Annotated in this window: 41 protein-coding genes and 4 pseudogenes (1 of these 45 running past the window's edge); 31 read left to right on the top strand and 14 right to left on the bottom strand. The window is 57.2% G+C overall.

Going from position 1 to position 57671, the window contains the following annotated elements:
• From N2601_RS29825 to N2601_RS29810, 4 genes are all read left to right on the top strand, one after another.
• A protein-coding gene (locus N2601_RS29825; protein WP_260305604.1) for an aminotransferase crosses the window boundary here: on the top strand, positions 1-83 show its end. It extends 1294 nt beyond the left edge of the window; 83 of the gene's 1377 nt are visible here — the last part of the coding sequence; the start codon falls outside the window, past its left edge; it ends in the stop codon at positions 81-83.
• A gap of 2 nt (positions 84-85) precedes the next feature.
• Positions 86-841, top strand: coding sequence for an N-formylglutamate amidohydrolase (locus tag N2601_RS29820; RefSeq protein WP_260305602.1), 756 nt, complete (start codon positions 86-88; stop codon positions 839-841).
• Between the two features lie 151 nt (positions 842-992).
• Positions 993-2246: an APC family permease gene (locus N2601_RS29815; protein ID WP_445945065.1), complete on the top strand. Its 1254-nt coding sequence runs from the start codon at positions 993-995 to the stop codon at positions 2244-2246.
• Between the two features lie 1630 nt (positions 2247-3876).
• Positions 3877-4227, top strand: a complete 351-nt coding sequence (locus N2601_RS29810; RefSeq protein WP_260305600.1) for a DUF3088 domain-containing protein — start codon at positions 3877-3879, stop codon at positions 4225-4227.
• Positions 4228-4743: 516 nt separating this feature from the next.
• Here N2601_RS29810 and N2601_RS29805 read toward each other — a convergent pair.
• A complete protein-coding gene (locus N2601_RS29805) occupies positions 4744-5880 on the bottom strand; it encodes an acyltransferase family protein (RefSeq protein ID WP_260305599.1) in 1137 nt (378 codons plus the stop codon).
• A 1019-nt stretch (positions 5881-6899) separates the two neighbouring features.
• Complete coding sequence (locus N2601_RS29800) at positions 6900-7946, bottom strand: AraC family transcriptional regulator (RefSeq protein ID WP_311319470.1); 1047 nt, start codon at positions 7944-7946, stop codon at positions 6900-6902.
• Positions 7947-8527: 581 nt separating this feature from the next.
• On the opposite strand from N2601_RS29800, the gene N2601_RS29795 reads away from it, so the two are divergent.
• From N2601_RS29795 to N2601_RS29785, 3 genes and pseudogenes are all read left to right on the top strand, one after another.
• Entirely contained in the window at positions 8528-8770 is a 243-nt protein-coding gene (locus N2601_RS29795) for an AMP-binding enzyme (protein WP_260305598.1), read from the top strand.
• 21 nt (positions 8771-8791) lie between these two features.
• The gene (locus N2601_RS29790) at positions 8792-9559 is read left to right on the top strand and encodes an SDR family NAD(P)-dependent oxidoreductase (RefSeq protein WP_260305597.1); all 768 of its coding nucleotides are present in this window, start codon (positions 8792-8794) and stop codon (positions 9557-9559) included.
• 47 nt (positions 9560-9606) lie between these two features.
• Positions 9607-9815: pseudogene (locus tag N2601_RS29785) on the top strand (thiolase family protein); the annotation flags it as partial.
• 375 nt (positions 9816-10190) lie between these two features.
• On the opposite strand, the gene N2601_RS29780 reads toward N2601_RS29785, so the two are convergent.
• Complete coding sequence (locus N2601_RS29780) at positions 10191-11222, bottom strand: IS110 family transposase (RefSeq protein ID WP_260305595.1); 1032 nt, start codon at positions 11220-11222, stop codon at positions 10191-10193.
• A 103-nt stretch (positions 11223-11325) separates the two neighbouring features.
• Between N2601_RS29780 and N2601_RS34295 the strand changes: the two genes are divergently transcribed.
• The 7 genes and pseudogenes from N2601_RS34295 to N2601_RS34290 all read left to right on the top strand — a co-directional run bounded on the left by N2601_RS34295 (position 11326) and on the right by N2601_RS34290 (position 16995).
• Entirely contained in the window at positions 11326-11757 is a 432-nt protein-coding gene (locus N2601_RS34295) for a protoglobin domain-containing protein (protein ID WP_445945064.1), read from the top strand.
• Positions 11758-11773: 16 nt separating this feature from the next.
• Positions 11774-12741 (top strand): annotated as a pseudogene (locus tag N2601_RS34175) (methyl-accepting chemotaxis protein); the annotation flags it as partial.
• Positions 12742-12748: 7 nt separating this feature from the next.
• A pseudogene (locus tag N2601_RS34170) lies at positions 12749-12901 on the top strand (transposase domain-containing protein); the annotation flags it as partial.
• A 793-nt stretch (positions 12902-13694) separates the two neighbouring features.
• Complete coding sequence (locus N2601_RS29765; RefSeq protein ID WP_260305590.1) at positions 13695-14549, top strand: DMT family transporter; 855 nt, start codon at positions 13695-13697, stop codon at positions 14547-14549.
• Between the two features lie 3 nt (positions 14550-14552).
• On the top strand, positions 14553-15791 hold the full coding sequence (locus tag N2601_RS29760) for an argininosuccinate synthase-related protein (RefSeq protein WP_260305588.1): 1239 nt from the start codon (positions 14553-14555) through the stop codon (positions 15789-15791).
• On the top strand, positions 15788-16531 hold the full coding sequence (locus N2601_RS29755; protein ID WP_260305587.1) for a 2OG-Fe dioxygenase family protein: 744 nt from the start codon (positions 15788-15790) through the stop codon (positions 16529-16531). Before N2601_RS29760 ends, N2601_RS29755 begins: the two co-directional genes overlap by 4 nt.
• Before the next feature lie 158 nt (positions 16532-16689).
• Positions 16690-16995: a hypothetical protein gene (locus tag N2601_RS34290; protein ID WP_445945063.1), complete on the top strand. Its 306-nt coding sequence runs from the start codon at positions 16690-16692 to the stop codon at positions 16993-16995.
• 20 nt (positions 16996-17015) lie between these two features.
• On the opposite strand, the gene N2601_RS34285 is transcribed toward N2601_RS34290, so the two are convergent.
• The 3 genes from N2601_RS34285 to N2601_RS29735 form a co-directional block, all read right to left on the bottom strand.
• Complete coding sequence (locus tag N2601_RS34285) at positions 17016-17249, bottom strand: hypothetical protein (protein WP_445945062.1); 234 nt, start codon at positions 17247-17249, stop codon at positions 17016-17018.
• A gap of 161 nt (positions 17250-17410) precedes the next feature.
• Complete coding sequence (locus tag N2601_RS29740; protein WP_260305586.1) at positions 17411-18829, bottom strand: UvrD-helicase domain-containing protein; 1419 nt, start codon at positions 18827-18829, stop codon at positions 17411-17413.
• On the bottom strand, positions 18816-20573 hold the full coding sequence (locus tag N2601_RS29735) for an ATP-dependent nuclease (protein ID WP_260305584.1): 1758 nt from the start codon (positions 20571-20573) through the stop codon (positions 18816-18818). The genes N2601_RS29740 and N2601_RS29735 overlap by 14 nt, the downstream gene beginning before the upstream one ends.
• 546 nt (positions 20574-21119) lie before the next feature.
• On the opposite strand from N2601_RS29735, the gene N2601_RS29730 reads away from it, so the two are divergent.
• Together N2601_RS29730 and N2601_RS29725 are read left to right on the top strand one after the other, a co-directional pair.
• Positions 21120-23849: a tetratricopeptide repeat protein gene (locus tag N2601_RS29730; RefSeq protein WP_260305583.1), complete on the top strand. Its 2730-nt coding sequence runs from the start codon at positions 21120-21122 to the stop codon at positions 23847-23849.
• Between the two features lie 273 nt (positions 23850-24122).
• A complete protein-coding gene (locus tag N2601_RS29725; protein ID WP_260305582.1) occupies positions 24123-24749 on the top strand; it encodes a hypothetical protein in 627 nt (208 codons plus the stop codon).
• 26 nt (positions 24750-24775) lie between these two features.
• On the opposite strand, the gene N2601_RS29720 is transcribed toward N2601_RS29725, so the two are convergent.
• Positions 24776-25702 (bottom strand): hypothetical protein, encoded by a 927-nt coding sequence (locus N2601_RS29720; RefSeq protein ID WP_260305581.1) that lies wholly within the window; start codon positions 25700-25702, stop codon positions 24776-24778.
• A 173-nt stretch (positions 25703-25875) separates the two neighbouring features.
• Between N2601_RS29720 and N2601_RS29715 the strand changes: the two genes are divergently transcribed.
• The 3 genes from N2601_RS29715 (at position 25876) to N2601_RS29705 (ending at position 32576) form a co-directional block, all read left to right on the top strand.
• Complete coding sequence (locus N2601_RS29715; protein ID WP_260305580.1) at positions 25876-29304, top strand: DEAD/DEAH box helicase; 3429 nt, start codon at positions 25876-25878, stop codon at positions 29302-29304.
• Entirely contained in the window at positions 29301-31061 is a 1761-nt protein-coding gene (locus N2601_RS29710; protein WP_260305579.1) for a phospholipase D-like domain-containing protein, read from the top strand. The genes N2601_RS29715 and N2601_RS29710 overlap by 4 nt, the downstream gene beginning before the upstream one ends.
• A 126-nt stretch (positions 31062-31187) precedes the next feature.
• Positions 31188-32576 carry a hypothetical protein gene (locus N2601_RS29705; RefSeq protein ID WP_260305578.1) on the top strand — a complete coding sequence of 463 codons (1389 nt, stop codon included), beginning with the start codon at positions 31188-31190 and terminating at the stop codon, positions 32574-32576.
• Positions 32577-33018: 442 nt separating this feature from the next.
• Here the strand turns inward: N2601_RS29705 and N2601_RS29700 are convergent, their stop codons facing one another.
• Both N2601_RS29700 and N2601_RS29695 read right to left on the bottom strand, forming a co-directional pair.
• Complete coding sequence (locus tag N2601_RS29700; RefSeq protein WP_260305576.1) at positions 33019-34686, bottom strand: hypothetical protein; 1668 nt, start codon at positions 34684-34686, stop codon at positions 33019-33021.
• On the bottom strand, positions 34683-37037 hold the full coding sequence (locus tag N2601_RS29695; protein WP_260305575.1) for a hypothetical protein: 2355 nt from the start codon (positions 37035-37037) through the stop codon (positions 34683-34685). The genes N2601_RS29700 and N2601_RS29695 overlap by 4 nt, the downstream gene beginning before the upstream one ends.
• A gap of 529 nt (positions 37038-37566) precedes the next feature.
• On the opposite strand from N2601_RS29695, the gene N2601_RS29690 reads away from it, so the two are divergent.
• The 8 genes from N2601_RS29690 to N2601_RS29655 all read left to right on the top strand — a co-directional run bounded on the left by N2601_RS29690 (position 37567) and on the right by N2601_RS29655 (position 48903).
• A complete protein-coding gene (locus N2601_RS29690) occupies positions 37567-39543 on the top strand; it encodes an AAA family ATPase (RefSeq protein ID WP_260305574.1) in 1977 nt (658 codons plus the stop codon).
• The gene (locus N2601_RS29685) at positions 39543-40514 is read left to right on the top strand and encodes a hypothetical protein (RefSeq protein ID WP_260305573.1); all 972 of its coding nucleotides are present in this window, start codon (positions 39543-39545) and stop codon (positions 40512-40514) included. The genes N2601_RS29690 and N2601_RS29685 overlap by 1 nt, the downstream gene beginning before the upstream one ends.
• A gap of 12 nt (positions 40515-40526) precedes the next feature.
• Complete coding sequence (locus N2601_RS29680) at positions 40527-42233, top strand: patatin-like phospholipase family protein (RefSeq protein ID WP_260305572.1); 1707 nt, start codon at positions 40527-40529, stop codon at positions 42231-42233.
• Positions 42234-42620: 387 nt separating this feature from the next.
• On the top strand, positions 42621-44423 hold the full coding sequence (locus tag N2601_RS29675) for an ATP-dependent nuclease (RefSeq protein WP_260305571.1): 1803 nt from the start codon (positions 42621-42623) through the stop codon (positions 44421-44423).
• Positions 44420-46183: an ATP-dependent helicase gene (locus tag N2601_RS29670; protein WP_260305570.1), complete on the top strand. Its 1764-nt coding sequence runs from the start codon at positions 44420-44422 to the stop codon at positions 46181-46183. The genes N2601_RS29675 and N2601_RS29670 overlap by 4 nt, the downstream gene beginning before the upstream one ends.
• Before the next feature lie 283 nt (positions 46184-46466).
• On the top strand, positions 46467-46598 hold the full coding sequence (locus N2601_RS29665) for a hypothetical protein (protein WP_260305568.1): 132 nt from the start codon (positions 46467-46469) through the stop codon (positions 46596-46598).
• Between the two features lie 70 nt (positions 46599-46668).
• Positions 46669-47472 (top strand): hypothetical protein, encoded by an 804-nt coding sequence (locus N2601_RS29660; RefSeq protein ID WP_260305567.1) that lies wholly within the window; start codon positions 46669-46671, stop codon positions 47470-47472.
• Positions 47473-47478: 6 nt separating this feature from the next.
• Entirely contained in the window at positions 47479-48903 is a 1425-nt protein-coding gene (locus tag N2601_RS29655; protein WP_260305565.1) for a YecA family protein, read from the top strand.
• A 112-nt stretch (positions 48904-49015) separates the two neighbouring features.
• Here N2601_RS29655 and N2601_RS29650 read toward each other — a convergent pair whose 3' ends face one another.
• Positions 49016-50152 carry an RHE_PE00001 family protein gene (locus N2601_RS29650; RefSeq protein ID WP_260305564.1) on the bottom strand — a complete coding sequence of 379 codons (1137 nt, stop codon included), beginning with the start codon at positions 50150-50152 and terminating at the stop codon, positions 49016-49018.
• Here N2601_RS29650 and N2601_RS29645 point away from each other — a divergent pair.
• From N2601_RS29645 to N2601_RS29630, 4 genes are all read left to right on the top strand, one after another.
• On the top strand, positions 50151-50384 hold the full coding sequence (locus tag N2601_RS29645; protein WP_260305563.1) for a hypothetical protein: 234 nt from the start codon (positions 50151-50153) through the stop codon (positions 50382-50384). The two genes, N2601_RS29650 and N2601_RS29645, sit on opposite strands and share 2 nt — an antisense overlap.
• Positions 50385-50672: 288 nt before the next feature.
• Positions 50673-51590: a recombinase family protein gene (locus tag N2601_RS29640; protein WP_260305561.1), complete on the top strand. Its 918-nt coding sequence runs from the start codon at positions 50673-50675 to the stop codon at positions 51588-51590.
• Positions 51591-51893: 303 nt separating this feature from the next.
• Complete coding sequence (locus N2601_RS29635; protein WP_260305560.1) at positions 51894-53009, top strand: Fic family protein; 1116 nt, start codon at positions 51894-51896, stop codon at positions 53007-53009.
• 136 nt (positions 53010-53145) lie between these two features.
• On the top strand, positions 53146-53349 hold the full coding sequence (locus tag N2601_RS29630; RefSeq protein ID WP_260305558.1) for a cold-shock protein: 204 nt from the start codon (positions 53146-53148) through the stop codon (positions 53347-53349).
• 101 nt (positions 53350-53450) lie between these two features.
• Here the strand turns inward: N2601_RS29630 and N2601_RS29625 are convergent.
• The 4 genes and pseudogenes from N2601_RS29625 to repA form a co-directional block, all read right to left on the bottom strand.
• Positions 53451-53934, bottom strand: a pseudogene (locus N2601_RS29625) (GNAT family N-acetyltransferase).
• Between the two features lie 109 nt (positions 53935-54043).
• Positions 54044-55258: a plasmid replication protein RepC gene (gene repC / locus N2601_RS29620; RefSeq protein ID WP_260305798.1), complete on the bottom strand. Its 1215-nt coding sequence runs from the start codon at positions 55256-55258 to the stop codon at positions 54044-54046.
• Positions 55259-55419: 161 nt separating this feature from the next.
• The gene (gene repB / locus N2601_RS29615; protein ID WP_260305556.1) at positions 55420-56391 is read right to left on the bottom strand and encodes a plasmid partitioning protein RepB; all 972 of its coding nucleotides are present in this window, start codon (positions 56389-56391) and stop codon (positions 55420-55422) included.
• A gap of 59 nt (positions 56392-56450) precedes the next feature.
• Positions 56451-57671 carry a plasmid partitioning protein RepA gene (repA, locus tag N2601_RS29610; protein WP_260305555.1) on the bottom strand — a complete coding sequence of 407 codons (1221 nt, stop codon included), beginning with the start codon at positions 57669-57671 and terminating at the stop codon, positions 56451-56453.

The raw sequence follows: 57671 nt of genomic DNA, 5'->3' as shown, positions 1-57671 counted from the left end.
GGAGCCAGATCGAGGATCTGCTTGGTGTACTCAAGGAAGTCCTGGACAGCGTCTACGACGCCGTCAAAGGCAAGGCAGCGTAGCAATGGACGCGCTATCCTTCCTCGACGGTCGGACGCCTGTCAGCGTCCGGAATGAGGATGGCAGCTCGCGGATCGTTGTGGTCTGCGAGCACGCGTCCAACTATGTGCCGCGGCATCTGCATGGACTGGGCCTGCCACCCGAGAAGCTTGTAGAACATATTGCATGGGATCCCGGCGCCCTTGGAGTGGCCCAACAACTCGCCGACATGCTGGACGCACCGCTTGTCTTTGCGAACGTCTCCCGCTTGGTTCTCGACATAAATCGGCACCCAGACCATCCAGGATCAATCGTCAAGCTGAGCGAGGCGACGGAAATCCCGGGCAACAAATCGCTCTCGGATGCGGAGCGCCTGCTGCGATGCGATGCAATTTATCATCCTTTTCACGCGGCTTTGGAAGACGTTGTTGGAAAGCGAAGCCACCGCTCGCCGTGGGTGATTTCGATCCACAGCTTTACCCCCGTCTACAAGGGCGTGCCTCGTCCTTGGCACGTGGGGATCCTCCACAATCACGATACCCGTCTTTCTCACCATCTGCTTGATGGACTGTCGAACGATCCTGACTTGGTTGTCGGCGACAACGAGCCCTACACCCCGACGGATGGCGTTTATCACACGATTGAGCGTCATACCCTTCCTTACGGGTTTGCGGGAGCGATGATTGAGATCCGAAACGACCTCATTTCGAACAAGGAGGATGAAAAAGACTGGGCAAGCCGCTTCAACCGAATTCTGAAAGGAAGGCTCACCCCAGAATGAAATAGCGCTAGCTCCGGCGAACGTCCGTTGGTCGTCCAGCGGGCGCTGGCCTCCAACGAACCACAGAGGAGAACAAAAAGTGTCAAACGAACACGTTAAACTCGACAGAAGACTGGGAACAACGTCCGCAGCGATGTTTGGACTCTCATATATGTCGCCACTGGTCGTCATCGCGACGTTCGGTGCGATCGCCGTAAAGACAGGCGGCGCAGTGGCAACCGCATATGTAGTGGCGACCGTTGCGATGCTCGCCACCGCTGTAAGCTACGGCTTCATGGCTGCCCGCACGCCCGTAGCCGGATCCGCCTACACGTACACTTCCAAGGTATTCGGCCCTGTGTCGGGATTCATTGTCGGCTGGCTGCTTCTATTAGACTACTTCTTCATCCCGATGGTTATTTGCCTACTGACTGCCACTAGCCTCTCGACGCTGGATCCGAGTATCCCGTTTCCCGTCTGGGTAGTGGCTGTCACTGTTCTTTCCACCATCATCAACATCCTTGGCATCAAGCTGACGGACACCGTCAACCTGGTGATCATGGTGATCCAGCTCGTGATGGTGGCAATGCTTGGGTACCTGTGCGTGATCGCGATCCTGCATGCTCCAGACGGCGGGATCCTATCTGCGAAGCCCTTTACCAACGGGGAAACCAACTGGTCTATGATCATGGCCGGAGCCGCGGTTGCTTGCTATTCCTTTCTTGGATTCGATGCGATCTCCACTCTTTCGGAAGAGACGGTAAATCCGCGACAATCGATTCCGCGTGCCATCATGATAGCAACTCTGCTCGGTGGAGCAATCTTCATGGTCTCCACCTACCTTATGATGGTTGCGCATCCGTCGCTAACCTTCGAAAGCATCGACACCGCCGCATACGAGATCGTTGGCCAGGTGGGTGGCCCCGCTTTCAAGACGGTTTTCACGATCGTAGTCGCGGTCGCGTTTTTTGCGGCTGGACTTTGCGCCCATGCCAGCGCCTCCAGACTGCTGTTGGTCATGGGCAGAGACAACGTCATACCCTCCAGTCCGTTCGCTTATGTGAACCCGCGCCTCAAGACTCCGATCGCCAACATTGTCTTGGTCAGTCTAGTCATGCTCGCCGCAATGAAGTTCGATATCTCCACGTCGACTGCGTTCATCAACTTCGGTGCCTTCACCGCGTTCTTTGCAGTAAACGCATGTGTAGTTCGCTACCTGATGAAGAATGCGGAGGAAAGGAACGGCCGGGTAATCCTCATTATTATCTCCACAGCCGGCGCGCTATTTTGCGCCAGCCTCTTCTACAGCCTCGACAAGCTCGCCATCGAACTGGGCTTTTCCTGGCTCTTAATCGGCGTCGTGTACCTATTGGCGAAAACGCGCGTGTTTAGGCGCCCGCTGCCAACAATCTCGACCGAAGCATAAAACCCTAATCGCAGGCGGGGCTTTCGCAAGATGGCCCCGCAACCTTCAAAAACGTTGGCATCACGCCCTCCTAGCCCCATCTTCAGGCAAACTTTGCAAAGCACGTCGATGTGGCAACCCAAAACAAAACAGATAATGCGATCTGAAGCCAATTACTGCGATCGAGCCACCTTAACTTCAGAACATGCTCAGAGAACTTTCATCCGCCGGGATTCGCCGGCAAACTGGTCCGTTAATTAGCGGTGGATGCTGGCAGTCAGGCCGAATCCATCATCTTAGTGAGCGCATCCGTCATGCGTTATCTTGCTCCTCGACTTCACGACGCCGCGCTCGTCGTCATCCTGATCAGTCCTATGCACGTCGCTCTGGCGAGGACGACTGGGCCAGGTCCAGGCTGATGTGTCTGCCCAGCTCGTGCAGCTCGAGGACTTCCCATCACGCCGGGAGATTTCGCGTCGACAGTCAGTCATATCCACGTAAAACTTCACGCGCGAAACAAAAAGGTCTGGGTACAGATAATGGTTGCAAGCGGACCGGCCAGAGAGGAACCCGTGGCGACGCCGTGTTGTGGCGCCGTTCCAATCCGCTCCTGGCCGGCCCTGCTATATTGCTCATCCGTGCTCATCCCTAGAATCAGAAAAACACTACGGGCCTGGAATATACCGACGTGGGGCGATGGATATCCACGGCTGGTGTCTCGCCGTTTGGGTGGAAACAAAGCGCGTCGGCCCTGCCCTGCGGATCAATTGGGTATTTCCCGCTGGCGATCTAGCGCTTCAAGCAACGGGACAATTCCTACAGGACACCGTACCGAATGATGCACTGGCCGTCACTTCTCCCAAGCGACATGGATCGAACATTGTTATCAAAGAAGGCGAAATAACTGGTCTGCTATTGTAGCGTAGCGATAGCTCAATTCAAACGCCTGCTCAGACACGAGCAGTCCATTTACGGCTGCATCGACGATCTCTCCCAGCCTACGCCAACCGTAAAGAATGCTGGGTGAGCCGCAATGGAAAGATGGTACTGGCAGACTTGCCAGCGGGGAACAAGGTCATGGCGGCTGCCGCCATGGAGAAGCGATCTGTCGCGCTTATTCGCGATCTCGTCTGGCGGTTTTACATGGCCCTTGTGGCTTTTTGCTTCATGATTTGAATCTGGAAAATGCCGTGCGGCAGCGTTTCGACCGTAACGGTGACGTCTTGGAAGGCATTCGAACTGGCGGTCATGCCATTTTAGTCCAATTCAGGTCGTATCCTCGTGGGCCACTACGGCATCTGTAATCATTCCAGACGCCACGAGGATCCTTGGCCCCATCGAGCGCCGGAGAACGAATCATGGTCTTTAAATTGCTATGTTCTCCAGTACCCTTCAATGCTCATTAGGCTCCCAAGTCCCGACGACGAGTCGACCAGCCTCTGGTCGGGAAAACGCTAGCGGTGTCGGATACCAACTGATGCGGTTATAGACCCGCGTCATTTTTTTTAGACCAACGATCTGTTCGATTCCGCACGCCATTGCGAGCTGATAAAGACCGACTAGGAGCTCAGAAGAGACGCTCTGGCCAACGCGCGCGTCAGGATTGGCAAGACAGCGCTCTACAATGCACTGAAATCGGAAGGGAAATGAAATGGCGAACCGCGACCGACTGTTCTTGTTGCGCCCGGGCTTTGACGATCCTGCTTATCCAGGTCAGCAGTTTTATTGCTGGCACTGCGCCCTTCTGGAGGGGGTGCTGGCCTCGTTCCCAGACTTGGCGAAGAAGCTTGATGTCGAGCGCATCCAATGGCCGCGACGCCGACCAAGTGTCATCGCCCTTGCTGGTGAGCAAAACCAGTCCGTGCCCTTGCTAGTATTAGCGGAGGGAGACAGCTCGCCTCATCTAACAGGGATTTACGAGGGGCGCGCCTTCATCGCAGAGAAAGACAAGATCCTTGCCGCGCTATCAGATCGACACGGCTTTCCGCTCCCACATCCATGACCTACGAAAAGAAGTTCTTACTTCGTTGTCAAAAACCGGACAGTTTCACCACTTTCGTGTCGTGACGCATTCATGCCAGAGCGCGCAAAGCAGAAGTTCTGAAACAGCGGACGCTCCTCGTCCATCAACAGACTAAAGCCGTGGGGTGCTCGTCGCGTTTACGAAACGAAGAAGTCCTTTGGCAGTAGGTTGGTCCCTTGTTCAAGCAGAGCTTCGAAAGCTATGACAGTTCTCCACGCCTGCACCTTCATCAACAAATTTGAGACGCAGTCTATCTGGCGCGGCTATAGGGGCCGCGCCCTTGGATGGATGAGATGATTACTACCGGCAATGACTGGAGTGGCGCGCACCTGCTCATGCAGGTCCGGACCGCCGCGCTAAACGGCGAACTGCGCGAGCGCTTGAGGCTATTGTTCCGACAGCAAGAAACGAACGCGCCTTCAATATTCAAATCTAGGCCACCCCTCCTGAGCGCGGCCTGACCCCAGAGAGGTTACCGGTCTCGTCGTCATGGCGTCACCTTTGCTCGGAGAGCGCAGGCCGATCTTCGGCGCCGCGGATCTGGACGGCATTGGCCTCGGCCAGCGGGCGCGTCCGGCTGCCGGTCAGCAGTTTATAGAGACTTGGGAGGGCGGAAAGGGCCACGCCATTCGTCAGGGGCAGCAGCAGTAAGGCAAGCGCCGCCGTCAGAAGATAGAAAATCGGATAGAGCTCGCTGCCGCCACGTTTCCAAAGAACCCAGAGATAGAAAAGCAGCGGATAATGCGCACAGAAGATCCAGAAGCTAAGGCTGCCTGTTTCCACCAGCCTCTGCCCCAAGCGGCTGCGGATGAAGATCGACGATAGCGCCCAGAATCCCGGAATGCCGACGATCACCATCAGATTGCGGCAAACCTCGAGCCACAAGGGCAAGCCGGGTCCTGCCATATAGGCGGCGGTTGCCACAACAGCTGCGAGCGCAATGAAGCCGGGACCGATCAGCGCGGCATAGCGATCCATGACCGCCACATCGACGCGGTAGAGGCTGAGATAAATTCCGAAGCTGAAGCTGAAGAGGATAGAATTGCGCAGCACGATGCCGATCGATACCGGCCAAGCTGCAAGCAGAAGCAGGGAAACCAATGTGAGCAATGGCGCACGGTTGATGAGAAAGGCAAGAATTGGCGACACCAGGATGCAGACGAAAAGATCGCGCAGGAAGTAAAGCGGCAGATTGATCGGCGCGCCATCGATCGCGAACAGAAGAGTCGATAGCGTATGCGAAGTAGATTCCGACAAATCAGGCAGATAGCCATCACCAATTCCGTAGTACTGGAGGATCAGCACGGACACAAAGAATGCGCTGTTCCACAGCATGAAAGGTAGAATGATTGTCTTTGTCTTACGGCGAATAATCTTCCCATAGTCCAGCGATGTCGTACCTTGTCGAAACAACAGGTAACCTGAAATCGCGCTCAGGCAGGGCACGCCGACGCGGAACAGGCTGTCACAAAGGAGCACCCGCAGCCAATCGAAAAGGCCATATGCGCCGTTGAACGGGGTGGTACCTGTATCGAACGGTATATGGACAAAGATGATACCCGAGATGAGCACGATACGCGTGAGGTTTATCCGCGAAGACACGTTGGCAGTCACATTCACGATGTTTGTCATCCTTCCTTCATGCTGCATCCCCCTTGCAGCTATTTCGTTCAGAGCAGAGCTCCCAGACGCAACCTAGGGCGGCCTTTGGAAAGGGAATATGGCGGCGCAGCAAAAATGGGCGAAAAGTGACACTTCGCGTTCGGGCGATCCTTTCGGACGGCTCGAAAGCTCAAACAATTGGCTTGAACAGAGGAAAAATCAAAATTTAAGGGGAAATCGGGAATTTTTTAACACCGAGTTCACGCAAGGTTTTCATCGTAGCTCTATTTTTATCGCAGGGTAAAGAGTTCCGCAGCGCAGCTGACTTCGCACTGCGGAGCATGACCAAAATACGACACTACTGCAATCGATATGGGAATATCGGCCGCACCGCTCTTCTCATCAGCTTGCCGTGGGCAACTCGCGCCCTACCTGTGCATGCCGCATCAAAGATGCCATCGGCTTGCCCTCTTGATCGACAAGCCGACCTCTCCGTCGAACAGGCGCTCCCAACTCTTATCAATTCGCACCTCCCGGCGGCAAACGTCGCCGAACTCGTTCTTCCCCTCAATCGTGATCGTCCATTCCACCGCCACCGTTACCTCCTTGAGCAAAAGTGATGGTTATGAACCAATCCGGCCTGACAAACCGTGCTCGACCCCGGAGAAGTTACCGGTCTCCTTGCGATCGAGCGCTGCGTTTTCTGCAGGAGCTTCGCGCGCTCCTGCATCTGCTCCCTTGTCGGCATGTAGATCGACAATTCGCGCGGCAACCGGCCGACGCCCTGCACCTCGAGATCGACGCGCAAGGCAGCCGTTTGTTTGTAGGGACTTCCGAGAGCAGGTCGACGTTGTGGACACGAGTCACGCACCGCAAACAAACTGCATCTCGGTCGACTACGGGAGCGCGGCGCGCATTTTTCAAATATCACGAACACGTCGTCATTTCCTCCTCGCAAGGTCCCTCGCGAGAATGGAATTGCGTACAGCATGTGCGGGTCGTTTCCGTCTTCATGACTGTGGTCCTGTTTAGCGGAGGCATCTCATGTTTCATGCCAGTGCCATTCTTCGATACGCGGATGGTGTGTTACCCGACCACTTTGCAAAGGCACGATGAAACGCGCTGGATTCTGCATAACCCAGAAGTGAAGCAATCTGGGCGATAGTGTGAGCTTCGCCGCTGAGGAGCTCACATGCGAGATTGTAGCGCAATTCGTCTCTGATGACCGAAAAGCTCTGACCTTCCCCCAGCAATCTCCGCCGTAGTGTTGCGGGCGACATTTTCATCCTAGCTGCAAGCTTATCGAAATCCGGCCATCGGGATGTCGGCGTCTCTTTGAACAGCCGGCGGACTTCGACCGAAGTCCCTTGGTCTTGTCTATAGCGAATTAGGATGTTCGCCGGAGATCCTTTCAAAAATGCGCTTACAGATGCCTCATTTCGAATCGTCGGCAACGATAGGCAAGATGTATTGAACGTCAGCCTGCTGAAAGGCTTGTCAAAATGCACAGGGGCGCCAAAAAACTGTCGGTAATCTGCACCACGCGATGGTGCTGTACATGCAAAATCGACCTGCCGTAAGGCAATTCGCCTTCCAATTAGCCAGCACGTCACTCCGAGGAGGAGAAGCCAATAGGTGCGGTAGGCGAACGCGCTTCGTCGACCAATCTTGTCGGTCAGCGTGATCTCGGCCAGGCCGTTGCGGTGCCGAAGCTCTCCGACCGGGTCGTCAAGAACGATTGCAAGGAATTTAAGCCCACGTCGAATTGCATGTTCCAGGTTCTCAGTTCCAACGAGCGCGTGACAAAGCATGTTGAAACTTCCTGGCCGCATAGGCCTTCCCCCGAGACCAAAAAACTCATCCTCGATCGTCCGCGACACCTCAATCCACAACTGGCCATATTGTATGCTTGTAACCTTTTCCCGAGATGTTGAGCTTATTTGCGCCCTGTTCAAAGCTTCGGCGGGATCGATAGCCCGGTTTCGCAAGCATTCCACGGCATCTTCCACGAAGCCCCAGGAAATCACGCGCCGATTCATCCGCCACCTGTTTTCGCAATTGTAAATCCGCTCATAATTTATGACTTCGAATGTCATTGTTTGCAACGAGTGTTAAGCTGATAATGGGCCGGAACTAGGAGGAGACGTCTTAGTGTGAGTTCAGTTGGAGGAGACCATGGGAACCATACCCTAATACTCGGCCGTCTTATGAACAGGTCGCGAAGGAATTCGCGCTAGTACCTATGAAAGCTGATCTTTTAGGCGATCTCGATAGTGCTGTGAACGCCTGCGTGGCATGCTGTGACAGACACATGGGAGGAAACAGGATTGCACTGCGATGTGTATCTCTGGACCAGAAAGTAATCGCATATACGTTCGAGGAACTGCGCGATGTGTCGGCGCGCGCTGCCAACGTGTTCGTCAATGAAGGGGTTGGTCCCGGAGATGCGGGTTTGTAACCCGCACCGTGGAATCTCTCTCGACCATTTTGAGCGCGTGGCGACTTGGAGCAGTGTATCAACTTCTCTTTACCATATTCGGCTCCAAAGCGATTGCGCAGAGACTGAAAACCAGCAAAGCAAACTGATCGTAACAAACACCTCACACCCGCTTTAAGCTCAACGAAATACCTAATTGAGCCGTTCGACGTCGAGTGTGCGCTAGTTGAGCACCCGGCGGTGACAGAGGGGGCTATAACCGATGTTCCAGGCCCAGAGCGGACCGAGATCGTTAATGCATGCGTCGTGCTAGGGGTTTTCAGCGTCACCTGCTCAGCCGAAGAGCTTTCCATGTTCGTCAAGGCTGGCCTGTCAGCCCACGCCTTCCGGCGTGCCATCGAATTTATGACCGAACTGCCAAAAACACAGAGCGGTAAAATAACGGCGTTTCATACTTTGCAAATCCGAAATCGAAAAACTTGATACAAAGCAAGGTAGGTTTGCATGAAACTCGAGAAAGCGACTTTTTTGATCACCGGCGCGGGATCAGGTCTGGGAGCCGCTGTAGCGAAAATGGCTGTGAGTCATGGTGCCAATGTGATGCTCGTAGATACTAGGGAGGACTCGGGCCGAGATTTGGCGAGCACTTTGGGGATGGCGGCTCGGTTCCGCATCGCCGATGTGACCAGCGCGGAGAACGTTGCGTCAGCGGTCGCAGCCGCGCGCAACACGTTCGGTAGGCTCGATATATTGGTCAACTGCGCGGGGATAGCGCCGAGCGAGAAAATTGTCGGTCGGGGAAGTCCTCATGATCTCGACACCTTTTCGCGGACGGTCACCGTCAACCTCGTGGGAACCTTCAACACTCTCCGGCTAGCGGCAGACGTTATGACCAGGCAGGCGCCGGGTGACGGGGGAGAGCGAGGATTGATCATCAATACGGCATCGATCGCGGCTTTCGAGGGCCAAATCGGTCAGGCAGCATATGCAGCGTCGAAAGGTGGAGTGGCGGCGCTGACGTTACCAGCAGCCAGAGAACTTGGCCGACATTCGATACGGGTCGTCGCCATTGCTCCGGGAATTTTCGCAACGCCGATGATGACAGGGATGCCACAGGAGGTGCAAGACGCGCTCGGAGCCGCTGTGCCCTACCCACCGCGCCTTGGCAGGCCGGAAGAATATGCAGCCCTCGTGCGCCACGTTGTCGAGAACCAGATGCTGAATGGGGTAGTCATACGGCTGGATGGTGCCTTACGAATGGCCCCCCGGTGAAGTCACGTTACGACAAAGTTCCCTTTTCGCAATTCGGGCGAAAGTACATGAACGACAGCGACCCAGTCGTAATCGTAGGCGCCGTCAGAACGCCGATGGGGGTGCTCCAGGGGAACCTTTCTGACGTGGCCTTATGGAACTTCGGGTCGTTGCCATTGATGGCGCCCTTTCGGCTACGGGAATACAGGCCGACTTAGTGGACGAAGTCCTCATGGGGTGCGTACTCCCGGCCGGACTGGGGCAGGCTCCGGCCCGAGGGCCAAGCCGAACGCCATCAAAAAATCAGAACATCGACTGCCGGCTGGATTTCATGGGCTTGGACGCGCAGGCCCGTGCCAGCATTCGCTCGCTGAAAACTTCTTCTGTGGTTGCCGCCCGGGATGCAAGAGGGTTTTATCTGAATGTACGAGTGATCGAGGGCGCTCTTCTGTAAGGCCTTCATCTACGGCATTTCCAGAAGCCGCTGGCCGGTATGGTGATCTGCGGGTCAGGTCCAAATCTCGTTGTCGAGCTTTTTGCTCATCAGTTTTGACTGGTTTTCCTGACCCAGTCTGTTCGATCATTTTGCCCATTCAGGTCGTCGCCTTCTTTCACCCCTTTTATCCGGCCTAAGCGTTGCGTAGCTCGTTGATCAAACTACAGTTGCCTCTGCCGGAACCCGGTAATCCTCTTTCCTGACTATCATCGCCCAGATCGTCCTCGCCATCTTGTTGGCCAACGCAATCGCCACAAGCATTCGTGGCTTCCGCATCAACATCTGCGCAAGCCACGAACCATTCACAATCGATTGGCGGCTCAGCCAATTCAGGCGGGACATCGCTCCGACGATCAGCAGTCTACGAATATCAGTTTGACCCGCCTTGGAGATGCGTCCGAGCCGCTCTTTCCCACCGGACGAGAATTGGCGTGGCACGAGACCGAGCCAGGCTGCAAAATCGCGGCCGCATCGAAAGATCTCCATTGGCGGAGCAAAGGCTTCGACGGCGAGAGCAGTCATTGGACCAACTCCGGGGATAGTCTGCAAGCGTCGCGCTGTGTCCGCTTCCGCTGCCAACTTCTTGATCTTCCCGGTCTGGGCTTCGATACGGATCGTCTTCTCAGCGATCTGCTCAAGCAACGAGCGGCACTCTTCGTGAACAAGGTCGGGCAAATCGCAGTTTGGTGCATTCAGGATATCTTCGATCCTGCCGAGCTGACGTGTCCCTTGTGGGACGACATAGCCATATTCATAGAGATAGGCCCGGAGAGCATTGATCAGTTCGGTGCGCTGGTGGACAAGTCGCTCCCTTGCGCGAAACAGGATCGCTTTGCCTTGCTGCTCTGCAGACTTCGGCTCGACGAAACGCATTTCCGGGCGCTGGGCCGCGATCACGATTGCTTCGGCGTCCGCAGTGTCGTTCTTCTGGCGCTTTACGAACGGCCTGACGTAACGAGGAGCAATCAGCTTTACCTCATGGCCGTGTTTGGCCATCTCGCGAGCCCAGTAATGCGCGCTCCCGCAAGCTTCGATCACTACGATTGCCGGTGAATGCTCAGCCATGAATCGCCGAAACGCTTCCGGCGAGAGCTTCTTACGAAACAGAAGATGTCCCGTCAGAGATGCGGCATGCAGCTGGAAGACATTCTTGGCCAGATCGACCCCAACCATCATTTCCTTCGTCATGGTTGCCGTCCTTTTCCGATCGGTGGTTATAGACACCATATCATTGGCACATTGCGATGCCGCCTGAGGAGGACGGCAACCACCCCATCTCGTTGAACGCGAATTGCCACGAGGCCTCGACAAATTCTACGCCGAACTTCGCAGGACCCCGGAGGTCAAACGATTCTTTTCCTCCGACGAGCATATCGCGCGGGCGAAGGGCGCGCAGTTAGGGCATTGGGAGAACATTTCCAATGGCAATTTAAATGAAGATTACGTCGGAAAAGTTCGCACGATTGGCAAGGTTCATGCACAGATTGGGCTCGAACCACAATGGTACATCGGCGGTTACGCCATCGTTCTCGATCATCTCATCAGCAGGGCTGTCGAAGAATCGCTTCCGAGGGGTGGACTCTTCTCGAAAGGGGCAATGAAACCCAGCAAATTCGGCAAAGCGCTTGCGAGCCTAGTAAAAGCCGTCATGCTGGACATGGATCTCGCCATATCCGTTTATATCGACGAGGCCGAAAGCGCCGGCGGAGGCGATTGCCGCTGAACAGAAATTAGTTTGTGACTGTTTTGGCAAGGCGATGACCGCCATCGTCTGCAAGGACGTCAGTTATCGCATTAACGACGAATTGCCGGATGCCTATCATGACTTACGCAATGATTTCAACAATGCCCTCGAACAGCTAGCCGGCACGATCAAGCAGATCGACCGGGCAGCGTCACAGACTCATGGTGGATCGCAGGAGATTCGGTCCGCTGCAGACGATCTTGCCAGGCGGACCGAACAGCAGGCAGCCTCGATCGAAGAGGCCGCTGCGAGCATTGGAGGAGATCACAACAACTGTCAAGGATTCCAGTCGGCGCGCGGAAGAAGCGGGCCGACTTGTTACGAAGGCGCGCATCGGTGCAGAGAAATCCGGTGCGATCGTCCGTCAGGCAGTCGCCGCCATGGGCACAATCGACAGCTCATCTTGCGAGATTTCGAACGTCATTGGTGTGATTGACGAGATCGCTTTCCAAACGAACTTGCTGGCATTGAATGCCGGTGTGGAAGCAGGCCCGAGCGGGGGATGCCGGCAAGGGTTTCGCGGTCGTGGCGCAAGAGGTGCGGGAACTTGCTCAGCGTTCCGCCAAGGCAGCAAAGGAAATCAAAGAGCTGATCAATAATTCCGGCGAACAGGTCAAGGCGGGTGTCGCCCTGGTTGACGAAAACGGCTCGGTTCTCACCATGATCATCGACGAGGTCAAGGAAATCGACCGCCATATTAGCGCGAGCGTTGAGGCGGCCCGTGAACAGTCGGCCGCCCTCCAGGAAATCAACATGGCTGTCAACGCTATGGATCAGAGCACGCAGCAGAATGCCGCAATGGTCGAAGAGTCGACCGGTGCCAGCCATGCCCTTGTTCGAGAAGTTGGCCGGATTACGCAAATGTTGAGCGAGTTTAACCTGGCTGGCAGCAGTGGAACCTCTGATGCGCGACTGTGGGGCAAATTGGCCCAGCCACCGGCACCCGCCTTGGCCTGCCCCTGAGCTCAGAGCCAAGGCCAGCGCCGTGATCTACAGTCTGATGCTCACGTGCCGCGCCTGTGGGATCAACCCACTCACCTGGCTGCGCCATGTGCAAACTGAGCTGCCGCAGCGCGACGAAACCGCCGACATGGTCGACCTGCTACCGTTCAACTTTCCAAAAAATCTGCGGCCTAATAGAGCTGGATATCTCAACCGTTGTCAGGGCGGTTCGGTGCCGCATCCGTCAATACGCATCGAAAATCGCGCGACGGTCAAGCTGCATCAGGGCGAGGCTTAGAGACCGCACCGACCTCGTTCGGACCGCTTCGCGAGCCGGAAGCCATCTTGCCTTCGACTTCTCATTTGCGACAGGCCCCTGATGAATTGCCAAGCCGGGCTGCAGCGGGAAACCTGTCCGGATAACAGGATCACAGCGTTCGGTTGCATGCCCGGCAGTCGGACTCATTGTCGGCCTTCTGACAATGTTGGGTATGAAACGCTGCCTATTAAAGCGATCATGTTGTCCAAAAATGGTTTTGTGGATTGGCACGGCATTTGCTTCGTTGAATCACAAATACCATACGGCACGAACCTGCAGGAGTTCCTCCATGAACAGCTTCCAACAGTCGCTACTGCAAGATCTGCGCATGCGATCCGCCCCTCGGTTGCAATCGGCGTGGCCGAACTTGTAACTAAACAATCCCCTACTGCATGTGGGGACGCCAAAATCTCGCGACGCGGGCGACGACTGGACAACAAGTAGCTCGATTGTCCCGCCGCTTAATGAGGTCCAAGGGTAGGACATCGATCAGCGCCTCGAGCAAGGTCTGACGGTTCCGCGATGCCGACGTTAGGTGGACCGCCCTAATCTGTTTGCACTCGTTCTGCACAGTGGGATGGATGATGGCCAGCACAAAGGCTACTTGAACGTGAACGTTTTCGAAAGTGCCAGGAGGTCACCGACCCCATCCTTCTTGACCGACCTGGCCGTACTGGGTGTCGCATTCGTTTGGGGCGCGAGCTATCCGGTCGCGAAAGGCGCACTATTCTGTGCGCCGGTTTTGATCCTCATTCTTTATCGTTTCCTCATTACCACGATCTTTATGACAGTGGTGGCAAGACATGAGATCGCATTGATCTCTGGGGGCGATTGTATCCGTGGCATCGTTCTGGGAACAATACTTTTTTCGATTTTTATTGCTGAAACTTACGGTGTTGCATCAACAAGCGCCATGAACACAGCCTTGATCATTTCGCTTTGTGTAATTTTCACGCCGATCATTGACTATGGGCTATCGGGGCGACTTCCACCTACGGGCATATTGGTAAGTGCTGCGATATCCTGCATCGGTGTCGGCATTCTCACTGGTGGGATCGGCAAGTTCAGTCCGGGTGACGCGCTGGTGCTGGGGGCTGCGATACTGCGAGCGATTATGGCCGTTTCCACCAAACGCCTTCTGGTCGGCCGGCAGATTTCGTCTGCGGCACTGACGGCCATTCAGGGATCGGCGGTGGCAACACTCACTTTTGTTTTGGCCGTCGATCAATTCGGAATCTACGGCCTTATTGTGAAGGCCACCCTTCAGTTTTGGGGCGCTGTCGCTTTCCTTTCACTCTTCTGCACCATCGGTGCATTCTACATTCAAAACGCCGCGGTCAGAAAATCGACGCCGACACGGGTTGGTTTGCTGATGGGAACAGAACCCTTTTTTGGTTTCGTCCTTGCGCACCTTCTCCTGACAGAATCATTGACCGCAACGGGCGTGATAGGTGCCGGCCTCATCCTCGCCGGAACCTCTGCCGGCATCTTTTTTGAAAGTAGGACCTGACAAATGAACCTTGTCTCAACTTCGATCAAACCATCTGTCGGCGGCATTTTGAGTTTCGAAGATCTGGAGGCTTTTCCGGACCGAAACGCACCAGTTTCAACCATGTTCAGCGGCGGTCTCGACAGCACCTACCTTCTCTACAAGCTGCAAAGCCTTGGCTTTGCAAATATTGAAGCTGTCGCCGCCGATGTCGGAACGTCCATCGACAAGCCTTTGCTGGAACAGACGGCAGCAAGGTTCGGCGCGCGCTTTGTCTGTCTCGAAGGGCGGGAAGCTTTTGTCGAACAAGGCGTGAAACCCGCCATTCGGGCCCACGCCAAGTACCTTGCCAGCTATCCGTTAAGCAGTTCTTTGAGCCGTCCTATAATCGCCTCGTTGATTGTTGCTTATGCAACGTCAATCGGCTCACGGCTACTTCTTCATACAGCAAATCTTTCGCAGAATAGCCTTCCCCGCCTTAACAATAGCATCAAGCGCTCGGGATTTTCCGGTAGCTTCGGCAGTCCGTATGAATACTCGGTGATTTCCCGGCAGCAGAAGGCCGCCGCCCTCTCTAAGTTCGGACTGACTTTTGTGACGGACCGCACGTGGAGCGGGGACGAAAACCTCTGGTGCCGGGAATTCGAATCTGGGCCTTTGGACGATCCCGAAAACTTTTCTATCCCGGAAGAGGCATTTGAGTGGACGCGTAACATTGCCGCGCAGCAGCCGGTAGAGATCAAACTGGGGTTTATTGACGGAAATCTCGTCTCAATTGACGACCGTGACATTGCACTGATCGACACAATCCCGCTCCTGAATAAAACAGTTGGTAAATTCGGACACGGCCGCTTTGTCGGGCTCGAACACATCTCAACCGGTGAAAAGGTTCTCGAGGTCCGCGAGGCGCCCGCGGCGGCCATCATCATGGACGCGCTGCGGCACCTCGAGACCGCTTCCCTTGGCGTCGGATCAATCGTGTTGAAGCAAGGGCTTGAGCAAGCCTGGTCCCAGGAGGCGGTTTCAGGTGCATGGGGCAGTACTATTCACAGGATGTGCGATCGGGCCATAGCGTCCGCACTCGAGGGCGTCAGCGGAAGCGTCAGCTACATAGTCGACAACACGCGCTTTTTGCCTCGGTCCATCATAGCCAGCACACCGAAATACATTACGGACCGCCACCTTTGGGAACACCAAGCCGCGAGGCATCAAGCGTCCTCTAAACTTCCCCCTCGCCATTGCCAAGACGGGAGACACCCATGAAAAAGGTCGCACCCCAGGGGCTATGCAGCTTCAGTCAAGAATGCACTGATCATCTGGCGACAAATGGATGGTGGTTTTCGAGAGGTGAACGCAGCGAAGCCGGCTTCGGCATCGAAATTGATGCTGGCTGGAACAACTTGGCTGACCATTGGAATCGACTGCTTCTCGATGAATACATGCGTGACGGTGGGACCTATCGCTACCGGCGCTATGGTGCGTTTGAATATGACGCAGTGGAGGGAATTTTCCGGCTCCTTCCGCATGCCCCTTACGAGCAATCGAAAGCCATCAACCACTTGAATGGCGGCTTCAAGCGCTACTTCGAGCCCTTTGAACAATCCTTTATAGATCATCCCATCTTAAACAAGATTCTGACAGGTTTCTGCAGAATTCTATGTGAAACCGCAGGACATGATCGTTGGAATATTAAGCTTCATCCCTACCGGATTGTTGCACGCGACGGTGTAAACGGCAAACCAGCACCCGAAGGCCTTCACCAGGACGGGGTGGATTTCATCGTTTCGTACATGATCGCGCGGGTTAACGTGACCGGCGGTATGAGCACGATTACTGATGCCTCAAAGCGGTTCCTCGGCGATGTCGAAATGAACCTTCCAAATGATTTTGTGATCTGCAACGACCGCAAGACGTTTCATGATGTATCATCGATCGTGACCGACAATCCGAAAATGCCGTTCGCATATCGTGACGTCCTTGTCATCGCCTTCGAGAAACTATGAATCAAGTCTCGAACCTAAGCACGTTGCGAAAATCGGAGTAGCGAACGTTCCTGACGCCAAGAGCGCCAAGCCATTTTCAATGAGCTTGAATACGAAATTGAACGTGAGATCCTCTCTGCTTTTCCCGGTGCAAAAAACAACGATGCAGGATAGATTTCTTGCATTTTGAGCAACAAGAGCGTGTTATCAAACGCGGCCCTTATAACCAACAAACAGCAATTGATTACGGTCAAGGGCCTCCCACGGGCATCTCTGCGATCCGAAGGATGGGAATGTTTGAAACGCTGCTCGCAACGCTTTTCAACATCCGGACCGTTGAAGAAATGAGCTGGCCTTCCGAAATGAAGAAGATTGCCGGAGAGTGCTGGAAATCATGGTGTGGCCGGATGGCAAGATCTGGTACACCCATTCTCTCCGAAGATGCTATCGTCAGTGCTCCGGCACGACAACGCCGCACCCGCTAAGCTGCCTCGGCGATGGATCTTTACCCGATCGACGATGGCGGCTGCATCATCTCGTGTGTGAAGGTCCGGGGTCGCGTTGCGAAAGAGGTCACGTGATAGCCGAGTTCCATGCCGTAGCGGGCCGTGGATCCGATGCAGGTATTTTCAGCAGCCGACGATGATGAGATGGGGAATGCCATGTTGGCGAAGCTGCTGATCTTGGCCGAATGAATGAACCGGTGTCGACGACCTACACCGCCAGAATAGATGTCCATTTCTGCCGCCTTGAAAGGACTCGGCCGACCCCGTCATTTGGCCGATAAGTTCCCGCTGAATTTCCGTATAGAGGCAGCTACTTGCCCTCGGGAATGGCTGATATGAGGCCGAATGCGGACTGGCTGCTTCTGGCGTGAGTGATCACGGCAAGTGGACGCAATCACTTGGCTGAGAGATCGAGAGAGGCCGTTACAATGTCGATCCGGCGCGACGCTCGGGTCAACGCGACATAAATATCTTCCTTCGTGGCGGGCTCCGTCAGGAAAACCACCGAATTTTCATACTCCAAGCCCTTCGCGAGGAGGGTGCTGGTGACGATCTTATAGCCATGGCGTCGGCCGGCATGGCGCCGGCGTTCCTGCACATGCCAGGCGCATTCCAGCAGCGACGGGCTTCCGGGCAGGCAGCGCAGCTGAAGGCTTTCACGGAGCGCAAAGACGAGTTCACCGCGGAACGTACGCCTCCCCTTCCGGAATTCGTCTAGCAGCGCGATGACCGGCTCCAACTTGTCACTCGTCACGATCGCCAAGGCTGCGGCTTCGGCCGCCGTGAGGGGCTTGCGGATCTGCTTGCCGCCATGGATTTCACTTATCCGGCGTAGGAAAGGCGTCTGGTTCACCCCGACAATCGACCGTTGGAGCAGTCCCATCACGAACGTTAAGCGATCAATGCCGGCCGTTGCCTCAATCGTTGAGCAGGCTGTCTGCAAATCCTTGCATTCGATCGTCTCGACGTTTTGAGCATGGACCCGCTTCGCCAATGCCGCACGCACCCGTTCGCTGCTTTTCGAGCCGATAATGGCGAGCCGGTTGGCGTCTGACAGGCTACCGTGGCCACAGACCTTTTTCTCCAAGGCCCGTAACCGCCCGGGTTCGTCCAGGTGGTGAACCTGGACACAGGCCGGCGCCTTGCGCAAGTCGATCGCCTTGCCTGCGAGTAGGTCGGCCCGCACGATTCGAAGCCATTCGGCAAGAGGATCATTCTTTTTGTTTTTCCAGCGCCAAGGCGTGCCCAGCTCGTCGAGTTCAGGAAAGGGCGGCAGTACGTCCTCCTGCCAGCGCACGGTTGCTTCGCCACCAAAATCGAAGATGCCCTGCAGCGGATCTCCGAAAATGAGGGTCGGGACAAGTCTGGATAACAGCACCACGACCGCGTGTTGGTCAGCGCTACAGTCCTGGTATTCATCCACGAGAACGAGGCGGTAAGATGCCTGGATCACCCGGTCGATCGAGCGCCCGTCGAGCAGCTTCCGCGTGGACGCGTAGACCGTTGACCACTGATGCCCCCGTGGCGTTACCAGTCGTGGGAAACCCGACGTGACCGGATAGGCGGCCGCGTATCTCAAGGACCAGGCGGCAATTGTTTCGAGCTGGTAGCGATCGGACCTCACGCCCTTTTCCCGGAGGCGCTTTCGGAGCGCGTCGACGCCGGCGAGGGTATGGGTGAGCAGCAGACAGCGGCACGATGTTTCCGCTACGATGTCGGCGATGGTTTCCGTCTTGCCGTAGCCAGCCGGTGCCACCACCGAGCCGTTGGCTTTCTCTTGCAGGGCCGTCCGGATCCGGTCAGGAATGGCCATCGATCCAGCTCCGAAGAGCGCTCACCTTATCCTGCAGTCCTTTGTGCGCGTCCTTAAGATGCGGGCCGAGGATCTTTTGCGCTATATGCTCCGCCTTCGCGATGTCCTTATACCAAGCTCCATGCAGGTCCTCGCTGTCTTTTTTCTTCTTCCCCTTCGCCCTAGCTGCCAAGGCGTCGAGAACGGTCGCGTCGCTGAGGCGGGCTCTGACCTGATCGATGGAAGTGAAGCGATCATCCGCTTGCCGGGGCTTGTTGGCCGCGTCGAGAATAGCTGTCGGTTCGAGGAAGGTGAGGGTGTAATCGAAGAGCCTCTCGACGGCGGCCAGGGGCAGCTGGTGAAACAGGACATCTTCCGTTGAGCAACCCTTATCCCAACGAAACACGGTGACACCGGCCTTTTCCAACTTGCCAAGAATCTCGGTGTCCCCAGGATCCTGATCGGAATCCAACAGTAAGCCCACCTGGTAGCCCAGGCCGCAGAACTGTCCCGCCAGCGCCGGAGCATTGTCGACCCCGCCCCCGTCAGCCAGCGCGATGCCCTTGAGAGCCAGATTGTCGAGATGCTGGGCGACCCAATAATCATCCAGTCCCTTCAGGAGGCCGACTTCGGTCTTTCCCTCACATATCATCACTGTGGGAGCCAGATATGCTTCAGGCATCGAACGAGGGGGCGCCTGGGGATCCCGCTTGCTATATTTCTTGTCGGCAGGCCGAACCGTCACCTTACCGTCCTCGGCGCGGCGAACGACATGCAGATCGTGAACACTCAGCTCGCGGATAACAATGGGCGAATGCGAAGTGATGAACACCTGAGGACTTACACGGTCCTTCGACTTCAGGTGCTTGAGCAGGCGAACGATCCGATGAGGCTCGAGCCCGTGCTCGACTTCGTCGATAATGGTCAGGCATAAGGACGCCTTGGAGTAATCCTGCAGGGCCGCGACGAGTAGCCTTGACGACCCCATGCCCAACGCACGAAGGGGAACTTCCCCATCGTGAATGGCGACGCTTCCGTTTGTGATAGCGAGGTTCTGGACGTCCAGACCGGCAGCGATCGTACCCGGCAGTGCGAGGCCCACCTTCTTGGCAGCCAGCTTGACGCTCTCGAGGCTGCTTTTGAAAAGCGCCGCCGCCTCGGTTTTGAAATGATTGCGGGCAAGTCGGCCGGCACGGGCGAGAATGTCCTGGGTGGCCGCGGCTCCTTCGCTCATGCGGGCAAGTGTGGAATTCCGCCCCCAGCTCAGATGCCGGTCCGCATAGACACCCAAGCGAGCCGGGGCAACGCTTGCTCTGTGCGCATAAGTCAGCGAGCGCTCCTTCATGTCGCCCGCAGCAACACGCTCGTTCCAAAGCGTCCACGTTCCCTCAAGGCCCTCATCAATGCTGAGCATGATTGATAAGGCATGTCGGCCATTCTCGGGTAAAGGCGGTTCGTCGACGACCTTTCCATCGTCAGAGATGCCCCTCAGATACCGAGCATACGTCGCATCCGAAATGAATTCGTCCGGCAGATCAGTTAAAGTCACAATGATTTTGGTGGCTTTATTGAACTCGCCTCCAAAGAAATCCAGATCGTCGAAGCTCAAGGTGTGGCGCGGTGAAAGCGCCAGTTCGACGGCATCCAAAATCGTAGTCTTACAGGAATCTCCTGGACCGATCAGACAATTTACCCCGGCTGCAGGTGCCCACCGTAGTTGCTTTATCCCTCGGAAATTCTCAATTTCTACGTAGCCGACGCGCATATATTTTGCCCCCTCTTCTAGGTTAAGTTGAGGCAGTAGCGACGTCAAACCGAAATGCCGCAAGAGTTTAGATGCTCATCCTCTTTCCAACTGCCTATGCCCGATGGCAGTGCTGGTGATGATCTAAGGATAGATCGGGAACTCGCCATTTCCGACCCAAAGTCCGAACGTTAATTCGCGGTCGAGCTTGGATCCGCTGTCTCGTGCACAGATGTCACGCCGTCACCAGCACGATTAAGCTCTTGGGGGGGCCGGGACTACCGCTATGACCGACAGGGGGCGCAATGCCGATTGGCGGGTTCCCGACCCTATCGCGGTCACTCACGCCGATTTTGGATTTCACTGAATCCTGTCATTTGATTCCGCTTCGCCGTGATGCCGAACCACCCTGATGACCGAACGTCGCATGCCTTGCTTCGACTGAATTCAGGCGGCAAACGCCGAAATTGCATAGACAACGCGGTATCCATCGTACACCTTCCCAACTCCTGACGCGACGCCTCCTCCGCCCAACCGACCGCGGCCGACCTTCATCTGAGGAACTGAATGAATCCGAAGCGCCGAATCGCACTTATCAGCCGGCTGGCGAACGGGATAGGCTACATAGCCACCGATTTCGAGAGATTCGGCGGCTTGTTCGTCCAGGCCCTGCTCGAGCTGCCCTTGGACCACCGAGGACTGAACTTGCTCGGCTATCCTGTCGCAGGCGTCGTAGATACGACGAACGGTGACGGGAAAGTCGCGGTCGAGTACTCCGACCGCAAGGACTATTTCAGCGGGGACATGGATAAGGCGCGCGGCGACCTCGCCCACGCTCTGGCCGGAGCGCCCACTGCCGAAAAGATATTTCTCCTATCCGGGCAGCCGAGCCGACCGCAGGTCGCTCAGGAATTCGGACGTGCGATGCTCGACCTGCCCGAGATGGAAGGCAAAACCCTCTATCTTTGGGGCGCGGTGGAAATCGCGACGCAGTTGGTCGACCATCTAATTCTGAGCGATGCGGTGGTCCGCAGGCTCTCTCCATACCTTCCGGATCTGGAGCGGATTCGGGAGGAGGAAGCGGCGAGCCGAATGGTGCCAGAGCCACTGTCGAGCTGGTTGCCTCGAGACGATATCGACATGGCGATCGCTGAGCGACTGAGACAGAAACCTGTTTTGGCCATCGGCGGAGTGGGCGGTGTTGGGAAGACCGCGACCGTTCAGGCATTCGCTCATCGGCATCAGGACGATTACGAAGTCCGCATCTGGCTAGACGGCGACGAGCTTCGCAGAGTGGATGATCTGCAAGCGGTCCCACTCTTGCGCGCGGGCGAAAGCCGCAACGTCGTTGGATTGATGCAAACGTTGCGCTGCTTGCTGGTGATCGATGACGCCCCGGCAAATCTGGACATGACGGCGTTGGAGAGAATTTGCGGCAAGGGCACCCACGTACTTTTGACCCAACGCTCGACCGACGCGCAATCGTTCGACCTGCCCATGCTGGATCGACTACAGTCCTCGGCGCTTCTAGGGCTTGCCCCAGTGAAGTGCCCGGAGGCGGTTTTCGACAAGATCTGGGGAACGGTGAAAGGGCATCCGCTGACGCTTTCGCTCATCCTCGCTGCGGTGAACGAGGGAGCGACGTGGGAGGACATCCTCGAAGATTGCGAGGTCATCGGCGATATGGAAGTCGGTGGGCGGCGATTAACCGATGTCCTTCTCGAGCGGTTGCGGCCATCGCTGACCAAGGAATTATCGGTGTTCGCGTGGTCGGGCCTTCCTGTTTGCGACGAGGATTTCCTCAGTTTCGCGATCAAGCCGCTGGGCATTCGAAAGTTGAAGGGGAACAGCCTCACGGCCCCGGATCGCAACAGGGCTGTCCGCCTGCACGACGTAGTCCACGCCTCCCTCGACGGAAGTTGGTGCACTAACGAGCGCTCCGTCGAACTGGAGCATCTGCTGGACACTTATCTTGTCGAAGCCTCCCGTGGCGAAGGCTTAGATCTTTGGCGCAATGCTCGCGTCCTCCTGCCCAAGCTCGAGGATATGGTCGCACGCGGCGGGACGCCACCCAGTTTCCTCTTCGCGCTACTTACTACGTGGGACGCTCTCGAGACCAGGCCAGAGCTGGTCGGAGAACCTTTGGAAATTGTGCGACGGATGGCTGGGCGCAAACCAGGACCGCTCGAGATCAACATGGTGATTGAATCCATCGAGCAGCTCTTTCTCTACGACAAGGAGCGGCACGACCCCGCTGCCCAGGACAGGCTGCGGGAACGTCTGGCCGCTTTCGACAAGATGCTTGAGCTTCCAAGCCTGACGCTGCGTGAGATCGCAGAGCTGCTGCATCACAAGGGCAAAGCCCTGAAACGCCTGGGCGATAGCTCGGCTGCCGCCGATCTTTTCGAACAAGTGCTTAGCGGCCCGGTCCCGCTGCACGAAGCCCGGCTCCAACTGGTCGATCTCTACAAGGGACAAGCCGAGAAGGAGACGAGGGCCACCCAGCTGGTGGACGAGATGCTCGGACCAGGCGCCAACACCGACGGCTTGACCTATTCCGTGCTCCTCGGGGTAATTGAGCGCCTCCCGTCCGGCTCCGGCCGGTGGCGTGCGGCACTCATCGACCGCCATGCCGCCTCGATCGAGCAGACGATTGTATCGGCCGCCAATGCCGGCGCGCAACACGCATTCGACGCCTTCGCCGCTCTAGGCAGGTATATCTCCCTAGAGCGGCCAGAGTTGTTTCGGTCGATCTTCGATGGCTTGCCCGAAGTGGAATTGGAAAGGCTGCAGTCTGATCGAGAACGGGCAGCCCGCGCCGAGATCTTCTGCGAGGCCGCCCGTCTGTCGCCGGCATCGGCTGTCGAACTGAGGGAGAAGGCGCGCGCTCACTACCTTGCCATCGTAAAACCTATGCAGTTTCATCACCAGCGCCATGCCGAGCTGTTGATCGACATGGGAAAGCCGGAGGACGCCGAGACTATCCTTCGCCAGCAGACGAGCCTCGACACTGAATGGCTGGAACGACTGATGGCGCGATGCCGTCTTGGTCAGGGCGATGCCGACGGCGCCTTAAAATGGGTCAACCGCGCTTTGGCCAAGCTCGGCGCCGAGCGTTTTAGGAGCGAGTTCCTTGAGTTGCGTCACGATATCCGCAGCGCGCTTGGCGAGGAGGACGCTGTGATGGATCTGGAAGCTGCCGTTGCCGCGAGCCAGAAGGAAAACGAGCGCCTACGCCTGCAACGCAAGCTCGACGATCTGCGCGTCGGCAACTTCTCACCTCCATTTCGATCGTAGAGCCTACAAAACCAGAAGGTCCGCTTTCGGTATTCGCCGAGTCCGCGTGAGTGACGGGAATGAAGGCGCAATGACGCCGGAACCCGCACTTCGCTTCGATGTTTCTTTGAACTGCAGACCACACCCTGCGAAATCAGATCAGTTGATGTGAAAGGATTTGAACCGCCGACCCTGTCATTGTAAATGTCGATGGGTTCACAAGCGCATATTGGGGCGTCGCAAAATTCCAATTATCAGCAGCTTGCCGCCAAAAGGGAGCGGAGTTTGGATTGAATGAATGACTTGGAGAACCAACTCCCCCGCATCTTTCAAATTAATCTCCACCGTTTGTATCAGCGCGTCATCGCACCGGTGCTGGAAAATCTGCCAGAGCCTACGCTGCAAGAAATCACCGCATCTAACTCGATGAGCGAGAACCTCGATCGCGCAGCGGCCCAAGTCGATGCCCACACGCACAATGAGGCCACCAAAGCGTTTGTCTTGGCGTTCGCCGGCCTGTTCGAACGCCAGCTGCGTCACTGGGCGTTACATCTGTTCTCGCCGCCGAATCCGCGCACCGTTTATGAAGGCGATTTCGCCAAACTGCTGGACCGGTGCCTTGAAGCCGGAGAGGTGGATGGCAGTCGAGACGATGTGCGGAAAGACTTGGTGGAAGCCGTCCTCGTCGCAAATGTGGTCCGCCACGGCGATGGGCGTACCAGCAAGAGCTTGCGCACGATCGCGCCGGAACTTTGGGTATATGACCCAAGCGAATATGTCGACATCAATGCCGGGCCGTCGCCCGACAGTGAACAAATCCGCGTCCGTACGCGTGATGTGCAGCGCTATATTCATGCCGGCCTGCGGTTCTGGGGACGGGTCGATCCATTACCAATGGCTGTAACCGAGCCGCCGTTCTAGGTCACGAAAATCATCACAGTTCGGTCTCAGCCCCCCTCGCCAAGATCGATGGTAATCGTAATCGCCGCAGCAATCGGGGCAGAGCGTTCATACAAAAGGCGACGCAGGTTGGGGTCCGTCAGGTCCTCGAACATTCGACCTTGCCTACATCGCAGCACCTCGTCTGCGATAAATCGTTCCAGTCGCCATCCCAGTGTCGAAAGCGCATCGGCAGGATCCAGCGGTGCGATCGCCGCGATGTCATCGACAGATGGCGAGCGCCCTTCGTCCAGATTCCGCATAACGGCATGGACATGTTCGGAGGGCATAACCCGAAAACCGATCTCGTTCGAACACACCGGAAGCTGCCCGTTCAACACCGGATAGTTGGTTTGAAACGGGAGGGTCAGCGGATTGTAAAATCCGTAATAGACCGGAATTCCGCGAAGATGAAAATACTCATCGATGTGATCGATCTGTCGGTGACCCGCCTGCGTAGCCTGATAAACGGATGTAGTGTCGAACCCGAAAATGCGCTGACTCGAAATAGGCACCGATTGGTCGGTCCGATCGGCAAGTCGGCCGATGCCGATCCGATAATCCGATTCATCGACCGGAACGACTGCGATTTCGCGGGAGTAAAGCCGTTTAGTTTGGAGCAGTGCGACTTTGCGGGCGATTAAGTGCCCGCGCCGGCGCAACAGAACGAAGAATGCGATATCGGCGACCTCCCAACGATCGTGCATCCATCGCGCCCCAAGCCAGTGAGATTCTAACGAAACGCCTACCTGTTCCTGGGCAAAGAATGCAGGTGCCGATGCGGTGAGCTCCATGATCAGAATATGATCCAGAGACTCCTCGTGCATCGAGGGGTGTGCCGACATAGTGGTCGAGACTTTGTCATTTGCTGCGCCGAACACCGCACGTACATAGTCGATAACAACGTTTGGAATTGAATCAAATGGTGATGCCATGTCTCTTCAGCCCTCAAGCTGCGCCTCAGCGGTTAAGATTCATACCCACTATGCGCCTACACTATTGACGCGAATACCGTGCGTCGCTCTTTTCCTATGCTTGAAATTAGAGCGCGAGCGAATCTACTATTTTTGAGATGATTCTATGAATTGCACCAGCTTAGATGGCACGAATGGCTCGCAATACTAATGTAGGCAAATTGCCGCTCGCAAGCAGGTTTCGGTTTGCGGAAGATTCATTTCGCGGTCGATCGGACCGCTGGAATTCGCACCTTCGCCCCGCGATCGGGATCGAGGACGGCGAGCGGTATCTTCTTCGCCTGTTTGCCAAGACGAAGACCGCTCTCGACGATGACCTGATGGGCATCATCGCGCGAGCCCAGAGACGGATCCGCCGCGTTCTGACCTCGAAACTGGCGCGCGAGGTCCTTGTCCAGGTGATCGACGTCGCCGAAGACGCGGACGAAATCGCGATCGTCATGCTTGATCCCGGCAGCCCGGTCTCTGGCTCGTCGCATCGGACGCGGGCGCGCAAAAGCCGCTTCCTGACGAGCGCGGGGCGAGGCGTGTTCTGGCGAAACATCAGGCGGATCGCAGACGGCTTGCGGCTCATCCACGAGGCCGGCATCGTCCATGGATCCGTTTCCGAGCAGACGATCTTCGCCGCAAGCGACGATGTCGAGGGTTATCGGCTGGGTGGTTTCGAAGCCTGTATCCATATTTCCGACGGCGCGCTCGGCGCCAACGACCACCTTTTCGATCCCTCGACTGCCATATCGTTCAGGCAGGACTGGATAGACCTTGCCCGCACCGCCAGATCGATCCTCGGCCTTGACGATGCCGAAGGACCTGCTCTCCTGGCAATCGAGCGCAAAATACTGGACCGGATGGGTGACCCGCCACGGTTTCAGCTTTTCGATGGAAGCGTTGTAGTTCGCGAGTTGGACGAGGTCATCACCGAGATCGGTCGCGCGGGCACGAGCGCGGAAGGAGAGCTTGTCCTCTACCCGGCGCATGGCGTTGCCCAGAGAGACTTCCCCTCCCTGACATCCGGCGCCATCCAGGCAAGCGAGATGGATGAGGTTTTGAGGTTCGTCGAGGATGATCTACTCAATCCTGCTATCCGGGCAAAATGGGCCGGACAGGACAAGATCAGGCTCATAACAGACGTCGCGATCTACGATCTCAAACTGCAGAGCGATTTTACGGCCACGATCGAGAACGCTCAAAAGAGGCAGGCAAGCGATTGGCTGGACGGCGCCGTCGAGATCCTTCATCGCCTGCAGCTATCGCGACACCGCGGAGGTGCTGACGAGCGGGTGCGCAAACTCGGACATGGCGCAAAACTCTGGAAGGACCTGTTCAGCGACCCTGAAGATGCGCTGCGCCGGGACGATTTGCCCACCTGGTACGCGCTGCTCCTTCTGGAAGCCTTCACTCTGCTGCGGGAGCAATTCCGCGTCTATCCTGTTCAGGTCATCACCTCGATCGATACTGACGAAAAGGATCTCGTGAGCGTGCTCCTCCGTCCTGATCCCGAGCGCGACGATCGTCGGGAGCGGCTTGGCCTGAAGAAGGCGCTCGTCGCACTGCAAAAGGAGATGCGCTATGACGACGGCAAGCCCAATTGGACGCTTTCGGCGAGCGACGATCTGGTTTTCAGTCGCGAGCGAAGCCCTGAACTTAGCTTCGAGGAAAGCACGCTAGCCGACGGCGAGCTAACCCTGACATTCACGGCCAATCGCCTGCCCATACAGGGCGAGCGGCTTTTCCTGCGTCCCAAACGGGATACCGGCACGGAACGGGCCATTCGCCGCCGCTTGCTCAATATCGTCGCGGCGCGGCAAAATCTGGAGCTTCTCAGAGCCCTGGACGATCCGGCGCAGGTTGCCCTGGATGACGTCCTGCGGGAAATCGCGGTGCCCGGTTCGCCGGTTGCAGACATGGATCCCTCCAAGCTTGCGGCCTGGCAAAGTATCGTGGCCGGGCGATCGATCAACGTCATCGTCGGTCCACCGGGTGTCGGCAAGACCTATCTGATCTCCAATCTCGTGAAGAGCATCATCACGGGGACGCCGGATGCAAGGATCCTCGTTTCCGCGCAGAACCACGAGACCCTTTTGCATATGGAGGATGAGCTTACCAAAAGCCTTGCGGGACATGCATCGATCATCGTGCGGGTGGAGAAATCGCAGGTCGGCGTCGAAGACAGCACCTTGCGGCAGAGCTCGGTCAGCCTGCTTCAAACGGCCTCGCAATCGGCAGGCGACCGGTCGGCGATCACGCAGAACCAAAATCGCCAGATCGCGCAGACGCTGAGGCCCGTCGACAATGCCGAACGGTCATTGGCAGAGCGTGTCTTGCGCGATACCGACAATCTGATGCTGCGCTCAGCCGATGTGACCCTGGCGACAGCCTCGTCGAACACGATCGAGGAGATGATCGCCGACGGCGAGCAGTTCGACTGGGTGTTCATCGAGGAAGCCGCCCGTGCCAATGGCGCCGAACTGATCGGTGCCCTGCTCCTGGGCAACCGGCGGGTGATGATCGGAGACCATAAGCAGTTGTCGCCGTTCGACACCGTCGAACGACAGCGATTTTACGATCCCGCCACTGCGACAGAACTGCTGGTCGATGCACAGGAAAAGCTCTCAGCCATTTCGGACTTGCCGCCGGAGGTGGACGAGGCTCTTGGCATGCTGAAGTCCGATTCGTTCTTGCTGGGCGACGTGCTGGCGGCGGCGGCCCGTCTTGAGGAACCGTTCCGCACCATCGCCGAGCGCGAGGATGAGCGGGAGGCAGCAACGCGGCGGCCAAGCTCGATTTCAACCACGCTCCTTGAGCAGAGCCGCATGCATCCGGCGATCTGTGAACTGGTCTCGAATACCTTCTACAAGAAGAAGCTGGTCTCCTCGGAGCGCGTGAGCGCGCGCGAACAGAAGGTCGGCGTCGCCAACGGCCTGCCGGCTTCGCCGATCGTTCTTCTCGACCTGCCGTCGTTAAGCGTTGCGCGGCGCAAGGCCTTTGAGCAGAAGGTGAAGAAATCCTACAAGAACGAGGTCGAGGCCACCGCGCTCATCGACGCCATGAAGGATCTCAAGCCGATCCCCGGCAAGGATGGCCGACGCCCGACGCTGGTTGTCCTGTCGCCCTATTTGGCCCAGGTGAACCACCTGGAGCGCAAGCTCAGACCCTTTATCAATGTCGAGGCCGACACGCTGTTCGGCTTTTCCAGTCCCCGGGGCAATGGCAAGTTCGTCTATACCAGCGACAGTTTCCAGGGAGGCGAGGCGGACGTTGTTCTGGCAAGCCTCGTTCGCAACAGCATCCACGTCGGCACGCGCGCGCTCGGGTTTATCAAGAACCCCCAGCGCATGAACGTTCTTCTTAGCCGCGCTAGGCAAAAGCTCATCCTTGCGACAAGCAGGAGGTTCATCAAGAACGCTGTCAGCGGCATCGATCCTGATGGTGTGAAGGAGGAGTTTCGGTTTCTGACGCAGATGTTGGACGAGATCTCCCAGCTGGAAAAGACGGACTTCCCGCAAGTGGGGATGGGCGTCACCGTCGTATCCGTAGACGAAAACGGGAGGCTGACGCCGTGAGCAAGATCTATATTCCTGCCTGGCACTATAAGGCCCCCGGCCTCGTCCAGCGCGTGTGGGGCTGGAGCCCGATCGAAGAAATGGTGCTGCTGACACTGGATGCTACACCTGGCACGATCGATGACCTGGCATCGGCACTTCATATCCCTCGTCAGGTTGCAGCTTCGACCGTGGCACGCTTGATGCAATTCGGCTTGATCGAAGTTCGCATGTCTCCGCGCCCGATGCTGTCCACCAACCTTGTCGGGCGCGAATTCATCCGGGGCAGCCGCGCACTCCCCGAACGCTCTGCCGACCGGGAGATCGGCATCAGCGTGGTCTATGAAAAGGTGGGAGAATCCGTCTTTCGCAATCGCGACGTCGACACGATCCCGATGACCAAGCTTCCCAAATCCGGCAAGATCATTGCCTTCCCGGTTGGTGAGCCCTTGGAAACCGACTACTCGATGATGCAGCGCGTTACCCAATTCATGTCGGGCATGCTGCGGCCAGGCGAATGGCTGCGCGGGATACAGGCCAATAGCTCCTATCTCGAGCGCAAATTCCTGGTGCTCGATCTCAATGACGTGAGAGACGGTGCGATCCCGCCCGGCGCGAGCGAAAAGCTGATCGAAGCGCTCAAATCAACCATCAAGACCGGCAGATTGCCGGTCACCGCTCCGCCGGCCGTCGACGAGCCGCCGGCGATCTCGACGGACATCAACGCCGATCAGATTATCGTTGGAGCACGCCAACAGCTGGAGCGCTTCGAGCAGATTGTCAAAGCAGCAAAATCGCATATTTTCATTCTCTCGACCTTCGTGGCGTCGCAGAACGACGATCGATGCAAAGAAAACCGGGATGGGATGTGGCAGGCTCTCGATGACGCCTGCCGTCGCGGCGTCAAGTGCCACCTGTTCTTCGGTACGTCGATCGACGCTCCCAAACACGCCGCCGCCATGCATGAATTGAGCGAGCGGCTTTCCGGTATCCGGCGCACGCGTGGCTATGTTCTTGCCCATCGCGATTCGGTTGAAAGCCATGCGAAATTCCTCGTCGCCGATGACGGGCAAGGTGGCGTAGTCGTCTCGATGGGATCGTGCAACTGGCTGTCGTCGCCCTTTAGTGCCGTCGAAGTCTCGGTCGAGCTCACCGAAGCCAACGCTGCCGGCGCGGCAATGGACGTGCTGCAATCGATCATTGCCAAGATTTCCAGCGCGGGCCAGTCGATCGAGGCGCTTCAATTCATGGCAGCGGAACTGAGGCGCAACCGCAGTCGCCTGTCTGCCGCCACCGCAGCGCCGGGCTCCGTCCGGGCCGCGATGCGGATCCTGCACGCGTCGGACCATAACCGTCTGTTGCGGGTCGCCGCCCATGACGCAAAGACCCGGTTCATCTGCTGCACCAACCGCGTCGGCGCAAACATGGTCCCTGCCCTTTTTGATCCAGCTGAAGTCGCGAGCCAACGGCTGGACGAAGTGTCGATCTATTATTCCAGGCGCGGCGGCCCGGTGAAGCGTGGCCATGTCAGTGAACATCGAGACCGGCTGAAGGGTGCTGTCGGGATTTTCGGCATCCCGGAGCCTCAGTTGCACGCGAAGTTCCTTGCATGGGACGACGATCATATCGTCGTCAGCAGCTTGAACTGGGGATCCCAGTCCGCAACTCTGGACAACCCAATGGATGAGATCGGCCTCTATCTTGAAGGCACCGGTCTCGCCACGCTGCTGCTGGAGAAATTCGACGCCGAGAATACGCGGGCAGCGAAGGATGCGTAGACGGGATGAGTGGAATGTCGAACGTGCAATCCGATTTTCCTTTTCGCACCAGGATTGAGAAAAGCGCTTTGGTCTCAAAGCGCTTGATCGTATAGCTTTCAGAGTGATTTGAGTTTCGAGATATTCATGCCGGACGCGGACAACATTATGCAAAGGCGGCACCATTTCTACGTAGCGACAGCCAAGTTCCTCTTTCAACACCCGAAATACGGTATCGTTTCCGTTCGCGATCCGATCCGAACTAGCGATGCCCGTCAGTATGGTCTGAACCCGATTCTACTGTATGGTCTAACCGTTGCCGGCCTGCCGATCCGCTGGATGACATTCTCATCGCATGATAGCCCACAGCCGCTTCGCCAGATCTTGTTATCGGCCTGGTCGCAGGGTGAGGGTCTGCGAGGCCAGCCGGATGTTCTGATGGTCAGCCGGCATCTCGCACAATCAGACCCCGCGCTCGAAACGGATCTCGCAAAGATCGGAGTCGTGCTTGAGATTGCGGGCCCGCGTGAAAAGTCCCTCCCTGCCTCGCTCCGCTCGGCCCAGGAGAAAAGCCGGTGGCTCTCAAGCAGAAGCATATCGCAGAGCATGCCGGCTGATCAGGCGATCGCGGCATTTTCGGCCGATGCTTTGGCCGACCATATCTGGAGAGCAAGAGACCGGCGGCGCGACCTCGGCGACCGCGAGCTCGAAGATCGCATAGAGGCTTGGCTTGCCTTGCCAATCCGCGACCCCGATCCATCCTCCGTGACGCATGGTGGCTGGAAGGCAGGGCCGTGGCTCACCTCTTGGGAAACCTCGCTTCCTCCTGATCGGGAGCGCTACTTCAGCGACAGCGGGGTTGAGCGCAGAACATGGCTGCTCACCGGGCAGGAACCGCTCGACGAGATCGACGAAGAAGAGGATGACAGCGACAACGGCTATGACAATGCGCCGGAAATTGCCGGCAACGTCATCGCCTGTTGGCCAAACCCAGCCAAGGAGATCGCTCAGTCGATCGGCACGCCGCTGAAAGCGCTGCAATGGTTTCTCGACGAGAAATCAAGCCTCGACCAGTCGAGGCGTTATAGCCTCCTCGACATGCTTGGCGTCGAGTTTGATGAGCATCTCGGCTGTTATGCAGCAAGAGGCCCTTGTGTTCTCGTGGCCAACAAGGCCAACGCGCTTGAGGATGTCTATACAGACATGACCGGCGGCGGCGACGCTTGGCCGTTCGAACTTGTCCCGTCAAAGGGACAGGCCGATCCGAGCTGGCGATATGTGATGATCAATCCTCACAGCCGGCCGCCGTCCATTCTCATGGTTGCCCGCGGAGACCAGATCGCCGACCGGCTGGATGACGTGCTGTTGAACTTCGACGGCATCCGACGTGTTGATCCAGCGCTTTACCGCGACGTCGTCTCCACCTGCGCCAAGGCCTGCCAGTCACCGCGCGCGAACGGACCCGCGATGAGGGATTTCTCCGATCGCCACGAAGATCAATGGGCAGATTGCATGTGGCTGCCGGGTGAGAATTAGAGCGATGGCGTTCTGTGATTTTTGACCGATACAGCACCTATCGGCCCGGCCTCCTAGCCCGACTGTTTCCCCTCGGGTCGTGGAAATTGCGGCTCGCAAAGACGACATCGTCGTCTGTCGAGCTGCAATCCGACAGACGGTCGACCGCCTTGCCTGGATATCATCGCCGTAAGCATGAATAGGGCGCTGCTCTGGCACACGGTTGAGATTCGCACTCGCAGCTATGTAGAAAACCTGTCCTGTCTTGGAGAAGAGGCCGCCTGGCGGCTTTCGACCGACCTTCACCGGTTTATCAACCGCTAACTTCTGGAACTGATCGGATCCGACCAGAAGGTATTGCGGCAGGTCGATGCGAGGCTTGAACCACTGATCGAGGGCAAGCGGTGCAATGCCCCTCTCGCTGAACTTGCACCCCTGCCTCCTGAGCAAATCCGCAAGACCTTTACCTCGCGTCTCCAGCACGACCTTTCAGGAATCGAACCTCCACGCTCGTATCTTTACGATTTACCATGCCGCTCTGCGCCGCAAGCGATAAGGCTGACAACAATCTGTCGGGTGTAGGCCCGAACGGACCGCTCAACCTCTTATGAACCCTGAGCCATCCACTGTCGCCGAGTGCAAGCCTCAGGCGCTGCGTGCCGTCACCGTTGCGCGCGACCGACCATCGCACATGCTGCCCGATCACCCATGTCTCGATCAGCTCTCGCCATAACGTGTCGACCGTTGCGTCCTGCAGGGACAGAAGCCTTCTGTGCTGGAGGGAAGTCGGGAAACGATCTGACCTTCCTCCCAGTTCGCCAAGCCTGCCATCGTCTGCACCCTGGAGTTTCAAGGCCGTATACATCGCCTGGACGTAGGCAAGCGCCGTCAAGCAAAGTCCGGGGATGGCCTCATAGCTGCCGGGTCCACCTCGTTGCGCGAGGCTAAGCCGGTCGCTCAAGGCTACAAAGTCCGTCTGCCCCTTGGCCGCGGCGACGGGCCAGCCGTGGTCTCCACTCCGCTGCGACATTGCGGCGAGTACGTCGCCAACCGTCGGGCCGGCCAGATCTGAATCGAAAACCACGGCTTGGCTGAGCGCCATCGCAACGAGGGCGTCAGTGGATGCCGATCCTCCGTTCGTCTTGATCATCACCTCGATCCAGACAAGCATGCTCTCAAGTGCCAGCCGCTGCAATTGCCTTACCTGCAAGGAAGACATCAGCAGCCAGGTTGTCTGCAGCCCCGTCTCGTTCGAACCGGCGCGCAACAGGCGGCGACCGCTCGGCAGTACGCCCGATGCCAGGACGCCTCGCAGTTCCGGAACCGTCAAGCCACTGGGGGATGCGTCGATGGCTTCGAGGACGAGTGCCAGCGTCTCATGTCGCCTTGTGAAATCTTTTCGGCCGGTTTCCCGTCCCGGTTCGAACAACTTTCGAAAGACGTCCCGTTCCTCGCCCGTTGGCTCGGATGGTGGGAGGTCGGCGTTCAGTTGCTTCACTTCCTCGGGACGGAAGGTTTCCACCTTGGGATCGACCATGAGGCGCATGGTGGAGCCTGCAACGATTGCATCAATCGCCCTGACAGCAGGCATCGCCTGCTCAGTCGGCCGGAAGACTCCGGTCACCGAAGTCTGTTCAAGAAAGCCAAGGGCCTTTATGGATGGACCGTACTGGATGGCATCCATGATCGACGTCGAAGCCTGGCGCTTCTTCTTGACTGTTTCCCAATCGGCGCCTTTAAACGTGAACGGTCGCCCACCCTCCAACGGCAGGCAGCTTCTCAATACCGCCATCCCAGGCAGATCGCGTCCGCCATTCAGCATATGCGACCATGCGTAGATGACCTCGAGGCGCATGACAAAGTTTTTCGCCGCTGCTGCATCGATATCCTGCTTGCCCCCCTTCGACAGCAGTTCATTGGTCTTCCACCACGCCCAGGCCATGAACGCATAGGGACGGATGAACACCGTGGTGTTATTGATCCCCGGGATCGCCCTGTCCATGAGATCGAGATTGATCTGACGAAGGCCAAGCGGATCGACGCCGCCATCTTTCAGGGCAAGCTTAGTCACGAGCCGCGCGCCCGGCGCTGTCGCAAACTCGAGGTCGACTGCTTGGAGCTGTTGATTCATTGAAAATCCTCGGGCTCGACGTCGACGATGATTGCAGAGCATCTCAGGCCCTGACAGCTCGCGATGCCGCCCTTGCGAAGGCGACCTATCTCCACGGCAGCAAGCTTCATGTTACAGGCCGGGCAATGTTTCCAATCTCGTCGCAAGGAAACGGTTTCGCGCTGTTTGCGCCGATTGCGGATTTTCTCAAACGTATCGATCTCGACACGGGTTGCGACCCTCGAAAGGTCTGGCATGGGGCCATTCCCATTCAAGGCCGCAATCAGGTTGCGATTGCGCTGCCAAGAGGTTTCGGCGGCAAGTAAGCCCGTGACGCCAAGCGTCCACTCCCAGGAATTGACATCAGGGCAGATCTGGCTTTCGCGGTAGCCCGTTGGTGGTTTTTCGAGAAGATTTCGATGCTGGCGGGTCAAGCCGCCGCGAAACCAGATCTCCAACGCCTTGTGCGTCTCCGAGCTTTTTTCCGGCGACCGAATGCCGGGAGCAACCGTCGCCACGACATAGCATCGATCAAGCACATCAAGCCCACTTCTTGGCGGCCCCGCTCGCTTTGCCAGGTTGCGCCACGCCGGCAGATGCGTTTTCAGGAATTGCTCAGGCTCTTCGACATTATCTGCGCCATACAGGATGAAATCGAGGACCGATAGGATGTTCTCACGTTTTGTTTGTCCATCCGGCGATTCATCTATCTTACGCATGAAGGACCGGATCGCGCCGGCCAGGATTTCCGCATTCGACCAGACACTTTCCTCACGGCCGTCATCGCCACCGTCGGCAGCATCGTTTTCGTGTCCGTGCCCCTGCCCTTGCCTCGGCCCGGCGTCCGTAATTCTTTGACGGAAGCGCGCGATGAGCTTTTGAAATGCCGACTGGCCCGCACCTCCCGCAGAACGATCGTTTTCCGGCTTCAACGCATCACCAAGAGCAAGCTCTCCTGCAGGGACCAAACGGGAGGTTTCCTCCTGTCCTCCTGGCTTTGCAGACGTGCCGACGGATGTGGTCGGCTCTTCGCCACCAAGGAAGGCCTCGGGATGCTTCGTGAAGAAACCTGCGATTATGTCGTTGTCCCGGGGATTTTCGGCACCTCCGGCCGCACGCGCCATGGCTTCGGCAACCGCGCCACGCTCCCGCACCGCAGCAATGATTTCGGTCATCACCAGCCACCCGCGAACGGTTTCATTTTCGCGCGCTAGCACCAACTGCAAGGACGAGACGGCTGCATCGACCTTCCGACGTTCGATATTGAACCGACCGTCAGCCGTGAGCTCGACAGGGCCGATGGTTTCAAACCTGCCGGGAGCGTAGAGCGAGGCGTTCCAGAGACCAGCCGGATTGACAACGTCGAGAACGTGTCCAATGACCCCGCTGCCATCAAGCCGGGCGATCAGGCATGGCGAAGTGGTATGTCCCGGCTCCTGGCCGCCCTCGCCAACGAGGCCTTTGGGATAGCCCGAATCGGCCCATCCGAGCCAGGGCGGGCCATCTGAAACCCTTGCTACGACCACCTCGACACTGCCAAGTCCCAGACCGTTGATTGTCGCGTTGGCGCTCCCGCTAATCGTCAACCGCCCCCTTGTACATTCGATGTCAAAGGCCTTGGCGTGGAGCAGCCTATCACCTGAGAACAGATCGCTGATTACCGGCTGTGCATGAAGCCCAGCACTCTTGGCGCCATCGAAATCGAACCAGAAGGGTACTTTCGGTGGAACGAAGACATTCACTTTCTGGCAGTGTAGATCGCGCGCCAGATCGAGCACTGCTTTCGGCCCGCCGAAATAGGGCGAAAGAACGGTGAGTGTCCTTGCTCCGCCCAAATTCTTTGCGAGCTCGACGATCTGGGGCGCGAGCGCCCGGTTGACCGAATGGAGCACACGCGTCGGTCCGCCGCTCTTGCCGTCGCTGGCCGAGAGACAGAGATCGGCAAACTGCTGAAGGGGAGGCAAGGCAGAAGGGTCCAACTGGACACGACCCTGTCCAGATGCATCCCCGAGACAAAGAAGGAAGTCAGCAAGATCCGTGAACGCATCAGGGTCACTCTCAGGATTGAGATATTCGGCGACTTCCGTATTGAACCCCCACCCACCCATGGTGAGGTTTCCCGAGCCTACCAGCGCACGCAATTCATCTTGGTGCGATGACAGGAGGGTAACCTTCGGATGGAACACGCCGCTTCCATCGATGGAAACCGGAATCAAATCATAACCCACCCCGGCATTCGACGCCCCTGTCTCTGACAACGAGGCGCGATAGCCCTCGATGTCGGCAAGGATCGTGACGTCTCGCCGATCATCGCCAAGCGCCTGTAGTGGAACCGCTTCCAGGAAGGAGAGACTCAACGAGTACGTGGTCATCAGAACGGAACGCCAGCGCTCGCTCCGCAATATGTCGAGGGGTGAAATTTCGAGGGACATCGTGTGGCTAAGATCAAATCATCGGTGCGAACTGTAGGGCCTTGTAACTTACGGTTTAATTAACAGGGGAAACCTTCTCGTTGGGCAATGCTTTGCAACAAGCATGGTTTGATTTCTGCTCGAGGCAGCTTTGGGAGCATTGACGATCATCTGGAAGAAGGCGCAGGTCAATACTTGGACTAACTTTATAGTTGCAATTTTGACCGACATTATTCATGGTCAGGTATGGGGAGTTGACAAGGCATGCTCAGAGAACCGGTGCACAGGCAGTGTGGCGCCGCAACGTGCTCAGCATTAATCTGTGGGGGACATCATGCGATACGTCGCGCGGGCGCCAAGTCCGCCGGCTGCCCTTGGAGGCACGCTTGCGAGCGAAAGGCGGCAATCCTTTCTCCGATACCTGCAACTTGATCCCATGAAGCGCGAACAGACTCGCGTTCCAATCATGGAGTTCGAGTCACGGGAGATCATGCGTGATCTCTCGCACATGTTCCTGGGAAAGTGCGCATTCTGCGAACAGGCGTCCAAGAGCATGTTCCTGCACCGCTTCAGGCCGATGAACGATGCTGAGCCAATGATCGGCAGCGAGGAAGACGGGCGCGCGCGCGACGCCCATCTCTACTACGGCTGGCTGTCAGATGCCTGGATCAATCTCTATCCGATCTGCGGGGACTGCAGGCCGAAACGAACTACCTACTTCCCCGTCGATGGGCAGAGGGCGCATATCCCGACGCCGGAAGAATATGCCGGGTTCGTCGAGAAAGGCGATGGAACGTGGCCGAACCTAGACTTCGACGAGACTCCGCTCCTGGTCGATCCTTGTGCGGACGACATTGCCCACCATCTCGTCCCGCGCGAGGACGGATCGCTCGAAGCCGCAAGCCCGCAGGGCGAGGAAACGATAACGCATTTCCGGTTGAACCGTACACGATTAAGAACCAGGCGAAAGCAGGCGTTTGACGACTACGCAAAACTCGAAGGCGACGGGCCAAACGACACCAATGAATTCATTGGCCTCTGGCAGATCTTGAGGCGCCAGAGCGATGCCGGCGACGCCGAAATTGCCGCGATCACCGCGTCTGCGAATATCGTCGAGGAAGCCGACATCGCTGGAGGACCGCCCCGCCTGAAGGAAATCCGGCTGACGAACTTCAAGGCGATCGAGACGCTGTCAATCAAGCTGCCGGCTGCGCCAGACCCGACCGAACGCATGGCGCAGGCACTTTTGATCCTTGGCGAAAATGCTGCTGGCAAGAGCTCGATTCTGGAGGCGATCGCGCTTGCACTCGTCGGCGCCGACGCTCGCCCTGACCTGGTCGAGGAACCGGGTGGCCTGAGACTCAACCCGAGCTTCATGGGTGCGGAGGACTTGCCGCAGAAGCGATCGGCCAAGGTCCGGCTACAATTCGACAATAGACAGGCCTCAACGCTCACGGTCAGCGCCAGGGGCTGTTCCCAAACCGGCGAGAACCGTTTGCCCCTGGTCTTCGGTTACGGCGCCTACCGTCATTATGTGCGTGACCTGCATGTATGGAAACCTTCTCGACCGGTGCTCAGCCTGTTCCATACCGACAGCCTGCTCAGCAATCCGGAGAACTGGCTTCTAGGGTTGTCGCCTTCGGACTATCGTTCCGTTGTCCAGGCGCTCGGAGTGATCTTCGGGGCGGCCGAAGAGATCGACGTCATTTATCGCGATGAAGCCCGAGGCCGTTGCTTCGTCGAGATGCAGATCGACGCGTCCGGTAAGAAGAGCCGGACACCGCTATCGAACGTCTCATCGGGATTTCGCACGATTCTCGCATTGTCCTGCGACATCATGCGATGGCTGATGGATCGCGACATCAATCCGAGCTTTACGACACTGACCACGGCGGAAGGGATCGTGCTGATCGACGAGGTCGAGGCTCATCTCCATCCCCGCTGGAAGATCCAAATCATGAAAGGGCTGCGCACCGCCCTGCCGGCCATGACCTTCATCGTCACGACCCATGATCCGTTGTGTCTCAGGGGAATGCGCGATGGAGAGGTCGTGGTGCTAAGCAAGGTTGCCAGGCAGCTGGGCGGTGGCCAGATCCCGGTGATGGTCGACAGCCTCACCCAGTTGCCGAAGGTGTCGGCGTTGACCATCGAGCAACTCCTGACTTCGGACCTGTTCAGCCTGTTTTCCACCGACGACCCCGAGACGGAGGCAAGCCTTGCCCGGCTTGGCGATTACCTCGCGAAAAAGGATGGAAGTGCACCGGACCAGGCCGTCAGAGCGGCGATGGACGCGATCCGCAGGCAGGTGGTTGATGCCCTTCCGGTCGGGATGAGCGAGGCTGCCCGCCTCGTGCAGGAGGCCGTTGCGGACTACCTCGTCAAGCGCCGCAACCTTGCTGGCAAGCCACGCGAGGACCTCCGTGACTACACGAAAAGGCGAATCCTGGCCGTTCTGGAGGGCATCTGATGCGGCGCGTCGACCGCGCACTGGTTTCGGCGCCGGCGGTTCTTGTCGGCAACAAAAGTCGCGGCGGCAAGGAACTGGCCAAGGCGAAGATCTTCTTCGAAGCGCAGGCAAAGGCAAAAGCTGAGGCACCGGCGGTGGGCGCGCCTGCTCCAGCAACGAAATCAAGGAAGAAGAAGGAAAAGACGTTCAATTTTAGCGCCTATTCCGACGAAGCCGTCAAATACGCACTCGACAAGCTGTTCTTCGGCAAATGCGCCTATTGCGAAAGCCGGTATGCCAACCAGGCGCCGGTCGATGTCGAACATTATCGGCCGAAGGGTCGTATCGCTGGCGTTGCCAATCATCCCGGCTACTGGTGGCTTGCAATGGTATGGAACAACCTGCTGCCAAGCTGCATCGATTGCAATCGCAGGCGATGGCAGGACTTGCCGAGATTTCCCGAGAGCCTCGCGCAACTGCTGGCGGCGCCCGAGATGCAAGGCGTCAAGGCATCGCTCGGCAAGCAGGATCTGTTTCCAATCGCCGGCACTGCCAGGGCGACGGCGGACCTACCCGACATCGACGAGCGGCCCGATCTCATCAATCCCTGCGTTGATGATCCCGAGGAGCACCTGGTGTTTCACATCGATCGCGGCGATCCGCTTGGCCTCGTCCTTCCGACCTTCAAGAACAACGTCCCCTCCCGGCGGGGCCTCACATCGATCCATGTCTATGGCCTGAATCGGCTTGGATTGGTCCAGGAGCGAACTCGGATCCTCCGCAAGCTCGATCTCCTGAGCCGGTTGATCGACGAAATCGGCAAGATCTCGGAGGCACTACTTGCCAGCAGTGATCAGCAGAACAAGAAAATGGGTGCGCGGCTCGATCTCCTGATCAACCAAATCCTCGACGAAATCCGCACGATGGCGGAGCCGGACCAGCCCTATTCGAGCCTCGTGAAGGCTTGGTCCAAGACGCTTAAAACCAACTGAGGGAGATGGGACATGAGCGCGCCAGAACAAAGCTGCGACCTCGTCATGAAAGGCGGGATCACCAGCGGTGTGGTTTACCCGAAAGCCGTCGTAAGACTCTCGCACAAATATCGCTTTCGCAATATCGGCGGCACATCTGCCGGTGCGATTGCCGCAGTCGTTACGGCAGCTGCCGAGTACGGGCGTGCTGACGGCGGGTTCGAGAAAATCGAGGCACTCCCAAAACAACTGTCAGCAACGCTCCTGGAGAAATTTCAACCACGCCCTGAACTGCGACCGGTCTTCAATCTATTGGTCGCGGTCATGGCGAAGAGCATCACAGGTTCAGTCCTTGCGCTTTTCAAAGGCTACGCGATGCCAGCGCTGGCCGGCCTCGTGCCTGCCGTCATTGTCGCCATCATGATACCGTTGATCTCGCATTCAATACCGGCGACGATCCTCGCGGTCCTCCTGTTTCTGTTCCTGCTTGTGCTTTTTCCCGTGGCCACCGCAGGCTTTGTCGCCGCGCGCGACGTTGCGCGACGCCTTCCACAGGCCGACTACGGTCTCTGCAACGGCATGACACAAGCCTATTCGCCGGTTGGGCACCCGGCCCTGACCGAATGGCTGGCCGATACGATCGATCTCGTCGCGGGGCATCCAACGACGGGCGCGCCCCTCGGCATTAAGGATCTGGAAAAGCGCGGAATCATGGTACGGACTGTGACGACGGACATCACGTCGCACCGCCCCTACGTTCTGCCGATGGAGAACAATCTCCATTATTTCTCGGAACGGGAGTTTCGGACGCTCTTCCCAGGTCGGGTTGTCGATGCGATGCTGACAGCGCCAAAACAGGGATCGACAGATCTTTACCCCTTCAAGATTGAAAACCTCCCGCTCGTGGTTCTGGCGCGCATGAGCCTCAGTTTCCCGGCGTTGATTTCCGCCGTCCCGCTTTATCGGAACGACTACACGCTTGTTGGCGTAGACGATCAGCACAAGCTCGTCCGTTGCCTGTTTTCCGATGGTGGCTTGTCTTCCAACTTCCCAGTGCACTTCTTCGACCAGTTCCTGCCGTCCCGTCCGACCTTTGGCATCTCGCTTGGCGAATACAATCCCAAGCGGGAAAAGCCAGGCACTACGGGCGAAACGCGGGTGGTTCTCCCAGCAAGGGCGACACAGGGACAACTCCTGCCAACGCGGGGCTTTACCGGCCTTATCGGCTTCGTGTTCGCACTCTTCGACAGCGCCAAGGACTGGCAGGATTCGCTCCAGTCGATCCTCGCCGGCTATCGCGAACGGATCGTGACGGTCAATCTGAAGACGGAAGAGGGTGGGCTCAATCTTGAAATGCCTCCCGCCCGCATTACACAGCTGACCGGTTTTGGGGAGATCGCGGGAGACCTCATCAACAGCGACTTCGACCTCAACGAACATAAGTGGCGACGTTATCTGGTCGAAGTGCGGGCACTTGAGGAAATGTTACGCGATTTCGCGGCTGCCTACGCGGAGGCACCCGAACCCGGCTCGCTAAGTTATGCAGCGATCGCGACCCAGTATTCTCCATCTTCCTATAAGGAACTGACGGAAGAGGAACGTCGCGTCTTGCGCGATCGCGCGGAGGCGATTGCAGCCCTAGGCGAGAAGTTTCGGGCTTTGCAGCCGCTCGATGGGTTTGCAAATCATCTGCCAACTAGCCGCAGCAGGATTCGCTCGGTAGCCAGGATGGATTACTGACCACGTGCCTGAGCCAAATCGCCATTGGCGCCGCCATTGACCCAGCGGCTGATCTGCGTTGCGGGCGACTTCCGATGCAGTGGAGGGTTAGCGAGCCCCCGGAGGGAGGAGACATTGCCTCTCGCCTTGAAGCGAATCGAACCGAGGACCAATTGCGTCCATCTAAGCTGCTACGATATTCAGCCTTTTCGCGTCACGCTGCCCACCGGTTTGCTAATTTCCTTCTTTCAACAATCAAGGTCGCGCGGTAGCGCTTGAGAGGTAGCGCCCAATTCGAGTTGGCTGCCCCATATATTTTTTTGCAAGGAAGACGCAACCGATGATGAAGACCATCACCGAATCAGCAATAGTGGCGGTTGTATATTCTTGAGAGCCGCAAGGTGTCGAATGCATTTGAGCCGTATTGTTATTAAGGGTTACAGATCCCTTTCCTTCGTCGACGTCGATATCCAGGACAAAGCGACCTGCATCATCGGTGAGAACAATACCGGTAAGTCTTGTTTCATCCAGGCGCTTCGCCTCTGTCTCGACGTCGACTTTTCGTCTGCATTCCGCGCGTTGCAAAAGGACGATGTCCATAGCAGCATCGATCAAAGCCGGCCTTTTCAAGTTTTGGTGGGAGTGGAGTTTACGGGGTACGAGGCGAGCGACAACGAGGTCGCCATGCTGCACGGGACGCAGCTCGGAGACGGTAGAGCCCGGATATATTATCGGTTTCGTCCCAAAAACCTGGTCCGTAGTGCGCTGGCATCCGGCGAGCGATCCGCTGACAGCTTGACGCTCGACGATTTCGGATGGGAGCTCTATGGCGGCGGCGATCCCAATATGGACCTTGCCGACTTCGAATGGGATACTGATAATGACGAAATCGGCGCCCGCTCTGTCGGCTTGCAGTATCTTCAGGCCTACAGGGTGGTCTTCCTCCATGCGCTCCGCGATGTCGAAGGCGATCTCGCCGATATGCGCCGTTCGCCGCTCATTCGCCTGATCGAGGCGACCAAGATCGGAGCAGGCGAGCAGGCGGCGTTGATTGCCGCCGTGAAAGCCGCAAACGAGGCTATCGAAAAATCTCCCGCAATCGAATCCGTCGCCAACGCCATCGACGGGGCGCTGAAGGACGTCACGGGAGATGCTTTTGCACTCGACGTCGAAATCGGCCTGAGTTCGCCCACCTTCCAGTCGATCCTGCGAAACATCCGGATCCTGTTGAGCGGTCCAACCCTCAAAACCTTCGAGCCGAGACGCAACGGCCTTGGCATGAACAATCTGCTCTACATCGCAATCTTGATCGAGCAGTTTCGCAAGCGCGCCGCTGAAGGCAAGGCGGCGGGCGAACTGATCCTGATCGAGGAGCCCGAGGCACATCTGCATCCGCAGCTCCAGAGCGTCCTGCTGGACGCTCTTCGTGATTTGCCGTTCCAGTCGATTGTCACGACCCACAGCACGCAGGTGACGGCGAAAGCACCGTTGTCGTCGTATGTCATGATGACCAATACGGGCGGTACCGCGCCTTACGTTTCGACCATTGCCTCGAACACTGCGCTGACACCGCACGACGTTGCCGATCTTGAACGCTATCTGGATGCGACGAAGTCGAACCTACTTTTCGCCCGCAATGTAATGCTCGTCGAGGGAGCGGCGGAGGCTTTTCTGCTTCCGGGCCTGATCAGATCAGCGATGGGGATAGACCTCGAACGGGCCGGAATCTCGATCGTGCCCATTCACGGCGTCCATTTCGGAGCCTATGCACGGCTGTTTTCTGAGATCGGTCTGCCGAAGCGTTGCGCGATCGTGGCCGATGCAGATCAGGAACCGTCGGACGCCAAGCCGACAGATGACGAAGACCAAGACGACCTCGACGTGCCGGAGAAGGAGGTTCTGAGCGCCTTGGAAGGGAAGTATGTAAAGATCTTCCTGGGCGCAACAACGTTCGAACGGGAGATCACCCTTCCCGAGAATCTGGACATGCTGCAGAAGGCAGCAGCGCGCATCGGCGCGCCCCGGATTTCCAAAAAACTCGAGATGGCCGATCTCTTCGGGTTGGTTGACGACGGCTTGAAGAAGAGCGTGTTAAACACGGCCAAGCGGTTCGGTAAGGCGCGCTTTGCGCAGCTCGCAGCCGAAAACATTTCGGAAAAGGCCGCCATCCCTGACTATGTTCGCGACGCTGTAGACTGGCTGCTCGAATGAAGCTGACACCGCAACAACAGCTCGCTCTCGATCATCCCGGCAATCTCCTTTTGAAGGCGTGCCCAGGAAGCGGCAAGACGCGGACGATCGTTGCAAGGCTCGTTAAGGAGGTAGAGGAGGTCCGGGGGACGCCCTTTGCGGTAGCATGCATCACCTACACCAACGCCGCGGTCAACGAAATCGACGCCCGCGTGGCGGCCCACCTCATGCCGGATGATCAGACAAACTATGTCGTTTCGACGATACATTCGTTCTGTCTGCATCATATCCTGCGGCCCTTCGCGAGCCGAGTCGCAGGGTTTTCCGGTACGATGAAGGTGTTGACCTCGGAGAGAGCCGAGTTCGTCGAAATCGCCGATCTCGCCGCGGAGATTGCCGGCCGATATGATCTTCGTTTCGAAGATTATGTGCGTTTCGGCGGGATCGGCCTCGACGCCAGCGGTGCGTATATCGGATCGGCCCTGGAAGATGACATGATCGCTCTGGCGGCGCCGCACTTCATGCGACTGGCAGCCGAGCGCGGTTTTATCGACTTCGCCAGTATCCTCTATCATTCCTACTGCCTGCTGCAGGACGATCGAGAGGTTTCCCGATCTGTCGCGACGAAGTTTGGTTCGTTTCTGATCGACGAGTTTCAGGATACGACGGAAATCCAGGTCGAGATCCTCCGACTTTTGCATGAGGAGAAGCGCTCGAAGTTCTTCCTTGTCGGCGATCCTGCTCAGTCGATCTTCGGATTTGCGGGCGCGCGACCCGAGCTCATCGACCCCTTCGCTGACGAGATCGGCGCCAAGCGCGACCTGTCCCTATCGTGGAATTTTCGATCCAGTCCGGCAGTCGTCGAACATGCCGAGCGTCTCTTTCCTCGCAATCCGGCAATGACAAGCGAGGGCAAAGCGAAGAATTGCCTAGAGCCGGTCCACCTCGTTTCGACGGGGAACGTCTTCGATGCTATAACGGACGAGTTCCTGCCGGCAATCGAGCGCATGAAGTTGCCATTGGGCCGGTCAGCAATCTTGGCAAAGAGCTGGAACGCGCTTTATCCCATTTCTCGTGCTCTTCGGGACTACGGGATCCGTGTGGTTGGCCCGGGTGCAAGGCCCTACAGGCGCTCGCGCCTTTTCGCGTCACTGGCAGAGCAGCTCGGCGCCGCCATTACAGATGAGCATCTGTACAACGTTCGGCAGCTGGAGCGAGCGACCTTCAATGCGATCCAGGATGCCACCGGCGAAAGCCGATTTGACGTCTATGGCTTTGACGGACGGCGAACTATGGTTGCGCTCCTACGGATCGCGAAGGACTTGGCGCGATCGCTCGACGGCGTCGAATGGCTCGACGCGATGGCCCAGGAGGTCGGTCGTGTCCTGGTGGAAGACCAGTGGATCCCGCCGAAACACCAAGCCGACTTCCCCGCTTCCGTGCAGGAGATGGTTTCGGACATGCGGCACAACGGTATCGATGTCGACAACCTTTCAATCGATGACCTCGGCATGTTTGCCAGCCCTGACAAAGCGTTGCGGTTGATGACCATCCACGAATCGAAGGGACGGGAATTTGCGGCTGTTGCAGTGATCGGTCTGAAGGAAGGTTCTATGCCGCATTTCAAGGCACGTACCCCTGAGGCGGTCGATGCAGAACGGCGGCAATTTTACGTCGCGGTTACCCGGGCAGAAAAACTCTTGATGTATGTGTACGACCGTGACCGCTATAACAATCCTCCGAGCCGGTTTCTCGGATCGGACGGCGTCGGGATGGTCTAGCGAGGCCGGCCGTCGATGTGAGTGAATTTGGACCAAGGCGGGTTAATTCTCAGTCCGGTGCCATAGTTGGCGGTAGGGTAGTCCGCAACCTCATCGAGCATTGCAAAGCGATCACGCATTTGTGATGACAAGCTAAGGTCTTGAAGACATTTGAAGACCTTTTAAAGCCGCTTTGAAGACACAGGGCAGTTGCTCTCCATGTGATCTCACTTGCGTCGGGATCCAAACTTGGCAATATGCGGCAGCAGGCAGCACCACTCGTTTTTTTGCTGAGAGGTGCGCCATGAAAGACCCCATCGATTATCTCAAAATCAAATTCCTCGGTATGGAGGCTTCCGCCGGCGGACGATTTGCAATTTGCGCACTGGTCTTAATCCTTTTTGCGGTACTGGCGGTTCGCGTTTTGGGCGGATGACGCTCATTGGAACGGCCGGGACCGATGCTGAGGTTAGTGTCCAATCTATCGGGAACGTTTGGAGAATACCGTGTCCGGATTTTGCGCGTTATGTCTTACAGCTGCTGAACTATGTGAATCCCATGCGATACCGAAGGCGTTCATCCGTCCAATCCTGCGGGCAAATGGCGGATCCGCGATCTTGATGCCCATCGGGCCGGGTAAGATCCGCAGAGGAGGCGACGTTCTGAAGGGCAAGCTTCTTTGCGCACAGTGCGAGGAAATGACGAACAAGGAAATCGACGCTCCGGCAATCCGTTTTCTGACGAATTTGAAGCAGCAGGTTGACCGCGGCGACGGTCTAAAAGGAAACTTCAGCGCGAAGGAAATGGCGATATTCGCTGTTTCCGTCCTATGGAGAGCGAGTCTCATTCGTGGCTACACGCCTGTTCGGATCGATCGCAGAATGCGAGAACGGATCCGGCAGCTTATTCTCGACCGCGATCAGAGCCCGTTGAAACTATTTTCCGTCCGCCTCGGGCGTCTCGTTGACCGGACACCCGGCGGTTTTGACGGGCTATCGCTCGCACATTTCATCTTTCCCCCCAGCGGCCATGTTTCAGGTACAGCCCAGCAGGTGGTGACAATGGCGATGCACGGGTTGATCTTTGAACTGGGTTTTCCTCGCAATCGGGCAACTTCGCTCCAAAAGCCTGGCTATCTCAAGGACGGCGGGCTCACTATATCGCTGCCCGACTATGATATCTTTCAGAGCGAGCCCATCGTGGCGGCACTCGTGAGCGGTTATGGCAAGGACTATCGGGGGCACACAACTTTGAAACAAAAAAAGACCACGAGACAGAATCCGACACCGGAATTGGATATAGCGGAGTGAAATGTCGTGCATTCACGCTTTGCTGACGATGACGCATGCCCTTGCCGATCCGGCCGGCTCTATCGCCAGTGCCATGGACATTATCTGAAGCATCTCGACCTTCTTTCCGGCGCATCTCGTCCGCTTGACGACCTGATGCGAAACGCAAATCCACAAGAGCTTCTCACGACGAGTCTCCGACGCATCCATGGGTACGGCCGGCCCATCGAATCCTGGAAAAGCGGAGAGAGGCGGTCGGTCCGGGTCAATCAGACGATCTTGACCTCAGAAAGCTGGAAAACTTTTCCGGATTTCCTCATGGGACACACCGTGTTCTGCTTTGGAATGGAGTGGTGGAGCCAAGAGCTGGCAAAGCCAGAGATAGATCGGCATCCGGTTGTAGCGCAAGCTGAGCTCATTCGCACAGCGACAAACAGAGGCGAGTTGAATCCTGAAGGCCTGGTGAATATTCAACCGACGGGGGCGATGTTGTCCTTTTTGGGTCTGGCTTACGACCTCTATCTCTGTGCCCACAATGAAGAAATTCCCGCAGAATTGATGAGGCGATTGAAGGATCCCGGCCAATTTGAGGGAGCCCTATACGAAGCATTCGTGATCAGCATTTTCGCGCGAGGGGGCTTTGGAATCGTGTTCGAGGACGAGCGGGACGTCACTCGACGACATTGCGAGTTCACGGCGATCAATCGGGGGACCGGCTTTAAGTTTTCAGTTGAGGCAAAGGCAGTTTCGTCGAGTTCGAAGCGCGCCGGTAGGTCGGATCTGCAGCCCCCCATCAAAAGCAAGTTACACGACGCGCTGAAGAAGGCCGCCGATCATCCCAGGATCGTGTTCATCGAAGTGAACCGATCCATTGGCGGTTCTGGGGATCCCGCTTGGCTAAAATCGTTCTATGAACAGATCGACGATGCAGAGAAGACGCTCACGATGGATAAGTTGCCGGCGCCGGCCGCCTACGTTTTCGTGACGAATCGTCCGCTGATCATCGAAGGATTGGGGCCTGGTGGCGAGCATTTCGAGGCAGCATATAGCGGCTTCAAGATCGACGACTTTCCCCCGGACAGGGCATCCGACATGCTTAGTCTGCACAGAGCGAGAATGCGTCACCTCGAGGCTTATCAGCTCCTGCAGGCTGTACAATCGTTGACGGCAATTCCTATGACCTTCTCAAGCGACCCGTTCATCCTGCTCTTTCAGGGCCTTGAGAACGAGAATGCTCGCGGCCCCGTCTCGCGTCATCCGCTCGAGTTGTTCGATTTCGTGTTTAACACTTACTGCCAATCGTCGCGTGAAAATCTGATGGAATGGCTTTCACAGTATTATCCGCGAACCGAGTTGGAGAACCTGTCCCAGATAGAGTTGGCCGAACTCTACAGCGCAGGGATATCAGCGTCGATGTGGCGCGAGTTCGGGACAACAAGGAAGAAAGGGTAAGTAATCGACGGCAAGCTGCAATGGTCCTTGGTGCGCGGCGGGATCTAAAGTCGAATCAACGAACTTGTCCGAAGCCAGAAACTGGTCCACTGCCTGTAGCCGCGAGCTGCGGTCACACAATTCCCCACGCCCGAAACCTCCCCCTCCCGGTCATCTCGCGCAGTCCGAGCTCGCCAACGATCCGCCGCGCCGCCTGCGGCGTCACGCCGAGCGTCTTCACCACCATGCCGGCGGAGACGAGCGGCTTCGCCATGACGAACTCGATCAGTTCCGGCAGTTTTGACGACGCCCGCCGGCCGGTCAGTTTGCGCTCCATCATCTGCCGCGCCAGCGCCAGGCGGTCATGTTCTTTGAGCCCGATCTCGGCGGCCGCCAGAAAACCGTGGGCGATGGCGATCAGCCGGGTTTGCCGGTCGCGATGACGGCGCCGATCGACCGGAATGGTTTTCAGGCCGAGATTAAGCGCCGCGAGATGACTTTGCGTGGTGACGTCGGCCTGGCGTAGGATCGAGGCGGCCAGCAGCCGGCCGAGCCAGGGTGCATGCTGCAGGACGGCCAACTCGTTCCAGGCATCGAGGGCGACCATCGCCTGCAGCACCGCCGGCAGGTGTTCGGCCTGCCGCAGCACGTCGCGCCATTCGTCCAATCGCGCATCTTCGTCCCAATCGAGATCATAGACCAGCGGATCTTTTTCCGCCGCGCTGACGCGACCGGGTTTTCTGGCTTCTTCGATCGCCGCTTCCGATCGGGCCAACACGGCTTCGATGGCCGCGTAGTCAACGCCGGGCAGACTGTCGCCATCGTCGGGGTCCCCCTCCCCGTCGGGCTCGACCGCAGCGACGCGGCCGGCGCCGCCGCCCGTCTCGGTCTGTTCGGCTTCGGGTGACTTCACGGGCGAGGTCTGCCGGAGGGTGCGCACACCGTCCGCCGACAGGGCCCAGGCGGGGGGCTGTGCGGCGATACGCCGACGGGTGCGGAGTACGTCGCGGGCGATTGTCAGTTCATGGGTGGGTGTGCGAATATCCCTTGTCGCATCGTGCAGAACCAGGTCTTCGAGGTGGACCAGTTCACCGTCGAGCCAGAGTGATGAGCAGGCGTCAGTGAAGTGGGTGCGTTCGACAAAACCCTGCCCGACCGGCGAGCGGGCGATGCGCTCGTCAAGACGAGCCAAAGCGATGCCGGCATCAAAAGCCGGTCCAACCAGGCTGTTTATGGGCAACTTCGATAAATCGTAAGACATTGAAATCATGGTAAATGATTTGCTAAACGAACTCTATCTTAAAGTTACAGTTCCTCACTGGATATGGCTGCTGGTTAGGTGTCTCACCACCGATAAGGATCAAGTATCGATAGTGATGGATTTGGCGGCGCAAATCAGCGATGTCAGTCATCGGGGATCGGCGGAAAGCCCGCAATCCAGGCTTTTTGCGGCCTTTTCATTTGGGATCGCTGGAAAATTCCGCCTGATCGAGCGGAAATGACGCGCCGGGCCGGTCGAACTCCTCCCCTCCCCAGACCGCGTCTTGGCACCAAAGCCTGTCCAAATGACAGGTCCAGCTTCGCTCGCCTCCGAAACAGCCGATTTCATTGCATTTCCGCCAGAATTGCCCACTGGCGCGCTTTGAGGGGCCGCGATGAGCGGTGGCCGGGCTCAACCGAGAAAACGCGCTGAATGGCGCTCCATTTCAACCATAAAACACGCTTGCAAACCTTCGTTTTCTCATGCATTCATTATCTGTACAAACGCCATCAAAAACGAGCCAAAACTGATGCCGCAGGTTGCAAGCGCCAGCTCGCCTCCCCCGCCGCGACGGCTGATCGGATATGCGCGGGTGTCGACCGACGATCAGCTCAACGACGCCCAGGTCGACGAGCTGCGCGCCGCCGGGTGCTACCGCGTCCACCAGGAGCATGGATCCGGCATCTCACGCGCGCGACCGGTGCTCACCAAACTGCTGAAGGATCTCACTGCCGGCGACGTGCTCGTCGTTGTTCGTCTCGATCGCCTGGCCCGATCGGTCAGCCATCTGCTGCAAGTGATCGAGGACCTTGATGGGCGCGGGGTGCATTTCCGATCGCTGCGCGATCCGATCGACACGTCGACGCCGCAGGGCATGTTTTCGCTGCAAGTGCTTGGCGCCGTCGCCCAGCTCGAGCGCGCCCTGATTGCCGAACGAACCAAAGCCGGCATCAAGGCGGCGAAAGCCAGAGGCAGGCTTCCCGGCAATCCCGGTCTGCGCGAGCGCCGACCGGAAGCGATCAAGGCGGTGTCGCAAGCGCGCGAAAAGCTTTATCTCGACGAACTGATCTCGTCGGCACAGACCTGGCTCCCGACGGTGCGGCAGTTGCGCCCGCAGCATAGCTGGGACAACGTCGTCCGCATCCTCAATCGCCGCGGTCATGATTGGACGGTCGAGCGACTCCGCCGCGCGGTGCATCGGATGGTTCGCGAGAAGCTTGCGGAGCCTGAGCTGCTGGCTCGCTCACCGCGTCGCGCGCCCGAGGATCATTTGATGAAACTTGTCGCCGCGATCACCATCGCCGATCCCAGTTTGTCGCTGCGCGACATTGCCGTGCAACTGGATCAAATGGGAGAACGGCCGGCGCGTGGTGGTAGGAAGTGGCAGCCCTCTTCCGTCAGAGCGCTGTTGGACGAGGCACATCGCTTCGGCTTAGTTCGTCCTTGAGTAGGTTATTGATAAGGGAGCGCCCGAGCTTTTTGCCCCGCGAGCTTCCGTTACCGGCGGAAATCTCCTTCTAATCCGTGCTTGCCACGACCTGTTCGGCCAAGCCGGCCACGGTGGATTTCCTGCCCAATGGCGCAAGCGGTCCTATCATTTTCTGCCAACCACCGAGGTGGTTACAGTAGCAAAGTCGCTCTTATAACTCGGGTCGACTGGAGGCTGCATTGGGTGCATGAGCGATAGCTCCGCTTGCTATAACTCACAACCTCCAGCATAATTGAGTTATAGGAGGAAGGGCTATAACTCATGCACTGGAATTGGACGCAACTCGGCTGGCCGCACTTCAGCTACGATCGTGAACCGCTCGAACCGCTCGAGCGGCAGTTTCTCAAGTCCTCGGGAGAGGTCATCGGGGCCGTGCGTCACTTCAATGAGGAGGACGGCAAGTCGCTGCGGATCGAGCTTTTGAGCGATGAGGCCGTGAAAACCTCAGAGATCGAGGGTGAGATGCTGGATCGGCTGAGCGTGCAGTCGTCGCTGCGTCGGCAGTTCGGCCTTGATGCCGACAACAGGGCGATCAGGCCTCAGGAACGTGGCATCGCCGAGATGATGATCCACCTCTTCGAGACGTGGTCCAAACCGCTCGACCATGAAATCCTCTTTCGGTGGCATTCGATGCTTATGGCAGGCAACAGCCATCTCGCAACGATCGGTAGCTATCGGACTCACGAGGACGCGATGCAAATCGTCTCCGGCCGCTTCGACAAGCCCACCATTCACTTCGAGGCACCGCCTTCTAGGCAGGTACAGTCCGAAATGGACCGTTATGTCTCCTGGTTCAACAGATCCGGACCGGAGGGCGAAAGTCCCCTCCCCGCTCTGACGCGCGCTGGCATAAGTCACCTTTACTTCGAAAGCATCCATCCATTCGAGGATGGAAACGGCAGAATCGGCCGAGCATTGGCAGAAAAGTCGCTCGCGCAAAACATCGGGCAACCGAGCCTGATCTCGCTTGCATATGCGATCGAAAAGAGCCGTAAGGCTTATTACGGAGAGCTCGAAAAAAATCAGCGCAAGCTCGATATAACCGAATGGCTCTTCTACTTCTCGCAAACCATTCTCGATGCGCAGCAGACGACTCTCACGCGCGTTGCGTTTTATATCCGCAAGGCAAAGTTCTATGGACGGTTCAGCGGCCAGTTCAACAAGCGCCAAGACAAGGCTATCTCCCGCATGTTCCGCGAAGGGATTGAGGGCTTCAAAGGCGGCCTAAGCGCGGAAAACTACATCTCGATTACAGGGGCGTCCCGGGCGACGGCTACTCGAGACCTTCGCGATATGGTTGAGAAGGGAGCGATGAACCGCACCGGCGAACGCCGCCATACGCGTTACACCTTAAACCTGCCGGAGCCAGAGCGATAGAAACAACGGGTCGGGCACGGCCTTTCGTCCACTCTATCCGAAGAGCGCGACATCACTCGCGAAAGCAGACTGGCTTGATTCTTGCTGTGACGAGTCATTAGTTTGCTGCTTAAATTGCGAAGACACGAGGATTGTTATGCCAACTGGCAGGGTTAAGTTCTTCAACGCCGATAAAGGCTTTGGTTTCATCACGCCGGAAAGCGGAGGAGGCGACGTTTTCGTGCATGTCACCGCCCTGCAATATGGCGATTTGCTCAGAGAGGGACAGTCCGTTTCCTACGATCTCGGTCAGGATCGAAAGACCGGCAAGTTAAAGGCGGAAAACGTCAGACCGCTCTGACGCCATTGGACCGGAGCCGCGGTAACAGGTTCAAAAAGCGCCTTCGGGACCGCCTGCTCTTAAATTGCGAGATCTCGGCCTGTGCCGAAATCATCGATAAGTTAGTCGCCCCGCCGTATGTGGCACAGCGACCCAACTTGAAGCGCTTCTTGGGTCGAATGGTGTCCATCCAGAAGCGGAATATCTATGAGACTAGCATAATCCTCAAATCCCATATTGGTGATAGCAAGACCCCTGATGTTATCGGCACGTATGGTCACATGATGAATTCGAACACAAGTTCTTCGCTGTTGTCCGAGTTCACGGAAAAGAGCGCTGCCGATCTTTGGGTTCGCGCGTGCAAATGTAGCGATGTCAACAAAACGGTAGATCACCGTACAGGCTCAACGACTGAAAGCCGACAAGCAGCCGATCGTGTTCCACAACATAAAAGCAAGCGCAAACTCGCGATTAACAAACCATCGGCGAACTCGTCGGCAGAAAGCGGTTGTCTCCAGCGCCGTCGTTCCGCCGGCGCGGATGATTTCCGTTCAGAAGGCTACCCAGCTCCGCCGAATCCGAGCTTACGGCCCTTCGACTATGCATGTTCTCAGCGATCCCATTTTAGATTACTAGCTTATCGGCGATACTCGGGAGACCACAAGCGAGCATCTTACCTGCTGCGGTCTCCAAGCAATATCAGCTTTTTTGTTGCTCACGATGCTCTCCGGCCTGGCGAACCATTCATTCGCATCAACGCCATCAACATCGGCCCAAGTGAAAACTCGCCGCGTTCTGCCTTGCGGGTGAGGTCACGCAAATAACCGCCCGCATTGTTGATGTGCCCTGCCCTTTCGAGGATGCAGGCCATCACCGCCGCAGCATTCTCGGCCCCCAGTGCCTCGCAGGCATTCTGGTAGGCGCTCGGGCTGACGCCCAGCATCGATCGAACGACCACCGCGGCCGACATGAGATCGCGCCAACTGCCGATCGTGCCGCCCGGCCCGTAGTTCGAAATCTCAGGGCAGGCCTGCAACACGATTCCCAGCGGAAACGCCTTTATCGGCTCTCGCATCCGCCCAATGTCTGGGTTCGATTTCGCGCCCTGCTCTTCTTCAGAGCGAGGTTCAAGTTCATTGCTGGATTCGGGTTTTGAATTCTGTATGTGACGTCCATTCTGGCCATCATTGCCATCTGTTTTTTGAGAATCTTCCTGAATTTCCAGTTGGTTGATGATCTCTTCACGCAACATTCGCATTTCGTTGAGGACGGATTCAATATCTTTGAGGGTCGGGGAGCGGGGGGCGCGGGCGAGGAGCTGCACGTAGTGACCTTCCAGCTTTTCCCAATCGCCAGAAGCGCCCTCTTCTATCGCAGCCGTCAGCAGCTTACGAACATCGCGACGGCAGATCGTCAGTGCTTCCTTGGCGCTGCGGAAGTGCCGGCGCTCGGCCGCTACCTGCTGCGCGAGCTGCGCAAGCTCTTCGGCCCGAGCAAGCAGTGGCGCGAGGCTGAAGCCGAACGCATCTTCGATCTGGCCACCATTGTCCTTTCGGGCGTATCGTTTGCCATTCGCACTGTCCTTGCGCTGGATCAGTCCAGCATCGACGAGTGCGGCAAGGTGTCGTCGCAATGTCGTGCCAGCAATACCATGCGCTCGAACGGAAAGCTGTTCATTTGACGGGAACACCACCAGGCCGCGCTCTTCCGAAAGCTCATTATCCGGGTAAAAGGTCAAGAGCGCATCAAGAACAGCAAGGGCGCGGTCCTGAATGCCGAGCGCTGCCCGCGCCTCCGAGGCATCGCGAAAGATCTTCCATTTGTCGGCCGTCTTACCCGGCCGCATCTCAGCCGTTTTCATTTGCCCTCTTACCTGGGCAAGCGACATCGGCCGCCGCCCGAAGGGCGTCGTCACACTTCCAATCTGCATTTTTTCTCTCACCTTAATTGAGGCAAAAGACATCCGCCCGCCAAATCGACGGTTACGACTCTTGACAGGGATTCGTGGAAATGCGATTCTCGATCTTGCTTAGGGAATACGAGAAGGGCTTCCACGACTTGGGTCGTTGGGGGCCTTTTTCTTTTGCGGCTTCAGTCTCCTTTGCTTCCCTCCTTGAGGAATTGCTCGTAGAGCGCATCCAAATTGCGGGAAAGATATTCTCCGAAACGGCCAGCATTCTTCGCCTTCATCGAGAGCGAGAAAGCTTTGCCCGTATTCTTGATTTCAGCCTGCACTGCCTTGTCCCGGGGCTGCCACTTCGCCTTTTGAGTCGAAACCTCCGCCTTCCTCACAGGCCGCGCTGATCTGTTGAGCGCCTTATACAGAGATGAAAAGCGTTCATCCGACGGCAATGCGTCGAAGCCGTCCGCGCTCAAAACTTCTGACACTTTGCCGCTATTGACGAATTTTCCGACTAGAAGTGAAAGCTCTACCCAACGCTCTCGACCCACACCCGGAGCTGATCCGATTTTTTCTATGACGTCAGCCGAGATGCGCTCTGCCACCGTCATCATCTTCGAGATCGAAGCCGCATTTGCCGACAATGCCAAGGAAATCACCTCTCGGCCATAGCCAAGATCATCCAGGCGCTTGGCGAATAGCGCCCTTTCGATAAAAGAGAGATTCGCACGCGCGGAATTTTCCTGCCCTTGAGCAATGACATGGGAACGGTCGTCGATTGCTTTGACAACAGCCCGGACTTTTCTGCCGAGGTCCCTTGCCGCTCTTACCCGTCTGTGGCCGAAGACGACCTGATAAAGACCATCGACCTTCGTGTGGGGCCGCACGAGAATAGGCGTGTCCTGCCCACGTACTCGAATCGCCTCTAGCAGATCTTGATACTCGCCGTCGTCGTCTGAAATCCGATCCTTTACGAAAGAGCCTTCAATTTGTGCCGGATCGAGTTCGATAATTGCCTCGCCTTCGAGAAATTTATCAGCTTGCTTTGCCAACTCGTCCAGCGAACGCACGAGAGATTTGCCTGCGCCTCGCATTGGATATGCGGGTGCCGCGCTATCTTCATGCAGGTCAGCAAGTCCCTCGAGCAGATTTTTCCGTGCCATATCATTTGCTCCGAACAGCCGTTAGCTGTTTGTTTTTCCGCATAAAAATTCCGTTTTTGTCAGCCGACAAATCGGCGCCCCCATGATTCGTGAACGAGGCCGGCAATTTCAGCATTCACGGCATCCAACGATTCCATCGCACGGTCATACGTGCCTCTATTCATGGATGCCCGATCAACTTCGTACAGCGTTTGCTTGGTAATCCCGGCATCCGAAACCGCCGTCGACTTCACCATCTGGTTCTTTAGTATGAACTCGTGGAACATCGTGGACATAAAGCCGACCATCTGGGCTTGGGGAACATCGGTCGGCTCGTAGCGCGTGATCAAGTATCTGTACCAGGAGAGGTTCACTTCCGCGCCAGCCGCACGGATCGGCTTTAGAATTCCACCAAGCATCAGAAGGAACTGACCCATCGACATCACGTCGAGCATCTGCGGATGGATTGTTATCAGAACACTTGTGGCTGCGGTCAGTGCGGTCAGCGTCAAATATCCGAGCTGCGGTGGACAGTCGACGACGACGACATCATAACGATCGTCGACCTCAGCTAAAGCCCGCGATATGCGGGTGAAAAACGTTTTGCCTTCATTGGAAGACTTATCAGACATCGCAAGCGGCGTGTCATATTCATACTCCTGCAAATCCAGGTTTGCAGGGACAATGTCCAATCCGGGGAAATTAGTGGTCTGGATGATTTCCGAGATTGGCTTTCTCGCACCATCGTAACGAATTGCGTCATAGATCGACGCAATCTGATCGAGCTCCGGTTGGAAACCGTGCAGAGACGAAAGGGATGCTTGAGGGTCGAGGTCTACGGCGAGGACGCGATGCCCGGTCAATGCCAGGTACTGCGCCAAATGGGCAGCGGTCGTGGTTTTCCCCGAGCCTCCCTTGAAGTTGACTACAGCAAGCACCTGCAGCTTTTCACCGCCGCGCCGATGGGGAACATACATGCGGTTGTCGGATCGACTGTGCGTATCCAGATATTGGCGAAGTTCCAACATTTGTTCGGCGGTATAGGAGCGACGACCCGAGGACGAGGTTTGAGGGGAGGGGCCCTTTCCCTCCAGATGCAGTTTTTTCAGTGTGCTTTGCGATACGCCGACATAGGTCGCGACCTCTGCCAGCGAGAAGCTTCGCAATGTCTTTTTCGCGTTCGGCGGGAATCGTTGTACGCTAAGTAGGTGCAGCTTTTTCGAAATCAAATCACCCTGTTCAAGGATTTGATCTTCAAAGTGCATCGGCATCTTAAGCGAAGCCATCGAATTAGCGTTCAT

It is taken from the genome of Rhizobium sp. CB3060, from assembly GCF_025200735.1.
Taxonomy (GTDB): Bacteria; Pseudomonadota; Alphaproteobacteria; order Rhizobiales; family Rhizobiaceae; genus Rhizobium.
This window is presented reverse-complemented; position numbering and strand designations above follow the sequence as displayed.

Excerpts from the sequence above, each read along its gene's own strand:
- N2601_RS29820 (WP_260305602.1), top strand. The coding sequence starts at position 86 with ATGGACGCGCTATCCTTCCTCGACGGTCGGACGCCTGTCAGCGTCCGG.
- N2601_RS29815 (WP_445945065.1), top strand. The coding sequence starts at position 993 with ATGTCGCCACTGGTCGTCATCGCGACGTTCGGTGCGATCGCCGTAAAG.
- N2601_RS29810 (WP_260305600.1), top strand. The coding sequence starts at position 3,877 with ATGGCGAACCGCGACCGACTGTTCTTGTTGCGCCCGGGCTTTGACGAT.
- N2601_RS29805 (WP_260305599.1), bottom strand. The coding sequence starts at position 5,880 with ATGACAAACATCGTGAATGTGACTGCCAACGTGTCTTCGCGGATAAAC.
- N2601_RS29800 (WP_311319470.1), bottom strand. The coding sequence starts at position 7,946 with ATGACATTCGAAGTCATAAATTATGAGCGGATTTACAATTGCGAAAAC.
- N2601_RS29790 (WP_260305597.1), top strand. The coding sequence starts at position 8,792 with ATGAAACTCGAGAAAGCGACTTTTTTGATCACCGGCGCGGGATCAGGT.
- N2601_RS29780 (WP_260305595.1), bottom strand. The coding sequence starts at position 11,222 with ATGACGAAGGAAATGATGGTTGGGGTCGATCTGGCCAAGAATGTCTTC.
- N2601_RS29760 (WP_260305588.1), top strand. The coding sequence starts at position 14,553 with ATGAACCTTGTCTCAACTTCGATCAAACCATCTGTCGGCGGCATTTTG.
- N2601_RS29755 (WP_260305587.1), top strand. The coding sequence starts at position 15,788 with ATGAAAAAGGTCGCACCCCAGGGGCTATGCAGCTTCAGTCAAGAATGC.
- N2601_RS34285 (WP_445945062.1), bottom strand. The coding sequence starts at position 17,249 with ATGGACATCTATTCTGGCGGTGTAGGTCGTCGACACCGGTTCATTCAT.
- N2601_RS29740 (WP_260305586.1), bottom strand. The coding sequence starts at position 18,829 with ATGGCCATTCCTGACCGGATCCGGACGGCCCTGCAAGAGAAAGCCAAC.
- N2601_RS29735 (WP_260305584.1), bottom strand. The coding sequence starts at position 20,573 with ATGCGCGTCGGCTACGTAGAAATTGAGAATTTCCGAGGGATAAAGCAA.
- N2601_RS29730 (WP_260305583.1), top strand. The coding sequence starts at position 21,120 with ATGAATCCGAAGCGCCGAATCGCACTTATCAGCCGGCTGGCGAACGGG.
- N2601_RS29725 (WP_260305582.1), top strand. The coding sequence starts at position 24,123 with ATGAATGACTTGGAGAACCAACTCCCCCGCATCTTTCAAATTAATCTC.
- N2601_RS29720 (WP_260305581.1), bottom strand. The coding sequence starts at position 25,702 with ATGGCATCACCATTTGATTCAATTCCAAACGTTGTTATCGACTATGTA.
- N2601_RS29715 (WP_260305580.1), top strand. The coding sequence starts at position 25,876 with ATGGCTCGCAATACTAATGTAGGCAAATTGCCGCTCGCAAGCAGGTTT.
- N2601_RS29705 (WP_260305578.1), top strand. The coding sequence starts at position 31,188 with ATGCCGGACGCGGACAACATTATGCAAAGGCGGCACCATTTCTACGTA.
- N2601_RS29700 (WP_260305576.1), bottom strand. The coding sequence starts at position 34,686 with ATGAATCAACAGCTCCAAGCAGTCGACCTCGAGTTTGCGACAGCGCCG.
- N2601_RS29695 (WP_260305575.1), bottom strand. The coding sequence starts at position 37,037 with ATGACCACGTACTCGTTGAGTCTCTCCTTCCTGGAAGCGGTTCCACTA.
- N2601_RS29690 (WP_260305574.1), top strand. The coding sequence starts at position 37,567 with ATGCGTGATCTCTCGCACATGTTCCTGGGAAAGTGCGCATTCTGCGAA.
- N2601_RS29685 (WP_260305573.1), top strand. The coding sequence starts at position 39,543 with ATGCGGCGCGTCGACCGCGCACTGGTTTCGGCGCCGGCGGTTCTTGTC.
- N2601_RS29680 (WP_260305572.1), top strand. The coding sequence starts at position 40,527 with ATGAGCGCGCCAGAACAAAGCTGCGACCTCGTCATGAAAGGCGGGATC.
- N2601_RS29675 (WP_260305571.1), top strand. The coding sequence starts at position 42,621 with ATGCATTTGAGCCGTATTGTTATTAAGGGTTACAGATCCCTTTCCTTC.
- N2601_RS29670 (WP_260305570.1), top strand. The coding sequence starts at position 44,420 with ATGAAGCTGACACCGCAACAACAGCTCGCTCTCGATCATCCCGGCAAT.
- N2601_RS29665 (WP_260305568.1), top strand. The coding sequence starts at position 46,467 with ATGAAAGACCCCATCGATTATCTCAAAATCAAATTCCTCGGTATGGAG.
- N2601_RS29645 (WP_260305563.1), top strand. The coding sequence starts at position 50,151 with ATGGTAAATGATTTGCTAAACGAACTCTATCTTAAAGTTACAGTTCCT.
- N2601_RS29650 (WP_260305564.1), bottom strand. The coding sequence starts at position 50,152 with ATGATTTCAATGTCTTACGATTTATCGAAGTTGCCCATAAACAGCCTG.
- N2601_RS29640 (WP_260305561.1), top strand. The coding sequence starts at position 50,673 with ATGCCGCAGGTTGCAAGCGCCAGCTCGCCTCCCCCGCCGCGACGGCTG.
- N2601_RS29635 (WP_260305560.1), top strand. The coding sequence starts at position 51,894 with ATGCACTGGAATTGGACGCAACTCGGCTGGCCGCACTTCAGCTACGAT.
- N2601_RS29630 (WP_260305558.1), top strand. The coding sequence starts at position 53,146 with ATGCCAACTGGCAGGGTTAAGTTCTTCAACGCCGATAAAGGCTTTGGT.
- repC (WP_260305798.1), bottom strand. The coding sequence starts at position 55,258 with ATGCAGATTGGAAGTGTGACGACGCCCTTCGGGCGGCGGCCGATGTCG.
- repB (WP_260305556.1), bottom strand. The coding sequence starts at position 56,391 with ATGGCACGGAAAAATCTGCTCGAGGGACTTGCTGACCTGCATGAAGAT.
- repA (WP_260305555.1), bottom strand. The coding sequence starts at position 57,671 with ATGAACGCTAATTCGATGGCTTCGCTTAAGATGCCGATGCACTTTGAA.